General features: G+C 54.2%; 59 protein-coding genes (2 of these 59 only partly in view). 24 read left to right on the top strand and 35 right to left on the bottom strand.

Features of this window, described 5'->3' with window-relative positions:
• From tatA to BT114_RS06610, 13 genes are all read right to left on the bottom strand, one after another.
• Positions 1-190, bottom strand: the 5' portion of a protein-coding gene (gene tatA / locus BT114_RS06670; protein WP_072325566.1) for a Sec-independent protein translocase subunit TatA. 74 nt of this gene lie to the left of the window's left edge; the window shows 190 of its 264 coding nt (coding positions 1-190); the start codon lies at positions 188-190; its stop codon lies off the left edge, out of view.
• 46 nt (positions 191-236) lie between these two features.
• Positions 237-569, bottom strand: a complete 333-nt coding sequence (locus tag BT114_RS06665; protein ID WP_072325565.1) for a phosphoribosyl-ATP diphosphatase — start codon at positions 567-569, stop codon at positions 237-239.
• A gap of 76 nt (positions 570-645) precedes the next feature.
• The gene (ubiB, locus tag BT114_RS06660; protein ID WP_072325564.1) at positions 646-2283 is read right to left on the bottom strand and encodes a ubiquinone biosynthesis regulatory protein kinase UbiB; all 1638 of its coding nucleotides are present in this window, start codon (positions 2281-2283) and stop codon (positions 646-648) included.
• Positions 2284-2922 (bottom strand): ubiquinone biosynthesis accessory factor UbiJ, encoded by a 639-nt coding sequence (locus tag BT114_RS06655; RefSeq protein WP_072325563.1) that lies wholly within the window; start codon positions 2920-2922, stop codon positions 2284-2286.
• Positions 2923-2943: 21 nt separating this feature from the next.
• The gene (gene ubiE / locus BT114_RS06650) at positions 2944-3699 is read right to left on the bottom strand and encodes a bifunctional demethylmenaquinone methyltransferase/2-methoxy-6-polyprenyl-1,4-benzoquinol methylase UbiE (protein ID WP_072325562.1); all 756 of its coding nucleotides are present in this window, start codon (positions 3697-3699) and stop codon (positions 2944-2946) included.
• Positions 3696-4106: a gamma-butyrobetaine hydroxylase family protein gene (locus BT114_RS06645; RefSeq protein WP_072325616.1), complete on the bottom strand. Its 411-nt coding sequence runs from the start codon at positions 4104-4106 to the stop codon at positions 3696-3698. Before BT114_RS06645 ends, ubiE begins: the two co-directional genes overlap by 4 nt.
• 14 nt (positions 4107-4120) lie before the next feature.
• The gene (gene hslU, locus BT114_RS06640) at positions 4121-5446 is read right to left on the bottom strand and encodes an ATP-dependent protease ATPase subunit HslU (protein WP_072325561.1); all 1326 of its coding nucleotides are present in this window, start codon (positions 5444-5446) and stop codon (positions 4121-4123) included.
• A complete protein-coding gene (hslV, locus tag BT114_RS06635) occupies positions 5443-5967 on the bottom strand; it encodes an ATP-dependent protease subunit HslV (protein ID WP_072325560.1) in 525 nt (174 codons plus the stop codon). The genes hslU and hslV overlap by 4 nt, the downstream gene beginning before the upstream one ends.
• A gap of 13 nt (positions 5968-5980) precedes the next feature.
• On the bottom strand, positions 5981-6670 hold the full coding sequence (locus tag BT114_RS06630; RefSeq protein ID WP_072325559.1) for an SPOR domain-containing protein: 690 nt from the start codon (positions 6668-6670) through the stop codon (positions 5981-5983).
• A gap of 30 nt (positions 6671-6700) precedes the next feature.
• Positions 6701-8398 (bottom strand): arginine--tRNA ligase, encoded by a 1698-nt coding sequence (gene argS / locus BT114_RS06625; RefSeq protein ID WP_072325558.1) that lies wholly within the window; start codon positions 8396-8398, stop codon positions 6701-6703.
• A gap of 88 nt (positions 8399-8486) precedes the next feature.
• Positions 8487-9347, bottom strand: a complete 861-nt coding sequence (gene mtgA, locus BT114_RS06620; protein ID WP_072325557.1) for a monofunctional biosynthetic peptidoglycan transglycosylase — start codon at positions 9345-9347, stop codon at positions 8487-8489.
• Positions 9328-10089: a 4Fe4S-binding leucine-rich repeat protein gene (locus BT114_RS06615; protein ID WP_218163466.1), complete on the bottom strand. Its 762-nt coding sequence runs from the start codon at positions 10087-10089 to the stop codon at positions 9328-9330. Before BT114_RS06615 ends, mtgA begins: the two co-directional genes overlap by 20 nt.
• A 21-nt stretch (positions 10090-10110) precedes the next feature.
• Positions 10111-10554, bottom strand: coding sequence for an acetyl-CoA sensor PanZ family protein (locus BT114_RS06610; protein WP_072325556.1), 444 nt, complete (start codon positions 10552-10554; stop codon positions 10111-10113).
• Positions 10555-10693: 139 nt separating this feature from the next.
• On the opposite strand from BT114_RS06610, the gene hisB reads away from it, so the two are divergent.
• Genes hisB through hisF form a run of 4 tightly spaced genes read left to right on the top strand, consistent with a single transcriptional unit; the run spans position 10694 to position 13464 of the window.
• A complete protein-coding gene (gene hisB, locus BT114_RS06605; RefSeq protein WP_072325555.1) occupies positions 10694-11287 on the top strand; it encodes an imidazoleglycerol-phosphate dehydratase HisB in 594 nt (197 codons plus the stop codon).
• Positions 11287-11934 carry an imidazole glycerol phosphate synthase subunit HisH gene (hisH, locus tag BT114_RS06600; protein WP_072325554.1) on the top strand — a complete coding sequence of 216 codons (648 nt, stop codon included), beginning with the start codon at positions 11287-11289 and terminating at the stop codon, positions 11932-11934. Before hisB ends, hisH begins: the two co-directional genes overlap by 1 nt.
• A gap of 26 nt (positions 11935-11960) precedes the next feature.
• On the top strand, positions 11961-12689 hold the full coding sequence (gene hisA, locus BT114_RS06595; protein ID WP_072325553.1) for a 1-(5-phosphoribosyl)-5-[(5-phosphoribosylamino)methylideneamino]imidazole-4-carboxamide isomerase: 729 nt from the start codon (positions 11961-11963) through the stop codon (positions 12687-12689).
• Between the two features lies 1 nt (position 12690).
• Positions 12691-13464, top strand: coding sequence for an imidazole glycerol phosphate synthase subunit HisF (hisF, locus tag BT114_RS06590; protein WP_072325552.1), 774 nt, complete (start codon positions 12691-12693; stop codon positions 13462-13464).
• A gap of 155 nt (positions 13465-13619) precedes the next feature.
• Here hisF and BT114_RS06585 read toward each other — a convergent pair whose 3' ends face one another.
• From BT114_RS06585 to radC, 12 genes are all read right to left on the bottom strand, one after another.
• Positions 13620-14006, bottom strand: a complete 387-nt coding sequence (locus tag BT114_RS06585; RefSeq protein ID WP_072325614.1) for a HEPN domain-containing protein — start codon at positions 14004-14006, stop codon at positions 13620-13622.
• A 29-nt stretch (positions 14007-14035) separates the two neighbouring features.
• On the bottom strand, positions 14036-14383 hold the full coding sequence (locus BT114_RS06580) for a nucleotidyltransferase domain-containing protein (RefSeq protein WP_072325551.1): 348 nt from the start codon (positions 14381-14383) through the stop codon (positions 14036-14038).
• Positions 14384-14442: 59 nt separating this feature from the next.
• Positions 14443-15255: a DUF2971 domain-containing protein gene (locus tag BT114_RS06575; protein WP_072325550.1), complete on the bottom strand. Its 813-nt coding sequence runs from the start codon at positions 15253-15255 to the stop codon at positions 14443-14445.
• The gene (locus BT114_RS06570) at positions 15252-15701 is read right to left on the bottom strand and encodes an acyl-CoA thioesterase (RefSeq protein WP_072325549.1); all 450 of its coding nucleotides are present in this window, start codon (positions 15699-15701) and stop codon (positions 15252-15254) included. Before BT114_RS06570 ends, BT114_RS06575 begins: the two co-directional genes overlap by 4 nt.
• A 10-nt stretch (positions 15702-15711) precedes the next feature.
• Positions 15712-16908: a class I SAM-dependent rRNA methyltransferase gene (locus BT114_RS06565; protein ID WP_072325548.1), complete on the bottom strand. Its 1197-nt coding sequence runs from the start codon at positions 16906-16908 to the stop codon at positions 15712-15714.
• 23 nt (positions 16909-16931) lie between these two features.
• On the bottom strand, positions 16932-17318 hold the full coding sequence (gene gcvH, locus BT114_RS06560) for a glycine cleavage system protein GcvH (protein ID WP_072325547.1): 387 nt from the start codon (positions 17316-17318) through the stop codon (positions 16932-16934).
• A gap of 15 nt (positions 17319-17333) precedes the next feature.
• Positions 17334-17870 (bottom strand): hypothetical protein, encoded by a 537-nt coding sequence (locus tag BT114_RS06555; protein WP_072325546.1) that lies wholly within the window; start codon positions 17868-17870, stop codon positions 17334-17336.
• A 45-nt stretch (positions 17871-17915) separates the two neighbouring features.
• A complete protein-coding gene (locus BT114_RS06550) occupies positions 17916-18284 on the bottom strand; it encodes a SirB2 family protein (protein ID WP_072325545.1) in 369 nt (122 codons plus the stop codon).
• Positions 18285-18349: 65 nt separating this feature from the next.
• Complete coding sequence (gene mutM, locus BT114_RS06545; protein ID WP_072325544.1) at positions 18350-19207, bottom strand: bifunctional DNA-formamidopyrimidine glycosylase/DNA-(apurinic or apyrimidinic site) lyase; 858 nt, start codon at positions 19205-19207, stop codon at positions 18350-18352.
• A gap of 106 nt (positions 19208-19313) precedes the next feature.
• Positions 19314-19469 (bottom strand): 50S ribosomal protein L33, encoded by a 156-nt coding sequence (gene rpmG / locus BT114_RS06540; RefSeq protein ID WP_072325543.1) that lies wholly within the window; start codon positions 19467-19469, stop codon positions 19314-19316.
• A 33-nt stretch (positions 19470-19502) separates the two neighbouring features.
• Positions 19503-19739 (bottom strand): 50S ribosomal protein L28, encoded by a 237-nt coding sequence (gene rpmB / locus BT114_RS06535; protein WP_072325542.1) that lies wholly within the window; start codon positions 19737-19739, stop codon positions 19503-19505.
• Between the two features lie 114 nt (positions 19740-19853).
• Positions 19854-20528, bottom strand: a complete 675-nt coding sequence (gene radC / locus BT114_RS06530) for a RadC family protein (protein ID WP_072325541.1) — start codon at positions 20526-20528, stop codon at positions 19854-19856.
• Positions 20529-20752: 224 nt separating this feature from the next.
• Here radC and coaBC point away from each other — a divergent pair, with 224 nt between their 5' ends.
• The 6 genes from coaBC (at position 20753) to BT114_RS06500 (ending at position 27295) form a co-directional block, all read left to right on the top strand.
• The gene (gene coaBC, locus BT114_RS06525) at positions 20753-21997 is read left to right on the top strand and encodes a bifunctional phosphopantothenoylcysteine decarboxylase/phosphopantothenate--cysteine ligase CoaBC (RefSeq protein ID WP_072325540.1); all 1245 of its coding nucleotides are present in this window, start codon (positions 20753-20755) and stop codon (positions 21995-21997) included.
• The gene (gene dut, locus BT114_RS06520) at positions 21994-22455 is read left to right on the top strand and encodes a dUTP diphosphatase (protein ID WP_072325539.1); all 462 of its coding nucleotides are present in this window, start codon (positions 21994-21996) and stop codon (positions 22453-22455) included. Before coaBC ends, dut begins: the two co-directional genes overlap by 4 nt.
• A 49-nt stretch (positions 22456-22504) precedes the next feature.
• Positions 22505-23884: a phosphomannomutase/phosphoglucomutase gene (locus BT114_RS06515; protein ID WP_072325538.1), complete on the top strand. Its 1380-nt coding sequence runs from the start codon at positions 22505-22507 to the stop codon at positions 23882-23884.
• A gap of 63 nt (positions 23885-23947) precedes the next feature.
• The gene (gene argB, locus BT114_RS06510; RefSeq protein ID WP_072325537.1) at positions 23948-24853 is read left to right on the top strand and encodes an acetylglutamate kinase; all 906 of its coding nucleotides are present in this window, start codon (positions 23948-23950) and stop codon (positions 24851-24853) included.
• 71 nt (positions 24854-24924) lie between these two features.
• Positions 24925-25536, top strand: coding sequence for a nucleoid occlusion factor SlmA (gene slmA / locus BT114_RS06505; protein ID WP_072325536.1), 612 nt, complete (start codon positions 24925-24927; stop codon positions 25534-25536).
• Between the two features lie 73 nt (positions 25537-25609).
• Positions 25610-27295: an alpha/beta fold hydrolase gene (locus BT114_RS06500; protein WP_072325535.1), complete on the top strand. Its 1686-nt coding sequence runs from the start codon at positions 25610-25612 to the stop codon at positions 27293-27295.
• A gap of 75 nt (positions 27296-27370) precedes the next feature.
• Here BT114_RS06500 and BT114_RS06495 read toward each other — a convergent pair whose 3' ends face one another.
• Positions 27371-28069, bottom strand: coding sequence for an outer membrane protein (locus BT114_RS06495; protein WP_177247054.1), 699 nt, complete (start codon positions 28067-28069; stop codon positions 27371-27373).
• Between the two features lie 271 nt (positions 28070-28340).
• Between BT114_RS06495 and BT114_RS06490 the strand changes: the two genes are divergently transcribed.
• The gene (locus BT114_RS06490) at positions 28341-29933 is read left to right on the top strand and encodes a bifunctional helix-turn-helix transcriptional regulator/alpha/beta hydrolase (protein ID WP_143142779.1); all 1593 of its coding nucleotides are present in this window, start codon (positions 28341-28343) and stop codon (positions 29931-29933) included.
• 70 nt (positions 29934-30003) lie between these two features.
• Here the strand turns inward: BT114_RS06490 and BT114_RS06485 are convergent, their stop codons facing one another.
• Positions 30004-30663, bottom strand: a complete 660-nt coding sequence (locus BT114_RS06485) for an outer membrane protein (RefSeq protein ID WP_072325532.1) — start codon at positions 30661-30663, stop codon at positions 30004-30006.
• A 699-nt stretch (positions 30664-31362) separates the two neighbouring features.
• Between BT114_RS06485 and BT114_RS06480 the strand changes: the two genes are divergently transcribed.
• Positions 31363-32184, top strand: coding sequence for a DUF3943 domain-containing protein (locus BT114_RS06480; RefSeq protein ID WP_072325531.1), 822 nt, complete (start codon positions 31363-31365; stop codon positions 32182-32184).
• A 149-nt stretch (positions 32185-32333) separates the two neighbouring features.
• Here the strand turns inward: BT114_RS06480 and BT114_RS06475 are convergent, their stop codons facing one another.
• Positions 32334-32891, bottom strand: coding sequence for a hypothetical protein (locus BT114_RS06475; RefSeq protein WP_072325530.1), 558 nt, complete (start codon positions 32889-32891; stop codon positions 32334-32336).
• 113 nt (positions 32892-33004) lie between these two features.
• Here BT114_RS06475 and BT114_RS06470 point away from each other — a divergent pair, with 113 nt between their 5' ends.
• Positions 33005-35269 carry a YgiQ family radical SAM protein gene (locus BT114_RS06470; RefSeq protein ID WP_072325529.1) on the top strand — a complete coding sequence of 755 codons (2265 nt, stop codon included), beginning with the start codon at positions 33005-33007 and terminating at the stop codon, positions 35267-35269.
• Positions 35270-35306: 37 nt separating this feature from the next.
• Here the strand turns inward: BT114_RS06470 and BT114_RS06465 are convergent, their stop codons facing one another.
• From BT114_RS06465 to BT114_RS06440, 6 genes are all read right to left on the bottom strand, one after another.
• The gene (locus BT114_RS06465; RefSeq protein WP_072325528.1) at positions 35307-36437 is read right to left on the bottom strand and encodes a hypothetical protein; all 1131 of its coding nucleotides are present in this window, start codon (positions 36435-36437) and stop codon (positions 35307-35309) included.
• Positions 36438-36455: 18 nt separating this feature from the next.
• On the bottom strand, positions 36456-37589 hold the full coding sequence (locus BT114_RS06460) for a hypothetical protein (protein ID WP_072325527.1): 1134 nt from the start codon (positions 37587-37589) through the stop codon (positions 36456-36458).
• A gap of 43 nt (positions 37590-37632) precedes the next feature.
• Entirely contained in the window at positions 37633-38259 is a 627-nt protein-coding gene (locus BT114_RS06455) for a PilW family protein (RefSeq protein WP_072325526.1), read from the bottom strand.
• Entirely contained in the window at positions 38246-38749 is a 504-nt protein-coding gene (gene pilV / locus BT114_RS06450; RefSeq protein ID WP_072325525.1) for a type IV pilus modification protein PilV, read from the bottom strand. The genes BT114_RS06455 and pilV overlap by 14 nt, the downstream gene beginning before the upstream one ends.
• Entirely contained in the window at positions 38746-39291 is a 546-nt protein-coding gene (locus BT114_RS06445) for a pilus assembly FimT family protein (protein ID WP_072325524.1), read from the bottom strand. The genes pilV and BT114_RS06445 overlap by 4 nt, the downstream gene beginning before the upstream one ends.
• A gap of 104 nt (positions 39292-39395) precedes the next feature.
• The gene (locus BT114_RS06440) at positions 39396-41639 is read right to left on the bottom strand and encodes a primosomal protein N' (RefSeq protein WP_072325523.1); all 2244 of its coding nucleotides are present in this window, start codon (positions 41637-41639) and stop codon (positions 39396-39398) included.
• 132 nt (positions 41640-41771) lie between these two features.
• Here BT114_RS06440 and rpmE point away from each other — a divergent pair, with 132 nt between their 5' ends.
• The gene (gene rpmE, locus BT114_RS06435; RefSeq protein WP_072325522.1) at positions 41772-41987 is read left to right on the top strand and encodes a 50S ribosomal protein L31; all 216 of its coding nucleotides are present in this window, start codon (positions 41772-41774) and stop codon (positions 41985-41987) included.
• 268 nt (positions 41988-42255) lie between these two features.
• A complete protein-coding gene (locus tag BT114_RS06430; RefSeq protein ID WP_072325521.1) occupies positions 42256-43527 on the top strand; it encodes a malic enzyme-like NAD(P)-binding protein in 1272 nt (423 codons plus the stop codon).
• A 169-nt stretch (positions 43528-43696) separates the two neighbouring features.
• Here BT114_RS06430 and BT114_RS06425 read toward each other — a convergent pair whose 3' ends face one another.
• Complete coding sequence (locus tag BT114_RS06425) at positions 43697-46273, bottom strand: penicillin-binding protein 1A (protein ID WP_143142778.1); 2577 nt, start codon at positions 46271-46273, stop codon at positions 43697-43699.
• A 245-nt stretch (positions 46274-46518) separates the two neighbouring features.
• Between BT114_RS06425 and pilM the strand changes: the two genes are divergently transcribed.
• The 9 genes from pilM to gltB form a co-directional block, all read left to right on the top strand.
• Complete coding sequence (gene pilM / locus BT114_RS06420) at positions 46519-47598, top strand: type IV pilus assembly protein PilM (RefSeq protein ID WP_245770403.1); 1080 nt, start codon at positions 46519-46521, stop codon at positions 47596-47598.
• Positions 47595-48140 carry a PilN domain-containing protein gene (locus tag BT114_RS06415; RefSeq protein WP_072325518.1) on the top strand — a complete coding sequence of 182 codons (546 nt, stop codon included), beginning with the start codon at positions 47595-47597 and terminating at the stop codon, positions 48138-48140. Before pilM ends, BT114_RS06415 begins: the two co-directional genes overlap by 4 nt.
• On the top strand, positions 48137-48859 hold the full coding sequence (locus BT114_RS06410) for a type IV pilus inner membrane component PilO (protein ID WP_084661967.1): 723 nt from the start codon (positions 48137-48139) through the stop codon (positions 48857-48859). Before BT114_RS06415 ends, BT114_RS06410 begins: the two co-directional genes overlap by 4 nt.
• A complete protein-coding gene (locus BT114_RS06405) occupies positions 48856-49386 on the top strand; it encodes a pilus assembly protein PilP (RefSeq protein WP_072325517.1) in 531 nt (176 codons plus the stop codon). The genes BT114_RS06410 and BT114_RS06405 overlap by 4 nt, the downstream gene beginning before the upstream one ends.
• A gap of 70 nt (positions 49387-49456) precedes the next feature.
• The gene (locus BT114_RS06400; protein WP_177247053.1) at positions 49457-51163 is read left to right on the top strand and encodes a type IV pilus secretin PilQ; all 1707 of its coding nucleotides are present in this window, start codon (positions 49457-49459) and stop codon (positions 51161-51163) included.
• Positions 51163-51702, top strand: a complete 540-nt coding sequence (aroK, locus tag BT114_RS06395; RefSeq protein ID WP_072325515.1) for a shikimate kinase AroK — start codon at positions 51163-51165, stop codon at positions 51700-51702. The genes BT114_RS06400 and aroK overlap by 1 nt, the downstream gene beginning before the upstream one ends.
• 23 nt (positions 51703-51725) lie before the next feature.
• Complete coding sequence (gene aroB, locus BT114_RS06390) at positions 51726-52814, top strand: 3-dehydroquinate synthase (protein WP_072325514.1); 1089 nt, start codon at positions 51726-51728, stop codon at positions 52812-52814.
• 140 nt (positions 52815-52954) lie between these two features.
• The gene (locus tag BT114_RS06385; protein ID WP_072325513.1) at positions 52955-54598 is read left to right on the top strand and encodes an AAA family ATPase; all 1644 of its coding nucleotides are present in this window, start codon (positions 52955-52957) and stop codon (positions 54596-54598) included.
• 331 nt (positions 54599-54929) lie between these two features.
• Positions 54930-57671: the 5' portion of a glutamate synthase large subunit gene (gltB, locus tag BT114_RS06380; protein WP_072325512.1), read on the top strand. 1767 nt of this gene lie beyond the right edge of the window; only the first 2742 of its 4509 coding nucleotides appear in the window; its start codon is at positions 54930-54932; the stop codon falls past the right edge of the window.

Genomic DNA, 57671 nt, shown 5'->3' with positions numbered 1-57671 from the left:
GATTCGCTGCATCCTTTTTCAGGTCTTCTGCTTCGGCTTCCTTCTCACCATCTTTCATGGCGGACTTGAAGCCTTTTACAGCACCACCCAGGTCACTACCCAGTGAACGCAGTTTTTTGGTTCCAAAAATCAGGATGATGATGCCCAGAACAATCAGAAGTTGCCAAATGCTAATGCCGCCAAAACCCATGATGATCTCCTGCTTAACTCAATAGTGTTTGCGTGTTCTTGTCATTTCATTGGGCACTGCGGCTGGCTTTTTCCTCCAGACCGGAAAGCCCCATGCGTCGTGCCAGCTCATTCAGTACGTCTTGATGGCTGATATTCAGGTGAGACAACATAACCAGTGAATGAAACCAGAGATCGGCCGTTTCCGCAATCACCTCATCCGGCTTGCCACTGATGGCTGCATCCTTGGCGGCCAGCAAGGTTTCTGTGGCTTCTTCACCCACCTTCTCAAGGATCTTGTTTAATCCCTTGTGATGCAACTGGGCCACATAAGAGCTACCCGGATCAGCCTGCTTACGGGCTTCCAGCGTTGCTGCCAATTGCTGCAGGATATCTGCCATGCCAATCCAACCTTTATCACTTGCTTTCAGAACAGGGGGCCAAGCATAACGGAAAGCGCCGGAGCCGACCAGCCACCTAACGTCGCAGCAGTAATAACAAACCAATGCCACCCAACACCCAGGGCTGCCAATCACCCTGTAACAGCGGAAGCAGCTGTTCGCCGACACCAGAAACCAGTGCCATTAACAACAGCAATACAGCCAGCAACAACTGCCCATTACGCCGCCGCCCGGCAATCATTTCATCGCGCATGTCACGCAGCAGGCGACGTTGTTCCAGATGATCCTGTTGCCAGTTGCGGAACTGACTTAACCCTTCGTGAGCCAGTTGCGGCAGCTCAGGAATCTGCTCCAGCCAGTCTGGCAGTTTTTCCTTGGCTTTTAACAGGATGCCACGGGGGCCTACACGCTGTTTCATCCAGTTTTCCAGAAAGGGTTTGGCGGTGGTCCACAGGTCCAGATCGGGATAAAGCTGGCGACCAAGGCCTTCAATGTTCAACAGGGTTTTCTGCAGCAACACCAGCTGTGGCTGCACTTCCATGTTGAAGCGTCGGGCCGTCTGGAATAATCCCAGCAGCACCTGACCAAAAGAGATGTCTTTCAGGGGTTTTTCAAAAATGGGCTCACACACCGCCCGAATGGCGGCAGCAAATTCATTGGCACGGGTTCCTTCACCCACCCAGCCAGACTCGATGTGCAGCCTGGCCACCTCGTAATAGTCCTGCTCAAAAAATGCCAGCAGGTTGCGCGCCAGGTAGTTCTGGTCTTCCATGCTCAGCGAACCGACAATACCGCAGTCAATGGCTATGTAGCGCGGACTTTCAGGAAGGCTGGTGTCCACAAAAATATTGCCAGGGTGCATGTCGGCGTGAAAAAAGTTGTCCCGGAACACCTGGGTGAAAAAAATCTCCACTCCGCGCTCGGCCAGCTTTTTCATGTTCACGCCACGGGCTTTCAGGGTTTCCACTTCGGCCACCGGCACCCCGTAAATCCGCTCTTGCACCATCAGGTTCCTGCGGGTGAAGGACCAGTGAATGGCCGGTACATAAAGCAGGGGAGAATTCTGAAAGTTGCGCTTTAACTGCGACGTGCTGGCGGCTTCTTTCTGCAGGTCCAGCTCATCCATCAGGCTGACTTCATAATCAGCCACCACTTCCACCGGATGCAGGCGCTGGGCATCGGGCACCAGTTTCAGTGTTAATCTGGCCAGCATGTACAGCAGCTGGATGTCCTTGCGGATCACCTGCTTGATGCCCGGACGAATCACCTTCACCACCACCTCTTCTCCGGTATGCAACCGGGCGGTGTGCACCTGGGCCACCGAAGCAGAAGCCAGCGGCTCGGCACCAAACTCTGCAAAGGCTTCCGCCACAGGCATGCGCAAGGAGTGTTCGATGGTTTTACGCGCCAGCTCAGCAGGGAAAGGGGGCACCTGGTCCTGGAGTTTTTTCAGCTCATCAGCCACATCCGATGGCAGCAGGTCACGCCGGGTGGAGAGCATCTGGCCAAACTTGATGAAAATCGGGCCCAGCTCCTCCAGGGTCAGTCGCAGGCGTTCACCACGCGTGTATCTGCCTACGGGGATCAGCCGCATGGGGTTAAGCCTGAGCAACAGCACCAGCAGCCAGGGCAGGCGTTCCTGCGGAATCAGGGTATCCAGGCGGTAACGGACCACCACCCAGGTAATACGCAAGGCACGATAAAAACGTCCCACTCAATGCTCTCCAGTCTTGTTTCCGGTCTGCTCCAGCAGCCGGATGCGGGCTTCCAGCCGATCAACGTCCAGACGCAGTTCACCCAGTGCATCCTCCAGCAGATGCAGGCTGTTGCGACCCGGCAACAGGCCGGTTTCATCGTCCAGATAATCCTTCAGATCCTGCCCGGCACTTTGGCTGAAGCGCTGACCAAAACCCAGTAAACGACTCATTCCAGACTGGAGTAAAGCCAGTGGCAATGGCCCGGTGAACTGATGGATTAACTCTGCAGCATCCAGACCAAGACCGGACATCAGATCCTGTAACAACTCCAGTTTGCGAGTGTCGCCACCAATCTGTACTTCCGGGCTGAATAACACCGCTGAGGCATCGGGGCGAGTTGCCATTTTCAGGTAAGACGCCGGGCTGGCTTCCATCCAGGCATCAGGCTGAACATCGGCCTGACGATAAAGGCTCAGTCCTTCGTGGTTCACCTGCAGTTGCACCTGCACATCCAGCCCGGTGACACGCAGCTCCAGCAGCGAGCCATGTAATTCCTGCAGGGCTGCAGCCGCCGCACCTTCACGTGCAACAGCCTGACGCAACAGGGGGTTGATGAGACTTTCCAGTCCGGCCAGCAGACTCAGGGGAAGGGCCATAAGGGTCTCTAGGCTCCGGAATTACAGCTTGATGCCACGGTGCAGGGCAACCACACCGGAGGTCATGTTGTGGTACTCCACTTCACTGAGCCCGGCCGCTTCCATCATGCCCTTCAGGGTATCCTGATCCGGGTGCATGCGGATCGACTCAGCCAGGTAACGGTAAGAGTCGCTGTCACCGGCAAAGAGTTTGCCCATTAAAGGCAGAGCGGTGAAGGAATAAAGATCATAGGCCTTGGTCATCAACGGATTGGTGGGTTTGGAGAACTCCAGCACCAGCAGGCGACCACCCGGCTTGAGGATTCGGGTCATGTCGCGCAGTGCCTTGTCCTTGTCCGTGACATTACGCAGCCCAAAGGCAATGGTGACCACATCAAAATGATTGTCTGGAAACGGCAGGCACTCAGCATTGGCCTGCACAAAACGGATATTGCCACCATAACCCCGATCCAGCAGTCGATCCCGGCCCACTTTCAACATCGAGGCGTTGATGTCTGCCAGTATCACCTGCCCTTCCTCACCCACCAGGCGGGAAAACTGCATGGTGAGATCGCCCGTGCCACCGGCAATATCCAGCACCTGATGCCCCTTGCGCACACCGGACAACTCAATGGTGAATTTTTTCCACAGGCGGTGCACTCCCATGGACATCAGGTCGTTCATCAGATCGTATTTACTGGCTACCGAGTCAAAGACCCCGGCCACCCGCTTGACCTTTTCATCCACCGGCACCTGCTGGTAACCAAAATGGGTGGTGTTCTGTTTTTCCTGGGTCATGAGGTTTTTCCTGCATCGGTAAACAAGGGAATGAGTCGGGGTTCACGGCTTTCACCAGCAGCAGCCAGTTGGTTCAGGTAATCCTGCCAGAGCTGCTCACGATGCTGCCCCAGGTGCCAGAGGTAATCCCAGGTAAAAAGCCCTGAGTCGTGGCCATCATCAAAACTGATTTTCAGTGCATAACGACCAACCGGCTCGATTTTCCAGATTTTCACGTCTTTTTTGCCAAACTGCAGTTTTGGGTTGCCATGCCCCTGCACTTCAGCAGAGGGAGACAACACCCGCAACAGTTCTGCTGGGAGCTCCAGCGCCTGGCCATCGGCATAACCCAGCTCCAGGCAATGACGGGTTTTACTGTAGTGCACCCGATTCGGCTGAGGTGCACGCTGGTCAGTCGGTTGCAACATAAGGGTTTCCTGCATCAAAGAATATAGCGCGACAGATCCTGATCCTTGACCAGCGCACCGAGCTGCTGATTGACATAAGCCGCATCCACCACCAGCTTGCCACCCAGGCGATCCGCATCAAAACTGGCATCTTCCAGCAAGCGCTCAATCACCGTATGCAAACGGCGGGCACCAATGTTGTCAGTATTCTCGTTCACTTCAAAGGCAATCTGAGCCAGACGCTCAATGCCATCATCAGTGAAGCTCAGTTCCACGCCTTCAGTGGCCAGCAGTGCAATAGCCTGACGCGTCAAGGAAGCATCGGGTTCGGTCAGGATGCGTCGGAAGTCTTCCGGTGTCAGGGCCTTCAACTCCACCCGGATCGGCAGACGCCCTTGCAACTCGGGAATCAGATCGGAAGGCTTGGCCAGATGAAACGCACCGGAGGCAATAAACAGGATGTGATCGGTCTTGATCATGCCGTATTTGGTGGTCACCGTGCAGCCTTCAATCAGTGGCAAAAGGTCACGCTGCACACCTTCACGCGACACATCCGCACCACCCACGTTTTCGCCGCGTTTGCAAACCTTGTCCAGCTCATCCAGAAACACGATGCCGTTCTGTTCCACCAGATCCACGGCTTCACGCTTGATTTCATCTTCATTAACCAACCGTGCCGCTTCTTCATCACGGACCAGGCGCATGGCATCACGAATTTTTAATTTGCGAGTGCGGCGCTTGTCCTGGCTGAGGTTGGAGAACAGGCTCTGCAATTGCTGGGTCATTTCTTCCATGCCCGGCGGGGTCATGATTTCCACACCTATCTGCGGGCCAGCCACTTCAATTTCGATGTCCTTATCATCCAGTTGGCCTTCCCGCAGCTTCTTGCGGAAGATCTGGCGAGTGGAGGATTCATGCCCGGCTTCGCGGCTTTCAATATCACGCGCCGGTGGCAACAAGGCATCCAGAATGCGTTCTTCGGCTGCATCCTCAGCGCGGTGGCGATTCTTTTTCATCGCCTCTTCACGCAGCATTTTCACGGCAGACTCCATCAGGTCACGAATGATGGTTTCCACATCCCGTCCGACATAACCCACTTCAGTGAACTTGGTGGCTTCCACCTTGATGAAGGGTGCACGGGCCAGCTTGGCCAGGCGGCGGGCAATTTCTGTTTTACCCACCCCGGTCGGACCAATCATCAGAATGTTCTTTGGCGTGACTTCAGCACGCAAGTCAGGGTCCAGTTGCATGCGCCGCCAGCGGTTACGCAAGGCCACCGCCACCGCACGCTTGGCATCTGCCTGACCGACAATGAAGCGATCCAGTTCACTCACTATTTCTCTGGGCGTCATACTGCTCATTTTTTCAGGCCTTCAATGGTCATCTGATGGTTGGTGAAGACACAGATATCCCCTGCCAGCTGCAGGCTTTTTTCCACAATTTCATAGGCAGACAGTTCGGTGTTTTCCAGCAGGGCACGAGCGGCAGCCAAGGCATAGTTTCCACCGGAGCCGATGGCCAGTACGCCATGTTCCGGTTCCACCACATCACCGGTGCCGCTGATGCACAGGGTGGCAGTTTCATCAGCCACCACCAGCATGGCTTCCAGACGGCGCAGTGCACGGTCGGTACGCCAGTCTTTGGCCATTTCCACGGCAGCCCGCACCAGTTGGCCATGATGCTTTTCCAACTGGGATTCAAAACGCTCAAACAGGGTGAAGGCATCTGCTGTACCACCGGCAAAACCGGCCAGAATGCGGTCATGATACAAGCGGCGTACCTTGCGGGCATTGCCTTTCATCACGGTATTACCCAGCGAGACCTGGCCATCGCCACCCAGGACGACTTCGTTATCACGACGCACACACACAATAGTGGTCATCTGTGCTCCTTAATTATTCTGGTGCTGCAGTTGTTGGTTGTGCTGTGGGTTCATCACGCAGGCGCAACAGCATGAATTCGAGTCCAGCCCTGGCCAGGTCATCCTGGGCACGGGCCAGCAGGCGGCGATCCTGGTAAGGGCCGACTTGTACCCGGTGCCAGACATCACCACTGGCCGTTTCCACCGGGTTGACCCGGATACGATCAAAACCAAGCGTTTTCAGTCGCTCTTCCAGGCGTGCAGCATCACTGCGTGCCCGGAAAGAGCCGACCTGCAACATGAATCGTGGCAGGTCTTCTGCTTCACGTGGCGTGGACTGATAAGCCTCAACCTTGGGGGCTATCACTTCGGTTTCCGGCAGCAGGGTATAAAAATCAAAGCGCGGCTGTGGCGGCCGTTCTGCTGATGCTGCTGGCTGCGCAGTGCTAGCAGGGCTACTGACCACCGTGGCATTTTTTTCGGTCACCGGTGGCCGGGCTTCCAGTGGTGTGGGTGCCGAAGGTCGGGTTAACTGGGCAACCAGAAAACCTGCCACCAGACCCACTGCCAGCCACCCCCAGCCCGGCAGGCGACTCCAGAGGTCACTGGCCGTGGGAGCAACCTCTTCCGTAGCTTTGGGCACCGCACCGCGTGAACGCATGGTTTCCGCGGCGGCGTCCGGCTGATTCCTTTTAAGCTGACGACTGGCAAAATCGCGCGCCATGATGATCTCTCCTGCCCTGAGGCAACTTGCTTACATGGATTCGGGTGCGCTGACACCCAGCAGGTCCAGGCCGTTGGCCAGTACCTGACGGGTTGCTGCCGCCAATGCCAGGCGAGCGGTTCTCACCGCTTCATCGTCCACCAGGAACTGATGGGCGTTATACCAGGAGTGCATGGCTGCAGCCAGATCTCGCAGGTATTGGGCAATCTGGTGCGGCTCAAGTTCACGCGCTGCAGTGGCAACCACTTCCGGGAAACGCGCCAGCAGATTCAGCACCGCCTGCTCCTGATCGGTATTCAGTTGATCCAGGCAAGCCTGAGCCGCTTCAGCATTCCAGCCATAACCTTTTTCTTCCGCCTGACGCGCCACACTGCACAGGCGGGCATGGGCGTATTGAATGTAATACACCGGGTTGTCATTGGTCTGGGAGCGAGCCAGATCAATGTCAAAGGTCAGCTGTGAAGTGGGGGCACGTGCCGCCAGGAAATAACGGGTGGCATCACAACCCACTTCATCAATCAGATCGCGCAGGGTGACATAACTGCCGGCCCGCTTGGAGATTTTCACTTCCTCGCCGCCACGCATCACCGTCACCATCTGGTGCAAGACATAATCCGGCCAGCCTTCAGGAATATCCACCTTCAGCGCCTGCAGACCAGCGCGAACACGCGTGATGGTGGAGTGGTGGTCCGCACCCTGTTCGTTGATGACCTTTTTAAAGCCACGCTGCCATTTGTTCAGATGGTAGGCCACATCCGGTACAAAATAGGTGTAACCGCCATCGGTCTTGCGCATGACCCGGTCTTTATCATCACCAAAATCGGTGGTGCGCAACCACAGGGCGCCCCCTTCTTCATAGGTGTAACCATTGGCAATCAGTTGCTCTACTGCTGCCTCCACCCGCCCCTCGCTGTAAAGGGAAGACTCCAGGAAGTACACATCAAACGCCACACCAAAGGCTTTTAAATCCAGATCCTGCTCGCGGCGTAAAAATGCCACGGCAAAACGGCGGATGGCATCAGTGTTCTCAGGGTCAGCTTCACCCTTAACCTGCTGGTCATCTGCAACCACTGTGTCACCGGCCATGTAGGAACGGGCCACCTCCTGGATGTAATCACCCCGATAACCGTCTTCTGGCCAGCTGGGATCTTCCGGCCCCAGACCACGGGCACGTGCCTGCACCGAAAGGGCCAGATTGTTGATCTGGGCACCGGCATCGTTGTAATAAAATTCGCGGGTCACATCCCAGCCGGTGGCCTGCAGCAGACGGCAGAGGCAATCACCCACAGCGGCACCGCGACCATGACCGATGTGCAGGGGGCCAGTCGGGTTGGCAGATACAAACTCCACCTGCACCTTTTCACCCTGACCGGTATCACTCTGACCAAAACGGGCACCTTCAGACAACACCTGCCCCACCACTGCAGTCAGTGCGCCCTGCGACAGGAAAAAGTTGATGAAGCCGGGGCCGGCAATTTCCATCTTGCTGACCTGCTGCATGAAGCCGGCATCAGCCTGCAGCAGACTGACAACCTGTTCGGCCAGTTCACGAGGCTTTTTGCCTGCCGGTTTGGCGGCCATCAATGCCAGATTGGTGGCCAGATCACCGTGCGCCTTGTCTTTGGTGTTGTCGATCTGGATGCGGGGCTGGAAATCGTCCGGCAACTGGCCACTGGCCTTGAGCTGGTTGATGATCTGGCTGAGTTGCTCGCTGATAAAAGCTTTCATGTTAGGGAAACGGACCTGGCATTCGGGTTCAACAAAGGGAAAATGAATAACCTGCCATTATCCAAGGAAGGAAGGCAAAAGTCACCCGTCAGGGACGGCGTTCCGGCCAGTCACTGCGATTGATCATCGGCAGGTAGCGATTGTACTGTGTCTGCGAGATGTAATTGGCCTGGCGCATGCCCTGCAGGACATTGCGATATTTGCGCTGCATGGCCGGGGTGACATTGCGATTCTGGAACAGGCTATAGTGGTAACGCCGGGGACTGGGCAACAAAAGCGCCAGCCATGCTCCTTCAGCAGCATTGATTCGGACAGGTGCCTTGCCAAAATAATAGCGGGCTGCCGCATCCACACCATAAATATCCGGCCCGAACTCTGCCAGATTCAGATAAAGCTCCAGAATCTGGTTTTTGGAAAAATGCTGCTCCAGGCGACGTGTTAACACCGCTTCCTGCAATTTGCGGTAATAACTCTGCTGCGGCGTCAGAAACAGGTTCTTTACGGTCTGCTGGCTGATGGTGCTGCCACCGAAGCTGGTCTGGCCGCGCCGTAGATTGGTGATAAAGGCATCCAGCAGGGCATCATAATCCAGACCCCGATGCTGAAAAAAGCGTGCATCCTCGGCCATCACCACCGCATACATCAAATCACGATTGATCTCCCGCAGGGGTGTCCAGCGGTAATGGGCATCTTTTACTTCCAGGCGTTGCTGCACGCGCTGTTCGGCTTGTTGCTGCAAATCAGCAAAGGATTGCCCGGCAACATTCGGCAGGCTGTAAAAGAAGGCACCAACCAGCGTGGCACCGGTCAGCAGCACCACCAGAGTGATCAGGCCCAGCAGATAAACAAAACGATTAAACCAATGCACCGGCAACCACAAACCACGCTTTAAACGCTGCCGCCAGATACCGCCCTTGCCCTTGTTGCGCTCAGTCCTTGCTTTCGGCATTCAGGCGCTCCCTGGCCAGTTGTGCAACATCCGGTTCCGGGTCATCCAGCATCGGCTTTAATGCTGCCAAAGGCACTTGCAACACGGCAGTTGCCCGCACACTCCAGTCACTGTCTTTCAACATGCTACAGGCTTCTTCCGGCAGCATGCGTGATGTCACGGTACGACGAATTTCAGGTTCCTCATCTTCAGCCATCAGTCGCAGGGCAAAAGGGGGTAAGCGCCGCGCCACTTCCTTGCGAACCGTCAGGTCTTCATCCCTTGCCATCTTCATCAACTGCCCCGGCGGCAAACGACGAGCAACCTGCAGGCGCACAGCATAATCAACATCATGCAACAGGCGATTCAGCAGGGTGGGTGGCAGGCGACTGGCGACCGTGATGCGCACTTCACGATCTGGATCAGCTGCCAGCAACAGCAGATCCTCACCTTTCAGGCGAGTAGCCACCGAACGGCGTACGGTTTCATCCGCATCAGCAACCTTTTCAATGGCACGATGCGCAGGAGACCAACGCACCGCAATGGCACGCCGCTCCCAGAAAGGATCATCAAGATACTGCTCAGCCAGCTCGGGATGACGCTGCAGGAAACGATCGATCTGGCGACCACTTTCAATCCTGATACAGGCATCACCCGGCTGGCAACCAGCCTTTGCCAGCAAGCTATCCCGGTATTTGCAGTCTTCACACAGGCGTGCAGGATCGACCTTTTCAGTTTGTGTAACCACCAGCGTCAATCCCACGTTGCATCCCCTGACTCATCATCACTCAAGAATAAAACCCCGCTCAGGACAGGGCACATAACCCAGACGACAAACCAGCTTCTGATCAGCCATGGTTAAACCGGTATCCGGCACCCTCACCCGCAATCCCTGCTCACGCGCCATGGATGCCACCAAGGCCATCAAGCGTGTTCCCACGCCACGGCGTCGGGTGACTTCACGCACACACAGATGACGCAGTTGCCATTCCTCATCGGACATGCTCACCAATACGGCACCGATCAGGTGATCATTAAACAGTGCACCGGCAAACCAGTTACCTTGCAGCCCCAGAGCCGTATCAATGAACAAGGGGGCATCCATGGGCTCACCATCCAGCGTACGACGCATGGGTTCAGCCTCGGAATAAATCTTTTCCAGATCACACCGCCATGCAGGTTGATCTGCAAGGGTTGTGGCATCCGCCTGTATCAGCGCTACGGGCATGGCAGTATTCCTTTTTTGTTATCCGGATATTGCATTTTAGACCATTTCTATAAGAAGCATAAAAACTGCTGCACTGCCTTTCCACGACTCAACTGTTATAATCTCGTAATCGCAGAATTGATACAGGCAAAAACACCCCATGAATGCACGCACGGCAAGTGTCAGCCGCAACACCCTGGAGACGCAGATTCAGGTTAGCATCAACCTGGACGGCAGCGGAAAGTTTGTCTGCAACACCGGCATCGGTTTTCTGGACCACATGCTGGAACAGGTTGCTCGCCACGGTCTGATTGACATGGAGATTGAGCTTAAGGGGGATCGCCACATTGATGACCACCACAGCGTGGAGGATCTGGGCATCACCCTGGGCCAGGCCTTTGCCCAGGCGGTGGGTGACAAAAAAGGCATGGTGCGTTACGGCCATGCCTACGTGCCGCTGGACGAAGCCCTGTCACGCGTGGTGATCGACTTTTCCGGCCGCCCCGGCCTGTCCATGAATGTGGAGTTCACCCGCGCCAACATCGGCAGCCTGGACACTCAGCTGTTCTGGGAGTTTTTCCAGGGCTTTGTGAACCATGCCATGGTGACCCTGCACATCGACAACCTGAAGGGCTTTAACGCCCACCACCAGGCTGAAACCATTTTCAAGGCCTTTGGTCGTGCATTGCGCATGGCACTGGCCGCTGATGAACGCATGGCCGGGCAGATGCCTTCCACCAAGGGAGTGCTGTGATGCAACCGGATGTTGTGATCATTGATTACGGCATGGGCAACCTCCACTCAGCCCACAAGGCGCTGGAAAAGGTTGCTGCCGGTCAGCAGCGTGTTGCCATCTCATCCGACCCCGAGCTGATCCGCAAGGCTGAACGGGTGATTCTGCCTGGTGTGGGTGCCATCCGTGACTGCATGGCAGAAATGGACAAGACCGGCCTGATTCCAGTGATCCGTGAATGCCTGAGCAGCAAACCCTTTCTGGGCATCTGTGTTGGTTTTCAGGCGCTGATGGAATCCAGCGAGGAAAATGGCGGTGTACCCTGCCTTGGCCATTTTGCCGGTCAGGTGAAGTTTTTCGGCAACGACCTGCGTGATGCCAGTGGTGAGCGCCTGAAGGTGCCCCACATGGGCTGGAGCCAGGTTCACCCGCTGCTGCAACATCCGTTATGGCAGGACATTCCGGATGCTGAGCGCTTTTATTTTGTCCACAGTTATTATGTTCAGGCCAGCCATCGCGACCAGGTGCTGGCCCGCTGTGATTACGGACCGGTGCAACTGGATGCTGCCATGGCGGCTGATAACGTTGCCGCAGTGCAGTTTCACCCGGAAAAAAGTGCCACTGCCGGCCTGAAACTGCTGGAAAATTTCCTGAACTGGAAACCCTGATTTTCAAAAACTGGAACCTCTCAACAATGCTGATTATCCCCGCGATTGATCTGAAAGACGGTCAGTGTGTGCGCCTGAAACAGGGCCGCATGGAAGACTCCACCAGCTACGGCAATGACCCGGTTGAAATGGCCGCACGCTGGGTGAAGGAAGGCTGCCGCCGCCTGCACCTGGTGGACCTGAACGGTGCCTTTGATGGCCAGCCGGTGAATGGTGATGCAGTGACTGCCATTGCCCGCGCCAACCCCGGCCTGCCGATCCAGATCGGTGGTGGCATTCGTACTGCAGCCACCATTGAGCATTACCTGCAAGCCGGTGTGCAGTGGGTGATCATCGGTACCAAGGCGGTGAAAGAGCCCGAGTTTGTCACCGAAATGTGCAAGCTGTTCCCCGGCCACATCATTGTGGGTCTGGATGCCAAAGATGGCCTGGTGGCCACTGATGGCTGGGCCGAGGTTTCTTCCATCAAGGCCACCGATCTGGCCAAGCGTTTTGCTGATGATGGCGTATCCAGCATTGTTTACACCGATATCAGCCGTGATGGCATGATGCAGGGTGTGAACCTGGAAGCCACCGTCGACCTGGCACAACAGGGTGGTCTGCCGGTGATTGCTTCCGGTGGTGTGACCGACTTGGGTGATGTTGAACGACTGCTGAAAGTGGCCGATCAGGGCATCATCGGCGCCATCACCGGCCGTGCCATTTATGAAGGCACCCTGGATCTGGCTGAAGCCCAGCGCATGGCGGATCAATAAGATGGGACTGGCTAAACGCATTATTCCCTGTCTGGATGTGGACAAGGGTCGTGTGGTGAAAGGCGTGAATTTTGTCGGCATCCGTGATGCCGGCAACCCGGTGGAAGTGGCCAAACGCTACAACGACCAGGGCGCTGATGAAATCACCTTTCTGGACATCACTGCCAGCCACGAAGATCGCGGCACCACCGTGGAAATGGTGGAAGAAATTGCCGGTCAGGTGTTTATTCCACTCACCGTGGGTGGTGGCATCCGCACCTGTGAAGACATTCGCCGCATGCTGAATGCCGGTGCCGACAAGGTGTCCATCAACACCGCAGCCGTAACCAACCCGGAATTTGTACAGGAAGCCGCCGAGCGTTTTGGCAGCCAGTGCATTGTGGTAGCAATTGATGCCAAGAAGGTTTCCGCACCGGGCGAAGTGAACCGCTGGGAAATTTTCACCCATGGCGGCCGCAAGGCCACCGGTCTGGATGCCGTGCAGTGGGCGGTGAAAATGGTGGAACTGGGTGCCGGTGAATTGCTGCTGACCAGCATGGACCGGGATGGCACCAAAAACGGTTTTGACCTGGGTGTGACCCGCGCCATCTCGGATGCCGTGCATGTGCCGGTGATTGCATCAGGTGGTGTCGGTAACCTGCAGCATCTGGTCGATGGTGTCAAACAGGGCCGAGCTGATGCCGTGCTGGCTGCCAGTATTTTCCACTTCGGTCAGCACACCGTGCCGGAAGCCAAGCGCTTCATGGCTGAGCAGGGTATTGAAATGCGCCTTTAAGAAACCCTGATTAACGACTACGCTAGGTGATACTGCGTTGAAATTGACCTCAAAATGCTCATTTACTTCGTGTAAACTCTGCTTTTCCGTTCAATTTCGCCTTGTCTGACCTGCGCTCGTAACGTTAATCAGCGGCTCCTTAACCTGCTTTCATCTTATGACGCGGGTGAGTCTGGTAAAAACGCCGCCCGCATGTTTCCCACGAATACTTCAGCTTGATCCACCAACTCTCTTGCATCTTCCAGCTCAACAGACTCTGCCTTGTAGTCTGCAACCTGGCGTATTTCATGCGCCCGATTCAAAAGGCGCCCCATCTCTCTGGACACCTTCCCGCTTTTGACCAGATGCAGACCAAAACCGCCGATCAGACCACTGTGCGTTCGACCTGGATCAGCAGGACCAACAGCCCCTTCACCTGATGCCAGCAAAGCGGCTCGCGCTGCATCAAACATGGCGTAATTGGCACGGTTGGAAGCACCATCTACATCACCCAACTCAAGCAAAACCCGAGCGGAAGAGCAGGCTGTTTCTGCCTTTGCCATCAGGACGTCAATGGATAAGGGATCTCGATTCAAACGGGTATCCCCTCTTGAACAATATTCTTGAGTAACGCTGGGTTGGAGTAGGTTTCCGGGTGCTGCCACTCATCAAGCCAAAGTGGTAGCGGTGATATGAGAATGCCGGTTTCCAGCAGCACATCAAAAGCAATATCAGCCATATCCAGCTTTACAGGTAAAAAGCGCTGATGCTCACCATTCAACAATACCGCCAGATCGGCATCACTATCCGGTCGAAAAGTGCCACGAGCACGGCTGCCATACACTATGGCACCGGCAAGATCATAACGTTTCTGGAGCAAACTCAGAAAGCGTTGAACTGCTTCAGCGGTATGCTGATCGAGTGTCTTCTGGCGTGTCATCTGCAAACCCTCTGGTTGATGACTAATACACACGTCATTTCCCATGTTAGTCTGACTTATTACAGCGTACCACGGATATGCAACTTGAACTGATCCGGGTCGAGCAGTATTTCTCGCAGCGGGCGGCCAGGTTTGTATTTCATGTCGTAGTTGAGAATACGATTGACCTGTTCACGGGTATCTTCTGTTGCATTGACACCCAGAGTCACTGACATGACCGCACGCGGTGGGAAGGGGTAAAAATACACCAGCTTGCCATTGGCCAGTGGCTTGTTGTTTTTGGCTTCAGCCAGAGGGCGAATCAGGCGAATTTCTTCTTCGCTGGCATATTCCGCAGCCCGATGAAACAGTGCCGGAAAGGGTTTCATCGGATGGTCCGCCTGCGGGCGTGGCTGACCATACACCACCGGACGCAGCACCTGCTTCTTGCTGTTAAAACCCGGATAGCTGGTGTCCAGCTCCAACACCACACCACGATGCTGGTCAGCATACCTATCCCACAGCAGCGGATTATCTGCGCGAGTGAAAAAGCGGCACAAACCCAGCTCTTGATAGGCTTCCGGATTGGGCAGCACCGTGGGTTTGCCCTGCCGTCCCTTTTTCATCTGCTCTTCAATTTTCGGGCGCTTTTTCTGGGCTTCAATCTTGAAGTCTTCCCAGGTCATCAACCCCTTCAACTGGGTAGGTAGTGCCTTGAACTGACGCTCCAGCTCTTTCTGGAACTCTGCTTCACTGATGCGGATCGATTGACGCTGAATCATGCGGGCATTGTTCTGCCAGGGGTCTGGCAGGTCAGTCAAAGCAGTCAAGTGTAAGCGCGCATGACGCAGCACATCCAACTGCAGCGGATTGAGATAAAGGTAAACTTTCATCCCTGCACCACGTCCTTCTCCCGAATTAAAGCAGGCAGATAAACCGTCACAAATTCTTCAGGCAGGCGCCTGGGTTTGCTGGTTGAAAGCGCTACACAAGCAAAATGGGTGCGCCCGCGCATCAGGGTCTTGCCATCGGCCGGGCGCAACAATTGAAAACGGCGCGTCAGGGTGAAACGCTGATCAAATCCAACAATCCAGGTGGCAATCTGCAGCGTTTCGCCTTCAAAAGCCGGTGCCAGATAATCAATTTCATGTCGCACCACCACCATCGCCCGATCCAGCCGCTGGTAGTCTGCCAGGGTCAAACCCAGATGATTGGAATGTTTCCAGCTCACCTGCTCGATATAGCGCAGGTACTCGGCATTATTGACATGGCCATAGTGGTCAATGGCATCAGGTTGTACCGTCAGCTCGAACACAAAAGGGTTTGGTAAATCCCACATGCGCAAGATCCTACTGGCTGACCAGACGGAACAACAAGGCCTTGAGGTAACGGGTTTCTGGAATTGCTGGATGCACCGGGTGATCCGCACCCTGCCCGCCACGCCAGACCAGTTGTGCCATTTGTTGCTGACGTCGTGCAGCAATACGCACCAGGTCTTGCAGGCGCTCTTCCGCCAGGTGCATGGAGCAGGAGCCGGACAGCAACAAACCATCTTCCGGTGGCAGCAGTTTCATGGCTTCCCGGTTCAGGCGCTGATAGGCATGTTCACCCGGCCCCTGATCTTTCTTGCGCTTGATGAAAGCGGGTGGGTCCAGAATCACCAGATCAAACTGTTCACCGGCCTGTTGCAATTGTTGCAAGCCTTCAAAAGCATCCGCACAAAGGGTCGAAACACGATCCGCCACACCATTCAGTGCAGCGTTCAATTGCACCCCTTCCAGTGCTGCAGCCGATGCATCCAGGAACACCACCTCACGGGCACCGGCTTTGGCCAGCGGCATACCCCAGGCACCCCGGTAGGAAAACACATCCAGCACCCTTTTGCCTTTCACCAGCGGCAACAAAGCTGCCCGGTTCGGCTGATGATCATAAAACCAACCGGTTTTCTGACCATCCAACACCGGCACATCAAACACACAGCCATTTTCTTCGGCCAGCACCTGATCCGGCAATTCACCCCAGGCCAGGCCCACTTCAGCATCCAGACCTTCCAGCTGACGGGCACCAGCGTCGTTACGCCAGACAATGGCCTGTGGCTGGATAACTTCACGCAGGGCCAGCAGCACTTCATCCCTTAATGCATCCATGCCCGCGGTATTCAGCTGCACCACCAGTACGGCATCAAAACGATCCACAATCAAACCCGGCAACAGGTCACTTTCACCGTAAACCAGTCGGTAAAAGGGTTTTTGGTAAAAGGTTTCGCGCAATGTCAGTGCCTGACGGATGCGGGTTTTCAGCAAGGCCAGGTCCAGAGACTGATCCGGCTTTTCACTGATCAGACGCGCACAGATCAGATTGTTGGGATGAACATAAGCCACGCCCAGCGGCTGGCCACTGGCACTTTCCACCAGGCGCTGCTCACCGGGTTGCAGGCCTTTTAAAGGCGTGACAGCAGTATCCACCTCATTGGAGTAGATCCACAGGTGACCTGCTTTCAGGCGACGGTCAGCATTTTTTTTCAGGCGCAGGCGCTCAAGCGTCATGGCAATATCCAGGCAAACGGGGCTTAAAGAGTTTCCAGCAGGGTGGCGTAGGTGGGTGCATCCATCAGATCCTGCCACTCTTCGTCCAGTTCGGCCGGATCACACTCCAGCACAAACACCCAGGTTTCCAGTGGTGCATCGTTCAGCAGTTCCGGTGCTGCATCCAGCGCCTGATTGCACTCCACCAGGTGACCGGAAACCGGTGACTGAATTTCTGATGCGGTTTTGACTGATTCAATACCACTGATCACATCACCGGCATGAAACTGCTTGCCTGGTTCGGGCAATTCAACATAAACAATGTCACCCAGAGCTTCAGCAGCATGCTCACTGATGCCAACCCGCACACGGTTGGCACCTTCCCGCTGCGCCCACTGGTGGGTGGCACAAAAACGCAATTCCTGACTCATGGCTTTAACCTTTAATCAATCGTCTTTCAGTTTCAGTTGATGCTGACGCTGATCCTGATAATCCTCTACCTTACGCTGCAGCAGAGCTGCCAGCTCTTCAGTGGTCGCACCATCTTCCAGTTTGGCGGCCGGAAACCACATGGGACCCGGATAAACCAGAAAACCGTCACGGGTGCGAATCACACGCTTGATCTGGCCCCATTCCAGTTGCTGTTGTGGGCGATCAGTCACCTGAATGTTGATGCCTTCTTCTTTCACATCAAAGTTGAGTTCCAGCCCTTCCATGCCGGAGCGCTTGAAGGAGCGGGTGAACATGCGCACCATGATGCTGCCACGCAGGGCATACCAGCACAGACCGACAGCCACCAGCACCAGGTCCCAGATGGAGAACTCAAAGTTACGGTGATACAGATTATTCAGCAGCAAGGCAGCCAGCGTAACAATCACCAGCGCCATGGTGAGTTTACTGCGCAGGCGCTGCGGACCCAGCTCATAGTCGTAAAGTGCCAGGCGGATGAACTGGGATTGAGTCCAGGTATAGGTGATTTTCATTGTTGTTTTCCAGACAAGAGAGTTATCAAATCAGTATTGCTGCATTCAGAAGCCGGGGAAGGGAACCTTGTTGACCGCTACCCAACCGATGTACACAAAGATCACCAGCGACAAGGCAAAAGCCCACAACTTGCCACGCTTGATGGCAATTGTGCCCAGCAGGATATAAGCCACCAAACCGACTACCTTGGCAGTCAGCCAGGCTGAGTTGTAGAAAGGCCACTGTGCCAGGTGATAACAAAGCCCCAGAGCAGCCAGCAGTAAAAGGGTGTCATTCAGGTGAGCAGGAATACGAATCCAGTTACGGTGAATCCACTGGGCACCCAGCAGGGCAAAACCACCACGAGTCACAAACAGCAGCAGGCTGATCACAATGGTCAGTAGATGCAGGTGTTTCAGGGCCATATAACTCATCAGTGCCATCCTTCAGTTCAAAATGGGAATCGCGCTATCTTAACAGAAGCCTGGCCGGTGTCGCATCAACGCTGGCAATGGCTGCAGAATACACTGCTGCGTTGTCCCAGCCTCACCTCTTTCAGGGTGCGCCCACAGGTCTTGCAGGCCTGCCCTGCACGCCCATAAACGTCCAACTGCTGGGCAAAATAACCAGGCTGGCCATCACCACCGACAAAGTCACGGAGTGTTGTGCCGCCCTGAGCAATCGCTGCAGCCAGCACCTCACGAATAATGACTGCCAGTTTCTGATACCGCGCCAGACTGACTTGCCCGGCAGGGCGACGCGGGTCAATGCCAGCTTTAAACAAGGCTTCATTGGCATAGATATTACCCACACCCACCACCTGAGCATTATCCATGATGAATAACTTGACCGGCATCTTGCGGCCTCTGGAGGCTTGATACAGGCCCTCTGCCGTGAAAGCAGCATCCAGCGGCTCCGGCCCCAGCTTCAGCAACAAGGGATGCGATGTCGCCTGCCCCTGATAATCCAGCAGCGCACCAAAACGACGTGGATCGTGGTAACGCAAGCGCAACGGTGGTTCAACATCACCCGGCAAAGCAGTCAGCTGCAATTCAATGTGGTCGTGTTTTTTCCAGGCTTCACTGGCTGGAACCAAACGCAAGCTGCCCGACATACCCAGATGCCAGATCAGTCCCCAGCCGGCATCCTGCCCATCAGCCTGTAACAAGGGCATCAACAGGTATTTGGCACGCCGCTGTAAAGGTGCAATCAACAGTCCTTTCACGCGCTCCGACAGATCGGTCGGCACCGGCCAGCGCAGGCGCGGCTGACGCACCTGCAACTGCTCAATGCAACGCCCTTCCAGCCAGGGCGCTATGCCTCGACGGGTGGTTTCGACTTCGGGTAACTCAGGCATGTGCAACACACCTCTTTTTAAATGCCGCCTGCAGATGAAAAACGGGCATAAAAAAACCCGGGCCACCTGCGCAGACCGGGTTTTTTCAGTATAAGGAGGCCATCAATTACTTGATCTTGGCTTCCTTGTACGCAACAACCTTGCGAACGACCGGATCGTACTTGTTGCGTTCCAGTTTTTCAGGGGTGTTACGCTTGTTTTTCATCGTGGTATAGAAGTGGCCGGTGCCGGCGCTGGATACCAGTTTGATTTTCTCACGCATGTTGTCTGCTCCAGTGTAGGGTCAAGCCGAAGCTCAGACCTTTTCGCCGCGCTTGGCAATATCGGCCAGAACCTGGTCGATACCTTGCTTGTCGATGATGCGCAGACCCTTGGTGGATACGCGCAGTTTTACAAAACGCTTCTCGGACTCAACCCAGAAACGGTGAACGTGCAGATTCGGCAGAAAACGACGACGCGTTTTACGCTGCGAATGGGAAACATTGTTTCCGGTCAGCGGCTTTTTGCCGGTAACCTGGCAAACCATGGACATTGTATGCCTCCAGTCAATCTAAGGGCGCAGGTGATGGAAAATGAAAGGGCGCCTTTATACCAGAAAGGCAGCCTGCAAACAAGCTCGTACCATCCGGGAAAAAAAGCTGCGGCATTATAGCAGACCTCGGGCAACAAAAGACACAGGTTCTCCATCTCCAATAATCAGATGATCCAATACCCTTACATCAACACTCGCCAGCGCTTCTTTTAAACGCCGGGTAATCAGCTCATCGGCCTTGCTGGGTTCAGCAATGCCGGAAGGGTGGTTGTGTGCAAAAATCACCGCAGCGGCATTGTGCGCCAGCACCAGCTTCACCACTTCACGCGGATAAACAGATGCGCCATCCAGCGTGCCACGGAACAGGATTTCAAAATGCAGCACCCGGTGCTGATTATCCAGCAGCAACAAGGCAAAAACTTCATGAGGTAAATCACGCAGCTGCAGCTTCAGGTAACGCCCGGCAGCTTCCGGGCTGGTCAAGCCTTCGCCCCTTTTCAATTCAGCCTCCAGATGGCGATGAGCCATTTCCAGCACCGCTTGCAACTGGGCAAACTTGGCCTGTCCCAGGCCCAGATGCTGACAGAACTCTTTTTGATCCGCTTGTAATAAAGGACGCAGCCCACCAAACGCCTGCAACAGGTGTCGCGCCAGATCAACGGCACTCTTGCCGCTGACACCGGTGCGCAAAAAAATTGCCAGTAACTCGGCATCCGACAAGGCTGCGGCACCACGTTGCAAGAGTTTCTCCCGCGGGCGCTCATCTTCTGGCCAGTGATTGATACCCATGCGTTGCTGCCTCCATGTAAAAAAGCCGGTGATAACCCCACACCCACCGCCCTGCCTTTCATCTGCCGTCAGCCCAGCAGCATTTGCCGATCCAGATCAGCCTTTTGTCTGCGGCGTAACAGGGACTGACCGGAAACAACAAAGCATTCATGGCCCGGTATTTCTCAGACAAACAGGAAACATGATAAGGTTAGCGTCCTTTAACCAAGGGGGTCGAACCAACCATGACCGGGCTTACCAACAAACGTCTGCTGCTGGGTGTCAGCGGTGGAATTGCTGCTTACAAAACTGCCTTTTTAGCACGATTGCTGGTCAAGGCAGGAGCAGAAGTGCGGGTGGTGATGACCGATGGCGCCCAGGCTTTTGTACAACCCCTGACATTCCAGGCGCTGACCGGGCATCCGGTTCATACCACCCTGCTGGACCCGGAAGCCGAAGCCGGCATGGGCCACATCGAACTGGCCCGCTGGGCTGACCTGATACTGATTGCCCCGGCCAGTGCTGATCTGATGGCACGCCTGGCGGGTGGCCTGGCTAACGACCTGCTGAGCACCCTGTGTCTGGCCACACCGGCACCGGTGCATCTGGCGCCAGCCATGAACCAGGGCATGTGGCAACACCCCGCCACTCAGCATAATGCCAGCCTGCTGGCTCAACTGGGTTACACCCTGATTCCACCTGAATCCGGTGAGCAGGCCTGCGGTGATGTCGGGCCCGGTCGCATGCCGGAACCGGAAACCCTGCTGCACTGGATTGAGCAGCACTTTGCCACTGCAACCAACAACACGGTACAACCGGCTACCGGGCTGCGTATCACCATCACTGCCGGCCCCACCCGTGAACCCCTGGATCCGGTGCGTTATCTCAGTAATCACAGCTCCGGCAAGATGGGTTATGCACTGGCAGCGGCAGCAGCAGAACTGGGTGCCGAAGTACATTTGATTTCCGGGCCAGTGCAATTGGCTGTGCCTGCCGGGGTGCAATGCCTCCCGGTCACCACCGCAGAGGAAATGCTGCAAGCCTGTGAAGCCCGGCGTAACCAAACCGACCTGTTCATCGCCTGCGCCGCCGTGGCTGACTATCGTGCTGAGCAGGTGGCTGAGCACAAGATCAAAAAACAATCCGGTCAGGATGCCATGACCCTGACCCTGGTGAAAAACCCCGATATTCTGGCGCAGATGGCAACTGGCTCACCGCGTCCTTTCTGTGTCGGCTTTGCAGCCGAGACCCAGAACGTTGAAGGTTATGCACAAGACAAATTGCTGCGCAAAAACCTCGACGCCATTGTGGCCAACGATGTCAGTGATCCCGGCATCGGTTTTGGCAGCGATGACAACCGCGTCACCCTACTGCTGCGCAAGGGTGAACACACTGAAATCCGCCCCCTGCCTCAAAACAGCAAACAGCAGCTCGCCCGCCAGCTGCTGCTGGAGTTACTGACTTTTTACAAGGAACAACAACAGCCATGAATCACCCGAAAGTTGCGGTCAAACTGCTTGACCCTCGCCTTGGCGACAGCCTTCCTTTACCAACCTATGCCACCGAGGGTTCTGCTGGCATGGATCTGCGTGCATTGCTGGACGAAGCCCTGGTGATCCAGCCGGGTGAAACACATTTAGTCCGCACCGGGCTGGCCATCCATCTGGCTGATCCGGGGCTGGCCGGCGTGATCCTGCCCCGCTCCGGCCTGGGCCACAAACACGGCATCATTCTGGGTAACACCGTCGGCCTGATTGACTCAGACTACCAGGGTGAACTGATGATCTCGGTCTGGAACCGCAGCCAGAAACCTTTCACCATGGAACCCGGCGAGCGCCTGGCCCAGTACGTTGTTGTACCGGTGGTTCAGGTGCAACTGGAAGTGGTGACAGACTTTGCTGCCAGTGAGCGAGGTGCCGGTGGGTTCGGCAGCTCCGGACGCCACTGAACCAGACCAGACAAGCAAATAAATGACCTTTTAATGGAGTGACCCGCGCATGACTGACGTACCGGCCTCAATTTTCCGTGCTTACGATATCCGTGGTATTGTTGGTAAAACCCTCACGCCCGAAATTGTCCACCAGATCGGCCTGGCACTGGGTTCTGAGGCCGCAGCACGAGGTGAAACAGCCGTGGTGGTCGCACGTGACGGGCGCGTCTCCGGACCGGAAATGATCACTGCCTTGAAAAAAGGCCTGACAGAAACCGGACGCGATGTGATCGACATTGGCATGGTGCCCACTCCCACCCTTTATTATGCAGCCAAAAAGATTGCCGGAACCCAGTCCGGCATCATGGTCACCGGCAGCCATAACCCACCGGACTACAATGGCTTCAAATGTGTGCTGGGGGGTGAAACCCTGTCCGGTGCAGCCATCACGGATCTTTACCGTCGCATTCAGGCATCCGACTTCAAATACGGCGTCGGTTTTGAAAAAGCCGCGGATGTGCGGGAAGACTACTTGAAAGCCATCCTTGAATCGGTGCAACTCAAGCGCCCGTTAAAAGTGGTGGTGGACACCGGTAATGGTGTGGCCGGTGAACTGGCACCACGGCTGATGCAGGAACTGGGCTGCGAAGTGATTCCACTGTTCACCGAAATTGATGGCACCTTCCCCAACCACCATCCCGATCCCGGCAAACCGGAAAACCTGAAAGACCTGATTGCCAGCGTACAGGCCAATGAAGCGGATCTGGGTCTGGGTTTTGATGGTGACGGTGATCGGGTCGGTGTGATTACTCCCTCCGGCACCCTGATTTATCCTGATCACCTGATGATGGCTTTTGCCGAAGACCTGCTGAGTCGCAATCCCGGTGCCAAAATCATTTATGACGTGAAGTGCACTGGCAACCTCGGCAAGGTGATTGCCGCCGCCGGTGGTCAGCCGGAAATGTGGCAGACCGGCCACTCCCTGATCAAGGCACGGATGAAAGAAACCGGTGCCCTGCTGGCCGGAGAAATGAGCGGTCACATCTTTTTCAGTGAGCGTTGGCTGGGCTTTGATGACGGCCTTTATGCCGCTGCGCGACTACTGGAAATTCTTTCTGCCCAGGAGCAGAATGCCGATGCTTTCTTCAGCCGTTACCCGCAAGACCTGAGCACACCGGAAATCAACGTCACAGTTACCGACGAAAACAAATTTGATCTGGTGCAACGCCTTGCCAATGAAGGACAATTTGGTGACGGACAGAAAACCACCCTGGATGGCATCCGGGTGGACTATGAAGACGGCTGGGGGTTATGCCGCGCCTCCAACACCACCCCGGTGCTGGTACTGCGTTTTGAAGGCCGCACTCCAGAAGCTCTGGAGCGCATCAGCAGCACCTTCCGCAGTGCCCTGCAGCAGGTGGATGCCAGCCTGGCGCTGGACTTCTGAGCAGCAACCACCCGAACAACCCAGACCAATGTTTCTGACCCTGACCTGATCCGAGTAAATACCATGACCCAGACTTCATCCGCCAACAGCCCACAAACCACTGTTAAAGTGCTGTCCGAAGCCCTGCCCTACATCCAGAAGTTTTCCGGCAAAACCCTGGTCATCAAGTACGGCGGCAATGCCATGACCGAAGACGACCTGATTGACTCCTTCTGCCGTGACATCGTGCTGTTGAAGGAAGTCGGCATCAACCCGGTGGTGGTGCACGGTGGCGGCCCACAGATCGGTGAGCTGCTGGAACGCCTGAAAATCGAGTCCCGCTTTGTCAACGGCATGCGCGTGACCGATAGCGAAACCATGGACGTGGTACAGATGGTGCTGGGTGGACTAGTCAACAAGGAAATTGTTACCCAGATCAATCTGGCCGGTGGCAAAGCCATCGGTTTAACCGGCAAAGATGGCCAGTTGATCAAAGCCAGAAAACTCAAGGTCAAACACAAAACCCCGGAAATGACCGCACCGGAAATCATCGATATCGGCCATGTCGGTGAAGTGGAGTCGGTGGATGTTGAGCTGATCGAAATGCTGGCCAACCGGGATTTCATTCCAGTGATTGCCCCCATCGGGGTGGATGCCAAGGGTGCGTCTTACAACATCAATGCCGACCTGGTGGCTGGCAAGGTAGCCGAGGCCCTGCAGGCTGAAAAACTGATCCTGTTGACCAATGTTGCAGGCCTGCAGGACAAGCAGGGTCAGGTACTGACCGGCCTGTCCACAGCACAGGTGGATGCCCTGATTGAAGATGGCACCATCTATGGCGGCATGCTGCCAAAGATCAACTGTGCACTGGAAGCAGTCAAGGCCGGGGTTCACACTGCCCACATCATTGATGGCCGGGTGCCCCACGCGACCCTGCTGGAAATTTTCACCAATGCCGGTGTTGGTACTTTAATCACCAATCACTCTTGATCACCCCACTTGGCTTAATCACCCATTTGGCTTGATCACTCATCAGAACCGAAGGTAACAGGCAGACCAACGTGCAAGAACAGCAGCAGCCCGCAAAACGCAAAAAAACTGCCCAGCGCCGCGATGAAATTCTGCAGGCGCTGGCACACATGCTGGAAAACCAGCACCAGGGCCGCATCACCACCGCCATGCTGGCCAGGGAAGTCGGTGTATCCGAGGCCGCCCTTTATCGGCACTTCCCGAGCAAGGCCAGCATGTACGAAGGACTGATCGAGTTCATCGAGGAAAGCCTGTTCACCCGCATCAACCTGATCCTGAAAGAACAGACCGGCACCCTGCTGCGTTGTGAGCACCTGCTCACACTGGTGCTGGCTTTTGCAGAACACAACCCCGGGCTTTGCCGTCTGCTGACCGGTGAAGCCCTGGTCGGTGAAGATGAAGAATTACGACACCGCATCACCCGGGTGTTTGATCGCATCGAAACCCAGATCAAACAAGTGCTGCGGGAAACCGAAATCCGTGAAGGGCGCAAGGTTGCTTTGCCGGCAACCGCAGCAGCCAGCATGCTGCTGGCCATCGTGGAAGGCCGTATCGTACAGTTTGTGCGCAGCGACTTCCGGCGTCGTCCCACCCATGAATGGCCCATCCAGTGGGCCCACCTGGCGGAAGGGCTGGTGCACTGATACAAAACCTTGTCAGGATATTACATCCCGATAAAAACAGGTAAAATGCAGGCCTCTGACTGAAGGAACTGTCATGCTAACCGACGCCCTGGCACCAACCCAGACTGATCAGCCATCCAGCAATACACTACTACTGGATTGTGCTCGATTACGCCAATTGGTTCTCGACGTTATACATGACCGCCAAAACTACGAGGTGCTACTCGATTATCTGGAACCAGTCACGCTGACACCGCACGGACTCGATACTGAAAGCACACTAACACTGGCACTACTACTCAGTGAAGTGGAACATCAGGCACGACTGAATGATCGACTGCATCAGCTCACTCAACATGCAACAGCGGCCACGTTGGCGCTGAGTGAAGCAGGCATCATTCTGGCTCTCAATACTGCTGCCGAGCAGGCCTTTTCTGCAAAACCAGGTGACAACCACGAACAGCTAGGCATAACCGAAGCTGATTTTCAGGCCTTTCAGCAGCGCATGCTTACGATAGATGGGCCAACATTGCTGTACACCACACCAATCAATTCAACCAGCATCACCAATGTTCTGGTAGGCAGCTACCATCAGGAAAACCAGATTTACCTGCTACAAGCACTCCAGTCCAAGTGGCCAGAGTCCATCGACCGCGCACTGCAGGCAGTTTTTGGCCTGTCTGCATCAGAACGCATGATTCTTTCCTGCCTGGCTGAAGGCATGACCAGCGAACAGATCAGTGAACAACGCCAACGCTCTTCAGCAACTGTACGCCAACAGATCAAAGCTGTCATGAGCAAGCTCGGATCCCATCGTCAGAATCAGGTCGTTGCACTTGCTGCTTCAGTGGCCAGCAGAACCCGCCAATTGCTGCCAGCGCATGGCCAGCCTGACCAGTTTTCCAGACACTCCCTGCAACTGGGAGAGTTTAAACGAGGGCACCGCAGAATCGGTTGGCGTCGTTTTGGTCACACCAGAGGCAAACCTGTACTGCTGCTGCATGGCCCTTTTTTTGGTGCCGGAGAGTTTGAACAGGATCGGGCACTGGCCCAGGCGTCGAGGCTGAATGTGTTTGTCATTGAACGCCCCGGTTATGGACGTACCCATCCCCCAGCCCGAAACAGCGATCTGCTGCAGACCCAGGTAGATGACTGTCTTGCACTGCTCAATCATCTGGAACTACCTGCCGTCACCCTGCTCAGTCATGAAACAGGCATCATCCCAGCGCTGGCGCTGGCGACACAGCAACCAGAGCGCTTTCTGAAACTACTGGCTGTTTCACCATCAACCCCCTTTCCAGCAGATACACGACTTGATGGCATTCCCAGATCGCAGCGCATGATGCTCTGGTCTGCCCGCAACGCAATCTGGATCACCCGATTGTTGATCCGGCTTGGCATGGTTCAGAAACGCAAGCTCGGTCCTGAACACTGGGTTCAGGCCGTATTTGCACCTGACTCACAAGATCTGAAAGTGCTGCAGCAGGATACCAGCCGCCAGGGTGTACTGGGTGCTTACAGCTTCAACTACACCCAACATGGTCTGGGGCTGGAGCTTGACATGCAATTGCTAATGAGTGACTGGGCAGATTTAATTCCAAAGATCCAGATACCTTGCCAACTGTTAACCGGACAGCTCAATACCACCACTCCACCAGATGCCATTGCCGGTTATTACATCACAAACAATCCCGTCATTACCCTTGAGGTACTGCAGAACGCAGGGCAGAGCCTGTGCATCGATCACGCCGAACATCTGTTCCATGCCCTGGTAAATTAAAAAGCCAGACTCACGTGAAGTCTGGCTTTGTTTTTGCTTTTTCTCTTTTATTGTGTAAATGCCAAACGCAGGGCTTCAGAAGCGATAGAGCAGGCTTAATTCAAAACCTGTGGCGACAATTTTGTCAGTTTCAACTTTTCGACCGATATTTCCAGCCGCGTCCCAGGCGTCCAACACATCAAAACCGGACGCCCTGACACTCTGAAGCTCGGCACGGATACGCAACTGATCCAGAACAGCATAATCTACACCCAGTCCAGCCCCCATCGTCTGCAAAGCTCCCGCGTAGCTGTACCGGGCATAGTCACCACCCCCATCAGAGCCTTCCCACTGTGACTCCGCCTCAGTCAAACCGTAGGTGAGACGACCATAAACCAGAAGATTATCCATCACCAGGTAACCCGGAATAATGGCAAGCGCATAACTCTGCCCCAGCTCTGTCTTTACCTTGACGAAATTCGACCACTCAGGATGATTCTCTTCCTTACCGGTAGCAACACCCAGCTTTGAACGATATTGAAACTCTCCACCCAGATAAAACTGACCGAACGTCCTGCCGTAACCAACCAGCAAACCCAAGGCAGTTGCACTTCCTGCCTTGCTTTTGGTTGTGGCATTATCTTCAGGCTGGCTGAAGTCTGTCAGCTTAACCTCACTGTCAATGCTGAAGCTTGCCAACGACACCCCGGCATAAGCTCCATCAAAAGATGATGCACCCGCCACACCCCAGCTCATAAGCCCTGTCACTGCCACTGCCATCAATTGCTTTTTCATCATTTGCTCCCATTCATGACTATTCAGGATCAATCAAACGATGGGCATCCTACGATGGCGATCAACATTCAGAAATCCGCCAAGTGGTACAAATTCCGGATTTTCAGCATTGCCTCAATAAAACTGGAGCATTAATATCCGCTGAACCTATATTCATAAGGTACTGACTGTGCCATTAACCTCTACCGACCTATCATCCGCGCAGTTGGATCAATTGGTACGGTCTGTTGCCAGTCAGCCTGAAGCCTTCCATCAGCTTGTTTTGGCCCTGATGCCAATGATTGCAGGTGAGCAACCCCTGGCAGCAGAAACAGCACTGACACTTTCAACAGCATTACACGAAATTGAGCAGTTGGTGGCTGAACAGGACCAGCTCTTCACACTGATCAACAATCACAACGCGCCAGCCATTGCACTGAATGAAGCGGGTCAGATCCTGGCACTGAACACTGCCGCAGCCCAGTTGTTTCATATTTCTACCGGTGATGGCCTGGCTTCACTGGGTATTCGCCGTCAGGACTTCGTTGCATTTCATCAGCGACTGATGAACGTGCCTGGCCCCACATTGATCAAGACCCAGCGCCTTGCATCCCGAGCTGACAACCTGCCATTAATCATGATGGGGCGTTACAACGCTCAATGGCAGGCATTTGTACTGGAAGCGCTGCAGCACGCCTGGCCACAATCGATTGATCAAGCCATTAAGGCACTGTTTGGTCTTTCTACCAGTGAACGCGAAATTCTATCTGGTCTTGCTCGCGGACTGCATGCTGAGCAGCTGGCCGATGAACGTCAGCGCAGCGTCACCACTGTGCGCCAGCAAATTAAAAGCCTCTTGCAGAAAATGGGCGTTTCCAGTCAGTTGCAGGCAGCAACCCTGGCCGCTACAGCGGCAGCCCAGGCCATTAACGACCGTCTGAACAACCAGTCGTCATCCATGCCGCGACTGCCAATCACCAGTCAGCTGCAGGTTGGAGAAATCATGCGCGCTCAACGGCGTATTGGCTGGCGTCGTTTTGGTGACCCACAAGGTCAGAAGATACTGATGCTGCATGGCCCCTCTTTTGGTGCAGGGGAATATGAAATCGACCGCAGTGCCGCAACCAAGCATCATCTGGATGTTTTTGCCATCGAGCGGCCGGGTTATGGTCGTACTCAACTGCCCAATAGAAGTGAAGATGTGCTGGACTGCCAGATCAACGATCTACTGGCCTTTATGGATGATCAACAGCTGGAACAGGTCACCCTCCTGGCCCATGAAGCCGGATTGATTCCTGCACTTGCTCTGGCCTGCCGCTCCCCCGAACGTATCAAGGGCATCCTGGCCATCTCAGCGGCCCCCCCCTTCCAACGACTGGAACAGATCAATGCCATGCCAGCACATCAGGCGATTTTTATTCAGGCCGCTCGCCATGCTCCCTGGCTGGCCCGCCTGATGATTCGTCTGTTAATGGTACGCACCCGACACCTGGGCCCTGAACGTTGGACTGAAGTGATTTTTGAAGGCATCCACCAGGATCAACAGGTGATCCAGCGCAATCAGCATCGTAGCGGCGTCATCGGCTGTTACTCCTTCTACCTGAACCAGCTAGGGGCGGGATTTGAAGTGGACTTGAAGATGATGCTAAAAGACTGGAGCAGCCTGTTTTCGCTTGCACCCTGCCCTGTTGTGCTGATGCATGGTGATCACAATACCACCACCCCAGTACGCACCCTGGACATCTTCCGGCAACTCCAGCCCGCAGCCGACATCCGCATCATTAAAAATGCCGGTCTGACGTTGGCACTGTCCCATAGCGAGCAAATCTATCAAACCCTGGCGGAAATAAATCAGGGTAGAGGCATCAGTACACCATCTGGATAATAAAAAACCCACCCCCGCAAAGGGATGGGCAAGTTCGCTGTACACTTCAGGCTGCAGGGTACTTTACCAATCAGAAACGATAAAGCAGGCTCAACTCAAAACCCGTGGTGGAAATTTTTTCAGATTTCACAGCCAAAGTATCAGTTCCTTGAGCTGTTTTAAACTCGGCATTCGATGAGCTTAAAGTCTGAACCTCTCCTCGCACCAGCAACTGCTCAGAAACAGCATAACTGGCACCGACACCAAAACCTGTGGTTGTTAATGCAGCCCCATAATCAAAAACTGTATTACCACCCTGTACAATTTTGACGTCTGATTCTGTCAGGCCATAAGACAAGCGTCCATAAACCAGCAGGTCATCCCTCACCAGATAACCAGGCAGCACAGCAATGGAAAAACTTTGTCCCAGCTCATTTTTAAACTTGCCGGGGCCGCTCATATCGACATCAGCCGTTGAATCACCCATGCCAGAGCGATAATTAAACTCACCGGCCACATAAAAACGATCAAAACTCTGACCATAACCGGCCAGCAAGCCCAAGGCAGAACCAGATCCAGACTTACCCTTCTCATTGACTACATTATTGCCATTAAAAACAACATCTGCGCTCATCTCGGTACTGAAGCTTCCCAGCGATACACCCGCATAGATGCCATCAAAGCTGGATGCACCGGCCACACCCCAGCTCATCATGCCCGCCACTGCCACTGCCATCACTTGTTTTTTCATTTTCAGTTCCCATCGTGGTTGTTATCAATCAGACGATGGGTATCCTGCCCCGATGGTCAGCACGCAACATCTACCATCTGGTATAAGCGGTAAAAAATGTGATGGATTTCGCACTCTTAGGTTTTTTTCTTTTCCCATGCTGCTGGTATGTGAGAGTCCAATGCGTGCATGCCACTCACAACCTTGTACGCATTTGCATACATTGCTGAATGCAATGCACAGATTTACTGCCTGATTTCCTTGATTCCAATCAAATAAAAACCATATCTCATTGAACTTTAACAATAAAGATCAACTACCTTGTTTATGTCAGGCACTTTCAGCCCCTTCCCAAGCCCTGGAAAGCTGTTAATCTGTGTTCGTCATCAGGGAGCAGGACACAGGATGACAGGGATAAAAGGATGTAAGGGTGCAGGTCAAGGGAGGCCGGGAAGGCCAGACAGGAATGCATCAGGACGGGTTCTGGAGAACCAAGGCAAGGATTGGCACATAGGTTGAGGATCAACCGGATCAATTGAAGGAAACAACCATAGGATGGGTTGTCAGCATGGAACGCGATAATGGAACCCCGCGGGCGGCTACAGGCCGCCCTTATTTTTTTCCCTATGCTACAATCAGCGGCAATTTATCGACCTATTATCTGGACTGGTTCTTGCTATGCTGACAGGAAGACTCCTTCTTCTACTGGCTCTTTTTTGCTTGCCTACCCTGGCTCTGGCCAACATCAGCAATGCTCACCCGCATACTGAAACATCAGCCAACCTGATCTGTCACAGCCTGGCCTGTCAGCACCTGGCTCAGCTTTACACGCCAGCTTTCGCAGCATTACAACAGGAATCTGAACCATCCACTCAAACCGAAATGTCAAAATCCCGCCGCATGATCCGGGAAACCCGAAATATCGGGATCATGTCGCTGGGCATCATGGCGGTGCTGTTTGTGATGCCTGAAAACATCTCCAAATGGGATCGTAGCGAGATGACTTTCAGTAATCTCGGTGACAAATGGATTGAAAACAACAAGGCAGGGCCGGTCTGGGATCAGGATGAATGGCCGGTGAACTACATTGGCCATCCGTATTTTGGTGCTGCTTATTATGTTGTTGCCAGGAATCAGGGGCTTACCCCTTTAGAATCAGGGGCTTACTCCTTCGCGATGTCCACCTTCCTGTGGGAAATGGGTATTGAAGCTCTGGCAGAAATCCCCTCAAAACAAGATCTGATTGTCACTCCCTTGATTGGCTCCGTGGTGGGTGAAGCCTTTTTCACCTGGGAACAGCGTATCAAGGCCAACCAAAACGAACTGATGGGGTCACGGGCACTGGGCAATACCACCTTGTTCCTGTTGAACCCGGCAGGCAGCCTTTCCGCACGGATCAATCGCGCATTTGGTGATGATGAACCCGTCACAGGTGCTTATACTCAACTGGTTTACAGCCCAGCCTACCAACGCTTTGAGCCAGGCAGCGGTTATACAGCGGAGCCTTCGTGGGTGGGTGTTAAGGTCGGCTTCCTCTTCTAGGAAGCCACTGATTAATTATTGCACTTGCCCATGCCGCGTTGAAATTGATCTCAAAATACTCATTTACTACGTGTAAACTCCGCTTTTTCGATCAATTTCGCCTTGCCTGACCTGCGCTCATCACATTAATCAGCCGTTCCTTGGGCTTCCTAGGATGAAAAGTTAAGCACCACAAAAACTTCAACCTGACTGTTTAATCGAACATCCTCGTCCAGCGCCGGGCTGGATATTTCAACACTGAAGTGGTTGTACCTCACACCCGTTTCCAGTTGCCAGCCTCGACCCAGAGGATACAGTACCCCAGCCTGCACTCCACCGGACAAGCCGGACTGGTAGTCATCCTTGCCACGCAGTGCGGAGCCCAGCTCCAGATCCACTACGCCACCAAATACACCTGCAAACGCCTGCCAATCACCACTAACCTGCCATAGACGCTCATAACTGGCATGAATGGTTCGTGTATTCACTTCATCCCAACTGTAAAGATTCAGGTCAGCCACCACCCTAAAAGTGGGATAACTGACACCGAGCACTACCCCGACACCTGTACCAGTATCATCCTTGATGCCACTGAAATCCGCACTGGCCTGACTAAAGCGCAAACCGGCCAGGGTGGCTACATCAGATGCGGCAACAGCCGGCAGCGCCATACCGATCAGCAATAACCCGGAACCAATGAATCGAAGACAGCAATTGAAACGAGGCATAACACTTCTCCAGAAAAACTCGGGGCAGCATACCGCTTTTTCACTGACGCTTCACCCCGGATCAGGTAAAATGATCCAGATCAATTTCCCTTCTGCTGCACCCCGGATATCCCATGCCTGCACCTGTTGCCACACACGCCAATACCTCACCTGCCAGCACACGCAAGATCTTTGACTACCCAAAATACTGGGCAGAATGCTTTGGTACTGCGCCTTTTCTGCCCATGAGTCGGGAGGAAATGGATCAACTCGGCTGGGATCGTTGCGACATCATTCTGGTGACCGGGGATGCCTATGTGGATCACCCGTCTTTTGGCATGGCGGTGATCGGGCGCACCCTGGAAGCTCAGGGATTCCGGGTCGGCATCATTGCTCAACCAGACTGGCAATCCAAAAACGACTTCATGAAACTCGGCAAACCCGAGCTGTTTTTTGGTGTGACCGCCGGCAACATGGACTCCATGATCAACCGCTACACGGCCGATCGCAAAATTCGCTCTGATGACGCCTATACCCCCGGCGGCACAGCAGGCAAACGCCCGGATCGCGCCAGCCTGGTGTACACCCAGCGCTGCAAGGAAGCCTGGAGTGATGTACCGATTGTACTGGGTGGCATCGAAGCATCATTACGGCGTATTGCCCATTATGACTACTGGCAGGACAAGGTACGCCGCTCCATCCTGCTGGATGCCAAAGCCGACATCCTGCTGTATGGCAACGCCGAACGGGCACTGGTGGAAGTGGCGCATCGCATTGCCCAGGGCGAACCTGTTTCGCGGATCACCGATGTGCGTGGCACGGCCTTCATCCGCAAGGATACCCCCGCAGACTGGCTGGAAATTGACTCCACCCGCGTGGATCGTCCCGGACGCGTGGATCAGATCATCAACCCCTATGTGAACACCCAGGACACGGCTGCCTGCGCCATCGAGCAACAAAAAGGCGCACAACAACAAGACCCGCTGCTGGACGCACAGACCGAACAAGCGCTGGAACTGCTGACTGCCGAACAGGCTGCCGAACGCAAGCGCCTGGAAAAGCTGGTGCGTGGTGAAGGGCGCGACCACACGGTGATTCGCCTGCCCAGCTTTGAGAAGGTGGCCAAAGATCCGGTACTTTATGCCCACGCCAACCGGGTGCTGCACCTGGAAACCAACCCCGGCAATGCCAGGGCACTGGTACAGAAACACGGTGAACAGGATCTGTGGGTCAACCCACCACCGATTCCGCTGACCACAGAAGAAATGGATGCGGTGTTTGACCAGCCCTATGCTCGTGCTCCTCACCCGGCTTATGGTGATGCCCGCATCCCGGCCTGGGAAATGATCCGCTTTTCCGTCAACATCATGCGCGGCTGTTTTGGTGGCTGCACCTTCTGCTCCATCACTGAACACGAAGGGCGCATCATCCAGAACCGCTCCAAAGGCTCTATCTTGCGTGAAATCGAAGCCATGCGGGATCAGGTCAAGGGTTTCACTGGCGTGGTGTCCGACCTGGGTGGCCCCACCGCCAACATGTACCGACTGGCCTGCAAGGACCCGGAAATTGAAGCTGCCTGCCGTAAACCTTCCTGTGTTTATCCCGGCATCTGCCAGAACCTGAACACCGATCACTCTTCACTGATTGAACTCTACCGCGAAGCCCGCGCCCTGCCCGGCATCAAAAAGGTGTTGATTGCCTCCGGCCTGCGTTATGACCTGGCAGTGGAGTCTCCGGAATACGTGAAAGAGCTGGTCACCCATCACGTGGGTGGTTACCTCAAGATTGCACCGGAGCACACCGAAGAAGGGCCCCTGTCAAAAATGATGAAGCCGGGCATTGGTAGTTATGACCGCTTCAAGCAGCTGTTCGACAAGTTCTCGAAAGAAGCCGGCAAGGAGCAGTACCTGATTCCCTACTTCATTGCCGCCCACCCCGGCACCACTGATGAAGACATGATGAATCTGGCGCTCTGGCTGAAGCGCAATGGCTTCCGGGCTGACCAGGTGCAGGCGTTTTACCCCTCACCCATGGCCACTGCCACCGCCATGTACCACAGCGAGCGCAACCCGCTGCGCAAGGTCAACTACAAGAGTGACAAGGTGGATGCCATCAAGGGTGAGCGCCAGCGCCGCCTGCACAAGGCCTTTTTGCGTTACCACGACCCGAAAAACTGGCCACTGCTGCGTGAAGCTTTAAAAAACATGGGCCGTGCCGACCTGATCGGTTATGGCAAAAAACACCTGATTCCCCCGACCGACCCGATCAAGGGCACCGCTAAAGCAGAAGCCTTCAAAAAAGGTACCAAGCCAGTGCTGACCCAGCACACCGGGTTACCACCAAGGGATAAGGGGTACACAAAAAACAAAACTAAAATGAAAAAGCAAAAAGGCCGGTGATTAAACCGGCTATTAGCTTTCTCTTATAATTGAAAAATCAGAAGCTGTAATCTATTGCAAAATCAGCAATGACTTTCTCATTTGGGACCACATCATTCTGATCAACCAGATAAAGATCTGCAGCGTTATTTAGATGGATTCTATCAGCCACAATTGAAGCAATTGCAGCCTTACCATTTTCAATACTTACATTTGACGATGGAGCATAAATAAAACCATTAAACAAATTGGTTTGCCCGTTTGTACCAAGAACAATTTGCGGACTATAACCATCAGCAACAATTATATTGTAAAAATAATCCGTGTTGCTTTGATTAATCGTAAGCCTGCTATTTCCAGCAACATAAAGTGTTACAATCTTATTTGCTCCAGGAGCCACAGAGTAAGAGCCAGGAAGATTTAACGATACATTTGATGTCAGTGAGATATTGTAGCTCGCAGACCGCTGATTATCAAAGTGATCCTTAAGCATCTCCCGCTCACTTGCACTCAGTATATTACCCGGTTTTATATCACTACAAGGCAGGTCAACACTATTAGCCGAGTTACAATCATTACCATTACCTTTATCACATACTTGCGCTTGGTTATCACACTGCATCGGCTGCACAGTCATCAAACCTCTATTTTTATAAAAATCATCAAACCCTGAATCAGGATCAGGGACAAAGCTAACATTTGTCCGCATTTGAAAAACTGACATGACATTAGTGTCTAACCCCTGAAGTGCTGAAACAACAAAACTTAACCTATTGTTTGTAGCACAATAACTCATAGAACTCGGATGCTGAGAGTCGACCCACCAACGAATTTCAGGCTGATTGTTTGAACTCGAGTAAAGCATCTTTGCTGAAACAACCCCGTAACCAGCAAGATCAAGCAAATCCTTGAGATCTTCCTCGTCATTCAACTTATTCCAGTTACACTCACATTGTCCTTGCATGCCTCCAGTTTGACAATCAGGGTTGCCACTCACACGAGTGCGCGCCCTATAAATACCAGCCTCAGCAGCACTTTCCAGGCTGGGTTTATGCATTGTAGAGGTCGCAACACGCTGCTCCGCACCTGTACGGTCGATGGAAGATACAACAATCACGCCAACAAACAGCATCATCAATAAGGCCAGGGCCAGGATAAAGCCGCCTTGTTGTTTGTATTGATAATTCATAACCCACCTGCCTGAAAGTTAAAAAGCAAAGTCAAAGTCTGGCGCTTCCGAGCTGTACACCGTATTTACGGTGTTCTCAAAACCATACTCACCATCAAAACCATCCAGATCGGTACTGGAGCCGAAATGCAGGTTGGCTGCAATGATCGACAAGCCGGTCTGAGGAGTACCGGGCATACTGGTCACGTTTGAATAGGGCGCAACAAAAACCCCGCGAATACTGTTGCTGCCCGTAGTATTGATGGTCAGTGACCCAGCTTCCTTCATCAGCAGAATGACTGGGTAAGTGGTGCTCTGAGTGAAGGTCACTGTACCTGTACCCTCAACCACCATGACCGCTGCACCAGTCAAGCTACTCATCGGGAAGGTCGGGTTGGTGTTACTGTTAAGCGTAATGACTGGCAACCCGAGGCTGGCAGGGTCCATATTCAAGACCTGATCGACTGTACTTCCTGCTGAAAGATCTGCCTGTTGGAAGTCACTGGCAATCAGATCTGCAACCTTTTTGCCACCGATGGTGTTACTTTTCTGGGGCTGCGTAGTGGTCGGCACACTATTCAGGAATACCACCTGGTCTTCCAGCATATCCAGCAGGTCATTCACTGGTGAATCCGGCGGGAACTGCGGCACCTGAATCACAAATTGGGTAGCCGCCAACAAACGTGCCACCGGATTACTCAAATCTGCTCCCACCTGGCTACCGGCAACCAGACGAATACGACAGAAATCACCCAGATTGCTGCTGGCACCAGTACAAGGCTTGGCAGGGTCTTCAATGACACTGGAGTCCAACCAGTAATAAACCTGTGGGCTGGTCATATAGGTGTGCTTCTGCGCCACCGACCCCTTCCCATCAAGATTCAGAAAAGCCAGCAGACTGGCCTCTGAAGCAAAGGTGTCGCGCACACACTCAAATGAGGCTTGCAGAGTGGTTTTACGGCAGTCACTTTCCGCCAGCCTGCTGCGCACCCGGCTAAGTGCTGCATCCAAGGCTGATTCCATACTGGGCCGATGCATGGCTGATGTTGCCATACGATCTTCAGTGCCCGTGCGATCGATGGAGGTGACCACAACCACCACCACAAAAAGCATGAACAACAAGGCCAGCGCCAGCACCATGCCTTTTTGCTGATAAAGCCGGGAAATTTTCATACCACCACCTCCGGAAGCGCTCAGGCAAAAGCAAAACGTCTGCCTAGGGTCCACTAGCCAGTTCTGATTGGCGTGCACGCAGTACAGTTGAAAAGCCATGCTGAAACCCTGCTGCAAGCGGCGGCCGGGCTGTCAAGGTCAGGGTGGCATTCAAACCGATCACATTGCCTGCAGTCACACTGCCACAGCTTTCATACTCAATAATGCCATCTTCCCAGTCACTGGAATCGTATGCTGCGGATGAATGCAAGGCACACTCTAACGCCAGAGCTGAGACACCAAAGGCCACGATCACCCCCGATGTATCATTATCCAGCCGACACTCCAGGTTATTACTGTTAATAAGGTAGGTTTCTGTCCAGGTCGCATTTGCAGCACGCGTTGCTCCATGGCAATCCAGCGTATTGCCGCCTGAGACACGACTTAACGTCACCTGGGTTGCTGATACGCTAGCAACCTGCTGAGCGGCACGAATACTCCGCTGCATCATCCCGCTGGCAAAGCGCAGGGTTTCCTGAATGTCTTCATAAGCCCGCACGGTAGTCTGGGCGCGGGTGATGGCCGCAATGCTGCTGGCAATCCCCGTAAGCAACAGTGCACCTACAGCCAGGGCCACCAACAGCTCTACAAGAGTGAACCCCTGCTGGGGTTTCGCATTAGTTGCAAGCATTGCGATACTCCACCACCAGGGACTGATGAATAATGGTATTGGCTGGATTGTTAAAGTTAATTGAGAAATCAAAGCGCCAGTAGCGGTTTTCTTCTATTTTTTGGCGTTTGGCTGCTGTATTTCCTGCATTGGCATCTTCGTAATCAGCCACCAAAACCGCTGTCCAGCCGCTGCGGGTACCTGTCAGGTGATCACTCGCCCAGCCTGTGCGTATCCTGCTGAGAAAGTCATCCATATCACTACCAATCAAAGCATTCATCTGGGCTTCATCTTCAATCGCCAGATAACAAAGATTCAGCCGCAAGCGCTCAGCCATGTCCTGAGCCATCATGGCGGCCATGTTGCGGTTATGGGCCTCGAATGCCTGCTGCTGCCCCCGCACCTGCAAAGTGACCATGGCAATCAGGCCAATCACCACAATGACGCCTGCCACCAGCACTTCAATCAGGGTAAAGCCCTGCTGTTGATGTTGGGTTACACGTTTCATCATTGGCACTCACTTGTTCCGTTGGCCTGGCGGATCACCACACGGCCATTAAAACAGACTTCTACCTGCCGGGTATTGGCAGCACCCACTTGAACCTCAATAAACACAGGGGTTCCAGCTGTTGCTGCTGGCTGGCGATTGCCCAGGGCTTGAAAGCTCAACTGGTGGTTACTTACACCAGAAAAAGAGAAAGTGGCCTGAGGTGTCAGCTCGAACACCTTGACGCGCAGGGGTGTACCTGTTGTCGGCACACTGAAAACCCCCATAAAACTGGCTGGTGTTGTTCCACAACTTGTTGCAGTTGCCGAAGCAATAAAACAGAGCCGATGCTCCTGACGCAGGCGGCTCGCTTCGTTGCGGGTATAAAGAAGTGCGCTATAGGCTTCATTGGTGGCAGCGGTCAGCCTGCTGCGATCAAGCATGCCTTGGCCTGCTGGCATGGCAATGCCAAAAATGATGCCTACCAGTGCCAAAACCACCAGTAGTTCCAGCAGGTTAAATCCTTTCTGCCGGTGCCTGAGCGTCAAAGAAGAGGCGGGAAGCATAATTCGTCCCTGCAAAGTTTGAAATCGTCTGATTAACTATATTCACCTATTGTCACACAAGCAAGATAAAGAAACGTCTGACAAACATCATGGAACAGTATTTTTCAGAACAGGTCATCCGGGTCAACATCCACTGACCAGCGCACCTGTCGCGCTTCCGGCAACCCTTCCAGCCAGGGAAGCAGGCGTGCCAGCATTCGGTGAATCGGTGCACGTTTCACCGAATGCAACAACAACTGCATGTGATAGCGCCCCTGACGCCGCTCCATCGGGGCCGGCACCGGTCCTAACAAGGTCAGCGGATCAGCATCTTCTGCTTTCAAGTGGCGTGCCTGTTCTGCCAGACACAACATCAGTGTTTCGACCGCTTCTCGCCGATGTGCTTCGGCACGCAGCAGTGCCAGATGCCCATAGGGCGGCCACTGGCTGCGGCGGCGTTCTTCCAGCAGCTCCAGTGCCAGCGCTTCATAACCCTCAACACACAGACGCTCCAGGCGTGGATCATCACTGTGGTGAGTCTGGATGATCACTTCTCCGGAGTTTTCTGCCCGACCGGCCCGACCAGCCACCTGAATCAGCAGTTGCGCGGTGCGCTCCATGGCGCGGGGATCACTGGAATAAAGGCCATGATCAGCATCCAGTACCGTGGCCAGCGTCACCGCCGGAAAGTGATGGCCCTTGGCCAGCATCTGGGTGCCCAGCAGTATTGCCGGGGTCTGACGGGCAATCTGATCCAGCTTGAGATCCAGATCATTACGGTTACGGACACTGTCACGATCCAGCCGGATCACTGGCATCTGCGGGAAGCGCGCCTGTAGGGTTTCTTCCGCTCGCTCGGTTCCGGCACCCAGCGGCACCAGTTCGGGGTGTTCACATTTTGGGCATTGCTGGGGAATCGGTTGACGAGCGTCACAGTGGTGGCAATGAAGCCTGGCCGGTTCACGGTGCCAGGTCATGCGCGCATCACACTGCAGGCAACCGGCAATCCAACCGCAGGAAGGGCACATCAGCACTGGCGCAAAACCACGCCGATTCAGCAATACCAACACCTGATGTCCGGCATCCAGATGTCGCTGCATGGCCTGCAGCAGCGGTTCGGAAAAACCACCATTCAACCGACGGTTACGGATATCCAGTAATCGCGGGATTGGCAGCTTTACATCTGCTCCGGGACGCGAGCGCAGATGCAGCCATTGGTAATCACCCTTGCGAGCATGCGCAAGGCTTTCCAGGGAGGGAGTGGCTGAACCCAAAATCACCGGCACCTGCTGACGCTTGGCCCGCAGTACGGCAAGATCCCGTGCCTGATAACGCACACCATCCTGTTGTTTGAAGGATGCGTCATGCTCCTCATCGACCAGAATTACACCCAGTCGAGGCAGCGGAACAAAGATCGCTGAACGTGTCCCCAGCACCACTGATGCCTTACCTTCTGCCGCTGCACGCCAGGCTTCCAGCCTTTCCCGATCGGTCATGCCGGAGTGTAGCGCCACCACCCGCCGATTAAAGCGGTGCTGAAAGCGACTGAGCGTCTGAGGTGTCAAGCCAATCTCGGGAATCAGCACCAAAGCCTGCTGCCCCTGCTCCAGCACCCGCTGAATCAGTTGCAGGTAAACTTCGGTTTTGCCGCTACCCGTTACCCCTTGCAATAGCGAAGGGTGGAAGCCTTTCTGGTGAGCCAGCAGTTGCTCCAACACCTGCTGCTGTTCTGCCGTTAAACGCAGCGGCACTTCGGCCAGCACACTTTTTGGCTTGTGGTCTACAACAGGCAGGTCGGGTAATCCAATTCCTCTGGGTTTATGCCCCAACTGCAATGGCTCGATCCATCCTCTGGATTTCAGGCCCTGCAGCATGGCTGGTGTAAAACCTTCGGTCTGGAGTTTTTTCTGGGTCAAGGGCTGCCCCGCAGCCTGCAAGTGACGCAGCAAGGCAGCCTGACGTGGCGCTCTGACAAGCTCAGTCGCTTGTGCCTGCCGCCCTTCTTCTGTCAGTTGCCAGCGGGGCTCCTGGGGTGGGTGCAGCGCTTGCCCTTGTCTTAACAGGGCCGGAAGCGCCGCCTGAATCACTTCACCAATCGGCTGGTGGTAATAGTCAGCAACCCAGTTGAGCAACGCCAGGTGGGAGGTATCAAATAGGGGCTGCTGGTCCAGATAAGCAAGGGCTGCCTTGATTTTCCCCGACGCCACATCACTCTGCTGCACCTGCCCCATCACCAGGCCAACCAGCTGCCGGTTGCCAAAAGGCACCTGCACACGCACGCCTGGCTGCGGTAATGGCTGACCAGCCACGGGCCAGTAGTCAAACAGGCGGCGTAAAGGGGTAGGCAAGGCGACCTGGATCAGTGGCATGCAAGGACTCGGATAAAAAGTTTGGCGTGCTGCAGTCAGCCTGATAGAATACGCGACCTTAATTCCCATTGACACCCTGTGCGGTGCCTGGCAGCAGATCAGGTGGCGGCGCAGCTTAAAACGAGGTTTATCATGAAAGAAGGCATCCACCCGGAATACAAGACCGTTGCTGCCACCTGCACCTGCGGCGCAACTTTCAACATCAACTCCACCCTGGGTGAAGAAACCATCTCCCTGGACGTTTGCTCCAACTGCCACCCCTTCTACACCGGCAAGCAGAAGCAAGCAGCCAGCGGCGGTCGTGTTGAGCGCTTCTCCAAGCGTTTTGGCAACCGCAGCACCAAATAAGCTTCCATTATACCGAAGCGCTAAAGGCCGGGACTTGTCCCGGCCTTTTTATTGGCTCACCCTATCAGGACTTCAACCGGATTGCGGCCAAAAACCGCACCATTCCTTCGCCTTATCGCCAGCAGCCATAGCTTGTGGCTCACAGCAATTTTATATATGCTCCTTAGACCTTAGTAAAAAGCCTGAGCCCAGTCTCGCCACAAGCCATCTGCGCAGCAGGCCAATCAAAAACTTTCCTTTTGTAAAGCCCACATAGCGAATAAAGATAATGTCTCAAGATATGAAACAAGCCGCCCTGGACTACCATGCCAATCCGATCCCAGGCAAACTGAGCATCGAGCTGACCAAACCCACCGCTACCGCAAAAGATCTGGCACTGGCTTACAGCCCTGGTGTTGCAGAGCCAGTGCGTGAAATCGCCAAGGACCCTGAACTGGCTTACAAATACACCGGCAAGGGTAACCTGGTCGCCGTTATTTCTGACGGTACTGCCATCCTGGGTTTGGGCAACCTTGGTCCACTGGCTTCCAAGCCCGTTATGGAAGGCAAGGGTGTACTGTTCAAGTGTTTTGCTGGTGTTAACTCGATTGACATCGAAGTAAATGCTGAAAGCCCTCAGGCCTTTATCGATACCGTTGCTCGTATTGCCGATACCTTTGGTGGTATCAACCTCGAAGACATCAAGGCTCCTGAGTGCTTTGAAATCGAGCGCACCCTGATTGAACAGTGCAACATTCCGGTATTCCATGATGACCAGCACGGCACTGCGATTGTTACCGCCGCAGGCATGATCAACGCCCTGGAGCTGGCCAACAAAAAAATCGAAGATGCCAAAATTGTTTGCCTGGGTGCCGGTGCAGCAGCCATTGCGTGCATGAAGCTGCTGGTTTCCTGTGGTGCCAAAAGCGAAAACATCTACATGCTGGATCGCAAGGGTGTTATCCACGCCGGCCGTGATGACCTGAACCAGTACAAGGCAATGTTTGCCAATGAAACCAACAAGCGCACGCTGGATGATGCACTGGACGGTGCCGACGTATTTGTAGGTCTGTCCGGTCCGGACCTGATGTCTGCTGAACAGCTGATGAAAATGGCCGCCAACCCGATTGTGTTTGCCTGCTCCAACCCGGACCCGGAAATTCGTCCGGAAGTGGCCAAGGCCGCTCGTAACGATGTCATTATGGCCACTGGCCGCTCTGACTACCCCAACCAGGTCAACAACGTACTGGGCTTCCCCTTCATCTTCCGCGGTGCTCTGGATGTGCGTGCATCAGCCATCAACGAAGAAATGAAAGTTGCTGCTGTTAATGCCCTGAAAGATCTGGCCAAAGAGCCGGTTCCCGCTGAAGTACTGAAAGCCTATGAGCTGGACAAGCTGGAATTTGGCCCTGAGTACATCATTCCAAAACCCATGGATACTCGCCTGCTCGGCCGCATTTCTGCCGCTGTTGCACAGGCCGCTGTGGATTCTGGTGTTGCTCGCCTGCCCTTCCCGGCCCATTACCCGCTGACCAGCATCCACGACGTTTACGGCAAATAATTACAGCTACTGGTAAACCTCCAAAAAAACCGGACCCCAAAAGGGTCCGGTTTTTTAGTTATTTACACTTGGGAGCCCCTGATTCACGCAATGAGCACAGACCAGACCAGACCAGGCCAGACCAGACCAGACCAGACCAGGTGCAATGGTTAATCAGGCTTCTCAAAACTCAGAACAGGGCTTCCGGTGCCGGAATCAACACCGGCTGCGATGGCCTTGCTTCACCACCACTCTCACCCGTTGACTCATCGCTGCCAGTGCGTCTTTCTGCCAGTGCCTCCGGGGCTCGCTCACGGTAAAAGATTTCAAACATGGCATTCTGCTGGCCCGGACCCGCTCGCAAGCCGGTTTCTGGATCAATGCGCACAGTCACCAACCCTTCCGGGCGCTCCAACACCTGCTCAGACTGACCACGCAAAGCAACCCGCATGAAGTTGATCCACATCGGTAGCGCCAGGTTGGCACCATACTCGCCCGTACTGGAGGGCTGATCAAAACCGGCCCATACAGTGGCCACCAGATCACGATTAAAGCCCGAGAACCAGGCATCGTGCAATTCATTGGTGGTACCAGTTTTACCGCGAATATCACCACGATCCAGCGCCTGGGCACGGCGCCCGGTACCATCATCAATAACATCACGCAGAATGGAGTGCATGGTGTAAACCGCACGCGGGTCCACCACGCGCTGCGACAGCGGATAAGTCATGCCCGACAGGGTGATGCTTTCCTGTTCCTCAGGGCAATTGCGACAGACGCGACGATGCACTGCCTGATAAAGTAAATCACCGTCATTGTCTTCTATCCGGGCCACCAGCCAGGGATCAATCGGATAACCACCATTGGCCAGGATGGCATAAGCCCGGGTCATTTCCAGCGGGGTGACGTTAGCACTACCCAAGGACAGGGATAGATCACGCGGCAGGCGTTCGCGCTCAAAGCCAAAACGGCTGACATATTCAATCGCGCGCGGAATGCCAACATAGTTAAGCACACGGATTGAAATCAGGTTACGAGATTTATACAACCCTTCGCGCAGGCGTGTCGGCCCATAAAAAGTACCGCTGGAGTTTTGTGGCCGCCAGACATCTTCCAGTTGCTGATCTTCAAAAACCACCGGTGCATCATTGATGATGGTAGCAGGCGTATAACCCCGCTCCAGGGCGGCCATATACACAAAGGGTTTAAACACCGAGCCAGCCTGGCGTGCAGCTTGTTCGGCACGGTTAAAACGGCTCTGGTTGAAGTCAAAACCACCTACCATGGCAGTGATGGCACCGGTTTCAGTTTCCATCGCCACCAGTGCCGCTTCAAGTGCTGGCAATTGAGACAATACCCAGGGTTGCTCGGCACGATCACCGGTACGCAGGCGCACCAGATCACCTCGGGCCACCAGACGATGGCCAGCCGGTGCATTACGGTCCTTCCAGAAGGGCGAGTGATAACGTCCTGCCCAACTCCAATCTTCAGGTTCCAGATCAACCAGTTGGCCACCACGTCGCACCAGCCGAATACGCTCAGCTTCACTTTCAACCACGATGGCCGGCTGTAAACCACCAAATACCGGCGTGGCATCCAGCACCCTCAACCAATGGCTGACATCAATACCCAGCTCAGCTTTGAGCCTTTCTGCACGCGGGTCTTGCAAGGCCTGTTGAACCTGTTCAAGGCCTGATTCAGTGGCCTGCAGCTCTGCCAGCGCATCCGCTTCCAACTCCAGTTGCTGCTCAGTCAAGGGGATAGCTTCACGCTCAACACCACGCCAGCCTCGACGCTGATCATAGGCCAGCAGGCCATGGTTGATGGCATGATTGGCTGCCAACTGATGATCGGCGCGCACACTGGTATAGACATTCAGGCCACGGGTATAGGCTTGATCACCAAACTGCTGCAAGGCAAACAGGCGAGCTGACTCGGCAACATAGGGTGCATGGATATCCCGCTCTGGCGGGTGAAAACGAGCGGTGATCGGCGCACGAATGGCCGTCTCATAACTCATGTCGTCCACCATGCCAAGGCCATACATACGCGACAAGATCCAATTACGACGGATCAGGGCGCGGCGCGGATTAGCCAATGGATTATAGGCAGAAGGTGCTTTTGGCAGACCGGCAATCATGGCCGTCTGGGCCAGGTTTAACTCATGCAGCGGCTTGCCGTAATAAACCTCTGCAGCGGCCACAATCCCGTACGCACGATTACCCAGGTAAATCTTGTTTACGTAAAGCTCCAGGATCTGCTGCTTGGTGAGTAGCTGCTCCATCCGTAATGACAAGAGGATTTCACGGATTTTACGGGCAAAGGTGCGATCACGTGTTAACAGATAGTTACGAGCGACCTGCATAGTGATGGTAGAGCCACCGGACTGTATCTGACCAGAATCCAGCAACTGTACCGTGGCACGGGCCAACCCCCTGACATCCACACCGGGATGCTGATAAAAACTGGCATCTTCCGCCGCCAGCAATGCATCAATATAGCGGCGCGGGATGTCTTCGTAAGCAATGCGCGTGCGACGATGCTCACCAAACTCAGCAATCAGCAAGCCTTCCGCCGTAAAAATACGCATCGGCATTTCCAGCTGTTCATTGAGCAGCGCCTCAATATCCTGTAACTGAGCCACCTCCTCATGCAGGCCTGGCCAGAAATACAGCACCACAGCCAGTGCCCAGATAGCCCCAAGACTGGAGCCAGCCAGCAGCAACCAGAAGAGATTTTTAAACAGCTTCTTTAAAACTTGCATCATTTACCTGCGGTGTGGTCTGCCAAACCTGATTTTCAGGCATACAAAAAACAAGAAGATGATCCAGGACAAGCCTGAATCAAACCTTTTACTCCAAAATCGCCCCTCATGAGGATACAGAGTGAAACCAAGATGCACTTAATCTCATTTGTTACAACAAAAGTTTGCATTGCATCTTACGCTCTGATACAAAATCAAGTGGAAGATTCACAATCCAACCTCGTGCCAGCAAGGACTAGATCGCCGTCATGCTCAGGATGCCAGAACTCACTTTTCTACGCCCGAAAAAGCTGCCTCTGATCGGCGTTGACATTTCCTGCTCAGCTGTAAAGCTGCTGGAAATCCATCCACACGGCGACAAGCTGCAAGTTGCCAGTTATGGGGTTGCTCCACTTGAAGGTGGAGCTGTCAGTGATCGACGAATCAAGGATTATAAATCCGTTGCCCGAAGTATTAAACGTGTCATGGATCGGACAGAGCCAAGTACCACACGTACGGCTGTTGCTGTTCCCACCGCCAACGTCATAACGCGCACACTGAGTTTGCCGCGAGATCTGGATGACGAGGAAATGGAAGCCCAGGTACTCACTGAGGCAGACCAGCACATTCCCTATCCGCTAAACGAAGTGTCGATTGACTTCACCCGATTGCCACCACTGAATCCGGATGACGAAAACCAGCCCGTATTGCTGGTAGCCTGCCGGAAGGAAACCACCGACCAGCTTGATCAGGTACTTGAGGAGGCCGGCTTGGAGCCTGTGGTGATTGATGTTGAAAACTACGCCATGGAACGCTCGCTCGGGCTGATCCTGCAGCAGTTGCCTCGTCATGAAGACAGCCAGATTGTGGCTGTCGCTGACGTTGGTGCCACCATGACCACACTGAACGTCCTGCGTGATGGTGAAATCATTTACAGTCGTGATCAGATCTTTGGTGGCAAACAACTGACTGACGAAATTCAGCGTCACTATGGCCTGTCACGGGAAGAAGCTGGTTTTGCCAAGAAAAAAGGCAACCTTCCTGCTGACTACTGGACTGAAATCCTGGAGCCTTTCAAGGTTGCCATGATCCAGCAGATCGAGCGCCAGCTGCAATTGTTTTATTCGTCTTCATCCTATCACGACATTGATTATCTGGTTCTGGCTGGCGGCTCATCTGCCATAGAAGGTCTGCCCGCGATGGCTCAACAGCAGATAGGTTCACCAGCCTGCGTAGCCAACCCTTTTGCCAACATGACACTTAGCGACAAGGTCAATGCCGCAGCGCTGGCACAAGATGCACCAGCCATGATGATTGCCTGCGGCCTGGCCATGAGGATTCAATCATGAGCGTCGGAATCAACCTTCGCCCCTGGCGCGAGGAACTGCGCCAAAAACGTCAAAAGACCTTTGCCAAACAGGCAGGTTTTGCCCTGATTGCCGGTCTGTTGGTCAGCGCACTGATGTGGCAGGCCAGCCAACAGTCCATTGACTCGGCACGCCAGGAAAATGCTGTCATTCGACAGCAGATGGCCATTCTGGATCGCGAAATCCGTGAAGTCATCGAGTTACGCGACAAACGTACCCAACTCCTGCAACGCATAGATGTGATTCAAAAGCTGCAGCAGGAACGCCCCACCACCATTCAGGTGATGGATCAGTTAACCGCAAGCCTCACCGATGGCGTTTACCTGACCGATGTCCGGCGTAATGGCAACCAACTGACCATCAACGGCATTGCCCAGCCACCCCAGGCAGTGTCCAACTGGATGAGAAGCCTGAGCACTCAACCACGTTTCAATGAACCAGTGCTTCGCACCTTGAATGCCAATGAGTCAGCAACTGCTGCACGTTTTGATCTGATTCTGCCAATCCAGGGAGGGGCACAATGAGCAAAACAAAACTGCAATGGCCAAACGGCCTCAAGCTCAACCCGGAGCTGCGGCGTTTGATTCGTCACTGGTTTGCAGGTCAGTGGCGAGCCATCAAGCGCCTGGAGAAGGATGACCTTGATCTGACACGCTCCGGACAGTGGCCAGACTCGGTAAAAATCCTGAGCCTGCTGCTACTGGCAGGGGCCGTGGTTTATGCCAGCCACTGGCTTGTATTGAGTAAAAACGGGGAAGAATTGGCTCAGGTTCGTGCTGAGCAGGATCGCCTGTTTGAGGAATACCGCACCCGCTCCTTTCAGGCTGCAAACCTGGCTGCCTACCAGCAACAGATGCGCATTATGGAAGAGACTTTTTCGGGACTACTCGCTCGTTTGCCCGTTGCCAGCGAGGTTCCGCGACTGCTGGATGATATCCAACTGCAAGCCGAGCGCCAGCGCCTGGAACTCCAGGCACTTACACTGCGTAACGCCCAGCCACGCGACTTTTATTCCGAGCTGCCATTTGAGCTGGAGGTACGGGGAGACTATCACCGCATTGCCAGTTTTATGGCAGGAATCGCCAGCCTGGATCGGATCATCACCCTGCACGACTTTACCCTGACCCCAGTAAATACTGGCTCACAAACACTGACGTTAACCTTGCAAGCCCGTACTTACCGCTATGATCAGGCACGCGCTACCCAGACCGTCTCTGCTGCCAATGCAGGAGGTCGTCAATGAGCACGCTTAAAAAATATTCAGCCATACCGTTCATCCTGCTGACGGCAGCTTTACTGTCTGCCTGTGGCGATCGTCCCAAGGTTGATCAGGTTAACGCACGCCTGGTGGAGCTGCGCAACAGCCCGCAGGGTCGCATTGAGCCGCTTCCAAACTACCCGGAACCGCTGATTGCCGAGTACACCCAGCAGCGCCAGCGCGACCCCTTTACACCCAGTCAATTACTGCTGCAAACCATTGCTTCAAGTTCGCCGCTTGCACCAGACCTGAGTCGTCCGCGCACAGCACTTGAGCAGTGGGATCTAAACCAGCTGACGTTTCGTGGCAGCATGCAACGTGGTGGCGATATCCGTGGACTGATTCTGGCACCTGACAACCAGCTGTTCACCGTTCGCACCGGAGACAAAATGGGACGAGACCATGGCACGATCACTCACATCAGTGGCAGCACAATAACCCTGCGGGAAGTGGTTAGTGATATCAGTGGTCAGTGGCAAGAACGTGAACAACAACTCTTTATATCCAGGTAAGGGAATCAACATGACTGTCTTTTCCTACAGAGCATCTAAACTTATCGCATTACTGCTGACCGGTCTGCTGATGCAATCCCATGCCCTGGCCAGCGAACGCGTCCTGATTGGCCTCGATTTCCAGCGCACGTTACAAGACAGCTCGCGCCTGGTTTTGCAGTTCTCTGAACCAGCCCCCTTACCTGAAGCCATTCAAAATCGTCAGGGACTGTTATTGCGTCTGGTTGGTACCGAAATACGCGCCGACCTGCAAAACATTTATGACACCAGTGATTTTGCAACGCTTGTCACCAGCATCCAGCTCGAGCAACGTGGTCGCATTGCTGAAATCCAGTTGGATGCCCGCGGTGAGTACAGCTACGTACTAAATCAGGCTGAAAACCAGTTGATGATTGAACTGGCCCCAACACCCGTGAAAACCACTGAAACAGCCGCTGGCCCACGCTTTCGTTATACCGGTGAAAAAATCAGCCTGAATTACCAGGATATTCCCGTTCGCCAACTACTTGGGCAGCTGGCTGACTTTCTGGGCTTGAACCTGATCGCCAGCGACAGTGTCACTGGCAACATCACACTACTACTGAATGACGTCCCGTCAGACCAGGCGCTGGACATCATCCTGACCACCAAAGGTTTGGCCAGCCGCCAACAAGGCAACGTCTTACTGGTTGCACCTGCTGCACAACTGGTCGCACTGGAAGAAGAGCAACAGCGGGCTACTCAGTCGGCTGAAGTCAGCGTTCCACTGGAAGATGCCTTTATCCGAATCAGTTATACACGTGCAGCAGATATTCATCGTTTTATCATGGGTGATCAGCAATCATCACCCTCAGCAACAGTGCTCAGTGGACTTTCCAGTACTTCTGAGGTTTCGCCTGCAACCCTGGCTACCACTCGGCGCTTTATGTCATCACGCGGCCATCTCCTGGTCGATGAGCGCACCAACACCCTGTATGTACGTGACACACCCGAACAGGTTGCGCGTATCCGCGACATTGTCCAAACTCTCGATATACCTGTACAACAGGTCATGATTGAAGCGCGTATTGTTGTTGCACGCTCTGGTGTGAGCAATGAACTGGGGGTCAGTTGGGGTGCGTCACGTGCAACAGGCAGTGCTCGCGCTGGTAACCTGACTACCGAGAGAACGCGTAGCCTGGGCGCCATGGACAATGAGCAATCCCTGAATAGCAACAGAGGCGGTACTATTGATTTCAACCCCTCTAGCGGTGTGAACTTTGGTTTTGTAAGTAACAATCTGATCCTGGATCTTGAGCTGGCCGCTCTGGAAACAGAAAACCGCAGTGAAATCATTTCCCAGCCCCGCGTGATTACCTCTGACCGGGTGAAAGCGGTTATCCGCTCCGGTGAGGAAATTCCCTACGAAACAGTCAATGCTGACGGCGAGCGTGCCACTGCATTCCGCCAGGCTGAACTGCGCCTTGAGGTCACTCCAAACATTGTCAGTAATGGGCGGATTTTCCTGGAGCTACAGGTCAACAACGACAGCAAGGGTGAAGAAACCTTGCGCGCTGGCCCGACCATCAACACCAATGCAGTCGAAACACAGGTACTGGTGAATAACGGTGAAACGCTGGTCATTGGTGGTATTTTCACCTCACAGCAACTCAATGCCGTCGCCAAAACACCTTTCTTTGGTGATCTTCCTTTGGTTGGCTGGTTATTCCGTCGTTCCTTTAGCAGCAATGAGAAAGTAGAATTGTTAGTCTTTATTACCCCAAGACTTATCAATGACACTACTCTGGCCAGAAACTGATGCAGGATGAACCCCGCTGCGACCGCAATACCAACATTTTCCTGATCGGCCCCATGGGGGCCGGCAAAAGCACGCTAGGACGCCTGCTTGCCAGCGCTTTGAAGCGCCCCTTTTATGACTCGGACAAGGTCATTGAGGATCGCTGTGGCGCTGGTATTCCCTGGATCTTTGATATCGAAGGGGAGGAGGGTTTCCGGATCCGCGAAACTCAGGTTATTGAAGAGCTGACTCAAGAACAGGGCATCGTTCTGGCTACCGGTGGCGGGGCCGTTCTGAAACCCGAAAATCGCAACGCCCTGCATCAGCGGGGTTTTGTCATTTTTTTAAGAACAACCGTTGAGCAACAACTGGCTCGCACCAACAAAGATCGTAATCGTCCACTGCTGCAAACAGAAAATCCACGTCAACGCCTTGAACTCATGCGCGAAATTCGTGATCCTCTCTATCTGGAAACCGCTCACCTGGTCATCGATACTGATCAGCGCCCACCACGCCAGGTGATGCTGGATATCAAAAAAAAATTGCTTAACCTTCTCTGAACCCTGCTCGACCGGACACTCACATGCAAACCCTGAAGCTAGAACTGGGAGAACGCAGTTACTCCATCCACATTGCTCCCGGCCTGCTGCAACAGCCTCAGCTCATCCTGCCGCAACTGCGCGGCAAACAGGTGCTGATTGTCACCAATACCACAGTAGCTCCGCTTTATCTGCAAACACTCACCAGTAGCCTGCAACAAGCCCGCCCGGATCTGGATATTCGCCACTGCATTCTGCCGGATGGCGAAGCCTATAAGGACATCACCCACCTGCAACTGATCTGGGATGCACTGCTGGAAGCAGGTTTTAACCGTCATGCAACACTGGTTGCCCTGGGTGGCGGTGTCATCGGTGATATGACTGGCTTTGCAGCAGCCTGCTACCAGCGCGGCATTGCTTTCATTCAGGTTCCAACAACACTGCTGTCTCAGGTGGACTCTTCAGTGGGTGGTAAAACGGGCGTTAACCACCCTCTGGGTAAAAACATGATTGGTGCCTTCTGGCAGCCTCGCGCTGTCATCATTGACACCAACACGTTAAAAACCCTGCCACAACGTGAAGTGGCTGCAGGCATGGCAGAAGTCATCAAATACGGTCTGTTGGCCGATGCCAACTTCCTGGACTGGCTGGAACAGCACATGGCGGCGCTGATGGCTGGTGATCCTGTGCTTTTAGCAGAGGCTATCGCTCGCTCCTGCCAGTGCAAGGCTGATATTGTTGCTGAAGATGAGCGGGAAAGCGGCAAAAGAGCCTTGTTAAACCTGGGACACACCTTTGGCCATGCCATCGAAACAGAAATGGGTTATGGTGTCTGGTTGCACGGTGAAGCTGTCGGCTGTGGCATGTGGCTGGCAGCAGACCTGTCACGTCGATTAGGTTGGTTAACAGGCAAAGAGCTGCAGCGCATTGAACAGCTACTCTTGGCAGCCAGTTTACCGGTTCGCCCCCCTGCAAAGATGAGTGTGGATGCCTTTCTGCGCCATATGGCTGTGGACAAGAAAAATCTGGATGGCCAACTGCGTCTGATCCTGCTTCAGAAACCCGGTGAAGCGGTCTTGATGGACTTCAAAGAAACCAGTCTGCTGCGTCAATGTCTGAGTGATGCGCTTTAATCAAACAGCAACAACCAAGAAGCCGCTTTGCTCTTACAAAAGTGCACCTGTTTTAACCAGTTGCGCGTTACGCTCAGGTGTCTGTTATGATTAAATTTATTTTTTTACAGCCTCGCATCAACGACTAGGGAGTCGCTGGCATGCAATCCAGGGAACCATCACTGAGCAGTCAGGCGCCTGAACACGACTATCTGCTGCAGTTGGAACACATCAATGATTCTGCCGTGTTTTATCCCGGCAGACAGCATGGCAAGCACCTCGATCTGCTGCTGCACCTAAGCCGTTACAGCAATCTGCTGCTCACCGTAACCGGCCCATCGGGCAGTGGTAAAACGCACCTGAAAAACCGTATGGTGCAACAACTCGACTCAGGTGTTCGTTGTGCACAACTGGATGGCAGCAAAGTCTGCAAAGGCAGTCAGCTTTTAACTACCCTGGCACACCAATTCAAACTGGAAATACCACCCAAAGCCGATGCAGCGCTCTACATCAGCGAACTTCGCAGCTTTGCAGGCCAGCTCAACGAGGAAGGTGGCAGCTGCCTGATTCTGATTGACAGGGCTGAGCAACTGGAAGCCGATGCACTCAATATTGTGCTGGAACTGGCTACCACTGCCAATGACAGCAAGCGCCCGCACATTGCCCTGTTCGGCAGGGAAGCACTGTTTGATGAACTACACAACAAAACCAACCAAACCCGCTTTGAGTCTGTCGGCCACCACCTCCCTCTGGAAGCTTTCACGGAAGTGGAAGCCAGAGGCTACCTGGAACACCGCTGCCACAGCGTAGGGCTTGAACACCTGCCCTTGGATGACAGGCAGTTTCATCGTGTTTATAAAGCGGCCATGGGTTGGCCTGGACTGCTGAACAAAGCACTCATTGATGAGCTGCAGCAAGCGGCCAGTCAACAACCGCGCGTAGAAAAAAAACCAGCCAAACCCGCCCCGGCCAAAAAGAAAAAAAGCGCCAAAACACCACTCTGGCCACTGTTTGCAGGTGCTGTTGTTATGGCAGGCCTGGTTGTAGGCTTTTTATATCAGGATCGCTTTCTGCCACAATCACCCACCCCGGATCTGAGCATTATCTCGCGCTCCCAGGAAGTACGGCGTGAAGCCTGGCAACCGCTACCCCCCATCCCCGACCCTGCTGATGCAGAGGTGATTGAACACGAAGAAGGCACCACCACAGATACCAGCACCCAAGCACTGGAAGAGTCCGCTGCAGCCGAAGCAACACCACCCTCTGTTGAAGCAGTGCAACCTTCGGCTACCCAGCCAACCGAGACAGCTCAAGCGGCCTCGCCCGAAATGCCGGACGCAACCCCCTCGACTGTAACACCGCCGAGCACTGCACTGGATCTACCGGGTGACACCCCCGCCACTGCACCGCAAACCAGCGCACCTGTTACACCAGCACCAGCACCAGCACCAGCACCAGCACCAGCACCCGTTGCCAGTAGTACAACATCACCCTGGCAGGATCAAGGTTTTCGGCGCGAAGCCTACCTGATGTCCAGACCATCGGGACACTTTACCCTGCAGATGATGGGCAGCCTGGATGAATCCAGTGTGCGCAGCTTCATCCAGGCACAGAGTGATCGCAGCCAATTTTCCTACTTTGAAGGCCGCTATCAAGGTCGCCCCTGGTATGTTGTGGTTTACGGTGATTATGCCAATCGTGAACAGGCACTGGCTGCCATCCAGAACCTACCTGAAGCACTGCGCAACCAGCGCCCCTGGGCCAGAAGCTTCCAGAGCGTACAAAACGATATCCGCAGCCGCTGACCGGCATCACCTTGTACCATCCACCACAAAACCGCTGCCTGTCAGCGGTTTTTTTCTTGCCCAAATAACGCACTCAATGCACACCACATTAATGCGCAAACTGTCAAGCGCACCAAAACAGAACACAAAAACAATTTTAATAACCAAAAAGAATTCATATCAGCATAATGATTCCACGAGGTTTGAAAATTACAAAAAAATTGTGTTTTTAGCCCTTTTTTCGTTTGTTCCAGTGTTTTGACTGCGTGTAATATCTGCATCATCAAACACAAAAGGCATAGGCATTGCAAAATTTGCATAACACCGAGCCAGAACAACGAGAGACCCGCTTATGAATTCTCTTGCACAAGAGCACCAGAAAGCAGCAGGTGCACCAAAACAGGATCACAACCCCGGCCTTTATCGCAAAGGTGAGTTTCGTGACAATTGTGGTTTCGGCCTGATCGCCCAGATGCACGGTGAGGCCAGCCACGACCTGCTGAAAACAGCCATTGGCTCACTGACCGCCATGACCCACCGCGGCGGCATTGCTGCTGACGGAAAGACCGGCGACGGCTGCGGCCTGCTGTTCAAAAAGCCTGATGCTTTCCTGCGCGATGAAGCACAGAAGCTGTTCGAGCAGGACATGAACGAGCGTTACGCCGTGGGCATGGTATTCCTGTCACAGGATCAGGCCACCTACCAGAAGGGTAAACAGGCGCTGGAACAACAGATTCATGCTCAGGGCCTGGAAGTGGTGGGTTGGCGTGCAGTGCCGACCGACCCATCCGTCTGTGGCGAAATTGCGCTGGCCTGCATGCCGCGTTTTGAGCAGATTTTTGTTAATGCTCCCGAGGGCATGGAAGAGAAAGAACTGGCTGTTAAGCTGTTCATGGCCCGTCGCCGTGCCGAAATGGCCATGAAAGGGGACGAACACTTTTATGTGGCCTCCCTGTCCAGCAAGGTGTTGTCCTACAAGGGCCTGACCATGCCGGTGGATTTGCCGGTATTTTTCAAGGATCTGGGTGATCAGCGTCTGGCCACCTCCATCTGTGTGTTCCACCAGCGCTTCTCCACCAACACCGACCCCAAGTGGCATCTGGCTCAGCCCTTCCGTTACCTGGCACACAATGGTGAAATTAACACCATCGAAGCCAACCGCAACTGGGCCAATGCACGTAAAAAGAACTTTAAAAACAAACTGCTGCCAGACATCGAAACCCTGGATAAAGTGGTTAACACCGAAGGCTCCGACTCCTCCAGCATGGACAACATGCTGGAAGTGCTGCTGACCGGTGACATGGACTTCTTCCAGGCGGTGCGCAAGATGATTCCCCCAGCCTGGCAGAATGTTCAGACCATGGATGGCGATCTGCGCGCCTTCTACGAATTCAACTCCATGCACATGGAACCCTGGGACGGCCCTGCCGGTCTGGTCATGACCGATGGTCGTTACGCCCTGTGCATGCTGGACCGTAACGGCCTGCGTCCGGCCCGATTTGTGATCACCAAAAATGGTTACATCACTGTGGCCTCCGAAATCGGCGTGTGGGATTACAAACCTGAAGACGTGGTTTACAAAAGCCGTGTCGGACCAGGCCAGATTCTGGCTGTGGACACCCTGACCGGTGACATCCTGCATACCAAGGATGTGGATGACAAACTCAAGGCCGCCAAACCTTACAAACAGTGGCTGCGTGAACAGTCCACCTACCTGGAGTCCACCCTGACCGAAACCGGCCCGCGTTTCGAAGCAATGGACAAGCAGGAACTGGCTGCCACCATGAAGATGTTCAACGTCAGCCTGGAGGAGCGCAATCAAGTGCTGCTGCCACTGGCGGATTCCGGTCAGGAAGCCGTGGGATCGATGGGTGATGACACACCGATGGCCGTACTGTCGAAGAAGGTGCGTCACGTTGCCGACTTCTTCCGCCAGAAATTTGCTCAGGTCACCAACCCGCCGATTGACCCGCTGCGCGAAGCCATTGTGATGTCGCTGGAGACTTGCATTGGCCGCGAAATGAACGTGTTTGAAGAAGGCCCGGAACATGCCAACCGCATCATTCTGACCACTCCGGTGCTGTCACCGCGTAAATTCAAGTCGCTGGTGGAAGATGACCGCCCCGGCTTTGCCGAGCATTTTATCCAGTTGCAGTTCAACCCGGCGGAAATGGGCCTGAAACAGGCAGTGGAAAACATCTGCCAGCAGGCAGAAGATGCCGTGCGCGCCGGCAAGGTACTGCTGGTGCTGTCGGATCGCACTCTGGAAAAAGGCAAGATTCCGGTTAATGCCGTACTGGCCACTGGTGCTGTGCATCATCGCCTGATGAGCAAGGGCATGCGCTGTGATGCCAACATCATTGTGGATACCGGATGGGCGCGTGACTCCCACCACATGGCCGTGCTGTTTGGTTTTGGTGCCACCGCCATCAACCCCTGGCTGAGCTATCAGGTGATTGCCGACCTGCACCGCAGTGGCGAACTCCAGGGTGAACCCGGTGACACCCGTCGTGCCTACCGCAAGGGCATTCAGAAAGGCCTGCTGAAAATCCTGTCCAAGATGGGGATTTCCACCCTGGCGTCTTACCGTGGCTCTCAGCTGTTTGAAGCCATCGGTCTGGATGATGAAGTGGTTGAACTCTGCTTCAAGGGTGTTGCCAGTCGCATCCAGGGTGCCGGTTTTGCCGACCTGCAGATGGACCAGGAACTGCTGGCTGAAACTGCCTGGCGTAAATCGGCCCCCATCACTCAGGGCGGCCTGCTGAAATTTGTTCACGGCGGTGAATACCACGCTTACAACCCGGACGTGGTCAAGGCCATGCAGGAAGCCGTGCAAACCGGCAGCTACGATGCCTGGAAACGCTTTGCCAGACTGGTCAACGAGCGTCCGGCAGCCACCCTGCGCGACCTGATGAAGCTGAAAAAAGCTGACCAGCCGCTGTCACTGGACGAAGTGGAAAGCATTGAATCGCTGCTGCCGCGTTTTGACTCGGCAGGCATGTCACTGGGCGCACTGTCTCCGGAAGCCCATGAAGCCCTGGCTCAGGCCATGAACGAACTGGGTGCCCGCTCCAACTCCGGTGAAGGCGGTGAA

Source organism: Marinospirillum alkaliphilum DSM 21637, assembly GCF_900119735.1.
GTDB lineage: Bacteria > Pseudomonadota > Gammaproteobacteria > Pseudomonadales > Halomonadaceae > Marinospirillum > Marinospirillum alkaliphilum.
Note: the sequence above shows the minus strand (reverse complement) of the source record. Positions and strands in the feature narration are given on the sequence as shown.

Coding starts and splice junctions, on each gene's coding strand:
- BT114_RS06575 (WP_072325550.1), bottom strand. CDS start 15,255: ATGAAAGTTTACCTTTATCTCAATCCGCTGCAGTTGGATGTGCTGCGT.
- BT114_RS06655 (WP_072325563.1), bottom strand. CDS start 2,922: ATGGCCCTTCCCCTGAGTCTGCTGGCCGGACTGGAAAGTCTCATCAAC.
- BT114_RS06440 (WP_072325523.1), bottom strand. CDS start 41,639: ATGCCACTGATCCAGGTCGCCTTGCCTACCCCTTTACGCCGCCTGTTT.
- hslU (WP_072325561.1), bottom strand. CDS start 5,446: ATGAGCAGTATGACGCCCAGAGAAATAGTGAGTGAACTGGATCGCTTC.
- argB (WP_072325537.1), top strand. CDS start 23,948: ATGACCCAGACTTCATCCGCCAACAGCCCACAAACCACTGTTAAAGTG.
- BT114_RS06515 (WP_072325538.1), top strand. CDS start 22,505: ATGACTGACGTACCGGCCTCAATTTTCCGTGCTTACGATATCCGTGGT.
- BT114_RS06610 (WP_072325556.1), bottom strand. CDS start 10,554: ATGCCCGTAGCGCTGATACAGGCGGATGCCACAACCCTTGCAGATCAA.
- BT114_RS06665 (WP_072325565.1), bottom strand. CDS start 569: ATGGCAGATATCCTGCAGCAATTGGCAGCAACGCTGGAAGCCCGTAAG.
- BT114_RS06385 (WP_072325513.1), top strand. CDS start 52,955: ATGCAATCCAGGGAACCATCACTGAGCAGTCAGGCGCCTGAACACGAC.
- pilM (WP_245770403.1), top strand. CDS start 46,519: ATGCTCAGGATGCCAGAACTCACTTTTCTACGCCCGAAAAAGCTGCCT.
- BT114_RS06445 (WP_072325524.1), bottom strand. CDS start 39,291: ATGCTTCCCGCCTCTTCTTTGACGCTCAGGCACCGGCAGAAAGGATTT.
- hisB (WP_072325555.1), top strand. CDS start 10,694: ATGAATGCACGCACGGCAAGTGTCAGCCGCAACACCCTGGAGACGCAG.
- rpmB (WP_072325542.1), bottom strand. CDS start 19,739: ATGTCCATGGTTTGCCAGGTTACCGGCAAAAAGCCGCTGACCGGAAAC.
- gcvH (WP_072325547.1), bottom strand. CDS start 17,318: ATGAGTCAGGAATTGCGTTTTTGTGCCACCCACCAGTGGGCGCAGCGG.
- BT114_RS06465 (WP_072325528.1), bottom strand. CDS start 36,437: ATGAATTATCAATACAAACAACAAGGCGGCTTTATCCTGGCCCTGGCC.
- BT114_RS06400 (WP_177247053.1), top strand. CDS start 49,457: ATGCAATCCCATGCCCTGGCCAGCGAACGCGTCCTGATTGGCCTCGAT.
- BT114_RS06570 (WP_072325549.1), bottom strand. CDS start 15,701: ATGTGGGATTTACCAAACCCTTTTGTGTTCGAGCTGACGGTACAACCT.
- BT114_RS06550 (WP_072325545.1), bottom strand. CDS start 18,284: ATGAGTTATATGGCCCTGAAACACCTGCATCTACTGACCATTGTGATC.
- mutM (WP_072325544.1), bottom strand. CDS start 19,207: ATGCCTGAGTTACCCGAAGTCGAAACCACCCGTCGAGGCATAGCGCCC.
- BT114_RS06585 (WP_072325614.1), bottom strand. CDS start 14,006: ATGGCAAAGGCAGAAACAGCCTGCTCTTCCGCTCGGGTTTTGCTTGAG.
- aroB (WP_072325514.1), top strand. CDS start 51,726: ATGCAAACCCTGAAGCTAGAACTGGGAGAACGCAGTTACTCCATCCAC.
- BT114_RS06565 (WP_072325548.1), bottom strand. CDS start 16,908: ATGACGCTTGAGCGCCTGCGCCTGAAAAAAAATGCTGACCGTCGCCTG.
- BT114_RS06580 (WP_072325551.1), bottom strand. CDS start 14,383: ATGACACGCCAGAAGACACTCGATCAGCATACCGCTGAAGCAGTTCAA.
- BT114_RS06490 (WP_143142779.1), top strand. CDS start 28,341: ATGCCAATGATTGCAGGTGAGCAACCCCTGGCAGCAGAAACAGCACTG.
- BT114_RS06485 (WP_072325532.1), bottom strand. CDS start 30,663: ATGAAAAAACAAGTGATGGCAGTGGCAGTGGCGGGCATGATGAGCTGG.
- aroK (WP_072325515.1), top strand. CDS start 51,163: ATGCAGGATGAACCCCGCTGCGACCGCAATACCAACATTTTCCTGATC.
- BT114_RS06500 (WP_072325535.1), top strand. CDS start 25,610: ATGCTAACCGACGCCCTGGCACCAACCCAGACTGATCAGCCATCCAGC.
- BT114_RS06555 (WP_072325546.1), bottom strand. CDS start 17,870: ATGAAAATCACCTATACCTGGACTCAATCCCAGTTCATCCGCCTGGCA.
- pilV (WP_072325525.1), bottom strand. CDS start 38,749: ATGATGAAACGTGTAACCCAACATCAACAGCAGGGCTTTACCCTGATT.
- rpmE (WP_072325522.1), top strand. CDS start 41,772: ATGAAAGAAGGCATCCACCCGGAATACAAGACCGTTGCTGCCACCTGC.
- BT114_RS06645 (WP_072325616.1), bottom strand. CDS start 4,106: ATGTTGCAACCGACTGACCAGCGTGCACCTCAGCCGAATCGGGTGCAC.
- radC (WP_072325541.1), bottom strand. CDS start 20,528: ATGGGTATCAATCACTGGCCAGAAGATGAGCGCCCGCGGGAGAAACTC.
- coaBC (WP_072325540.1), top strand. CDS start 20,753: ATGACCGGGCTTACCAACAAACGTCTGCTGCTGGGTGTCAGCGGTGGA.
- hisA (WP_072325553.1), top strand. CDS start 11,961: ATGCTGATTATCCCCGCGATTGATCTGAAAGACGGTCAGTGTGTGCGC.
- BT114_RS06455 (WP_072325526.1), bottom strand. CDS start 38,259: ATGCTTGCAACTAATGCGAAACCCCAGCAGGGGTTCACTCTTGTAGAG.
- hisF (WP_072325552.1), top strand. CDS start 12,691: ATGGGACTGGCTAAACGCATTATTCCCTGTCTGGATGTGGACAAGGGT.
- BT114_RS06460 (WP_072325527.1), bottom strand. CDS start 37,589: ATGAAAATTTCCCGGCTTTATCAGCAAAAAGGCATGGTGCTGGCGCTG.
- BT114_RS06475 (WP_072325530.1), bottom strand. CDS start 32,891: ATGCCTCGTTTCAATTGCTGTCTTCGATTCATTGGTTCCGGGTTATTG.
- argS (WP_072325558.1), bottom strand. CDS start 8,398: ATGAAAGCTTTTATCAGCGAGCAACTCAGCCAGATCATCAACCAGCTC.
- hisH (WP_072325554.1), top strand. CDS start 11,287: ATGCAACCGGATGTTGTGATCATTGATTACGGCATGGGCAACCTCCAC.
- ubiE (WP_072325562.1), bottom strand. CDS start 3,699: ATGACCCAGGAAAAACAGAACACCACCCATTTTGGTTACCAGCAGGTG.
- hslV (WP_072325560.1), bottom strand. CDS start 5,967: ATGACCACTATTGTGTGTGTGCGTCGTGATAACGAAGTCGTCCTGGGT.
- BT114_RS06410 (WP_084661967.1), top strand. CDS start 48,137: ATGAGCAAAACAAAACTGCAATGGCCAAACGGCCTCAAGCTCAACCCG.
- dut (WP_072325539.1), top strand. CDS start 21,994: ATGAATCACCCGAAAGTTGCGGTCAAACTGCTTGACCCTCGCCTTGGC.
- BT114_RS06495 (WP_177247054.1), bottom strand. CDS start 28,069: ATGAAAAAGCAATTGATGGCAGTGGCAGTGACAGGGCTTATGAGCTGG.
- BT114_RS06405 (WP_072325517.1), top strand. CDS start 48,856: ATGAGCACGCTTAAAAAATATTCAGCCATACCGTTCATCCTGCTGACG.
- BT114_RS06430 (WP_072325521.1), top strand. CDS start 42,256: ATGTCTCAAGATATGAAACAAGCCGCCCTGGACTACCATGCCAATCCG.
- mtgA (WP_072325557.1), bottom strand. CDS start 9,347: ATGCCGAAAGCAAGGACTGAGCGCAACAAGGGCAAGGGCGGTATCTGG.
- BT114_RS06415 (WP_072325518.1), top strand. CDS start 47,595: ATGAGCGTCGGAATCAACCTTCGCCCCTGGCGCGAGGAACTGCGCCAA.
- rpmG (WP_072325543.1), bottom strand. CDS start 19,469: ATGCGTGAGAAAATCAAACTGGTATCCAGCGCCGGCACCGGCCACTTC.
- BT114_RS06425 (WP_143142778.1), bottom strand. CDS start 46,273: ATGATGCAAGTTTTAAAGAAGCTGTTTAAAAATCTCTTCTGGTTGCTG.
- BT114_RS06470 (WP_072325529.1), top strand. CDS start 33,005: ATGCCTGCACCTGTTGCCACACACGCCAATACCTCACCTGCCAGCACA.
- BT114_RS06630 (WP_072325559.1), bottom strand. CDS start 6,670: ATGGCGCGCGATTTTGCCAGTCGTCAGCTTAAAAGGAATCAGCCGGAC.